50 protein-coding genes (2 of these 50 cut by a window edge) are annotated in these 56,099 nt (G+C 69.7%); 26 read left to right on the plus strand and 24 right to left on the minus strand.

Annotated features, from left to right (window positions below; translation table 11 throughout):
• From VV867_RS07270 to VV867_RS07320, 11 genes are all read left to right on the plus strand, one after another.
• Window positions 1–282, plus strand: partial view of a hypothetical protein gene (locus tag VV867_RS07270; RefSeq protein WP_109936473.1) — the end only. The gene continues 372 nt to the left of window position 1, outside the view; only the last 282 of its 654 coding nucleotides appear in the window; its start codon lies beyond the left edge, outside the window; the stop codon is at window positions 280–282.
• Complete coding sequence (locus VV867_RS07275) at window positions 279–638, plus strand: hypothetical protein (protein ID WP_328565987.1); 360 nt, start codon at window positions 279–281, stop codon at window positions 636–638. The genes VV867_RS07270 and VV867_RS07275 overlap by 4 nt, the downstream gene beginning before the upstream one ends.
• On the plus strand, window positions 635–1,774 hold the full coding sequence (locus tag VV867_RS07280) for a hypothetical protein (protein WP_328565988.1): 1,140 nt from the start codon (window positions 635–637) through the stop codon (window positions 1,772–1,774). Before VV867_RS07275 ends, VV867_RS07280 begins: the two co-directional genes overlap by 4 nt.
• Window positions 1,771–2,280, plus strand: coding sequence for a phage baseplate assembly protein V (locus tag VV867_RS07285; RefSeq protein WP_109936471.1), 510 nt, complete (start codon window positions 1,771–1,773; stop codon window positions 2,278–2,280). The genes VV867_RS07280 and VV867_RS07285 overlap by 4 nt, the downstream gene beginning before the upstream one ends.
• 180 nt (window positions 2,281–2,460) lie before the next feature.
• Entirely contained in the window at window positions 2,461–2,781 is a 321-nt protein-coding gene (locus VV867_RS07290) for a hypothetical protein (RefSeq protein WP_328565989.1), read from the plus strand.
• A 2-nt stretch (window positions 2,782–2,783) separates the two neighbouring features.
• Window positions 2,784–3,152, plus strand: a complete 369-nt coding sequence (locus tag VV867_RS07295; RefSeq protein ID WP_109936469.1) for a GPW/gp25 family protein — start codon at window positions 2,784–2,786, stop codon at window positions 3,150–3,152.
• The gene (locus VV867_RS07300; RefSeq protein WP_328565990.1) at window positions 3,149–5,710 is read left to right on the plus strand and encodes a putative baseplate assembly protein; all 2,562 of its coding nucleotides are present in this window, start codon (window positions 3,149–3,151) and stop codon (window positions 5,708–5,710) included. The genes VV867_RS07295 and VV867_RS07300 overlap by 4 nt, the downstream gene beginning before the upstream one ends.
• Window positions 5,710–8,493: a putative baseplate assembly protein gene (locus tag VV867_RS07305; protein ID WP_328565991.1), complete on the plus strand. Its 2,784-nt coding sequence runs from the start codon at window positions 5,710–5,712 to the stop codon at window positions 8,491–8,493. Before VV867_RS07300 ends, VV867_RS07305 begins: the two co-directional genes overlap by 1 nt.
• Entirely contained in the window at window positions 8,490–10,562 is a 2,073-nt protein-coding gene (locus tag VV867_RS07310) for a hypothetical protein (RefSeq protein ID WP_328565992.1), read from the plus strand. The genes VV867_RS07305 and VV867_RS07310 overlap by 4 nt, the downstream gene beginning before the upstream one ends.
• Before the next feature lie 11 nt (window positions 10,563–10,573).
• Complete coding sequence (locus tag VV867_RS07315) at window positions 10,574–13,720, plus strand: DUF6519 domain-containing protein (RefSeq protein ID WP_328565993.1); 3,147 nt, start codon at window positions 10,574–10,576, stop codon at window positions 13,718–13,720.
• Between the two features lie 12 nt (window positions 13,721–13,732).
• Window positions 13,733–14,239 carry a tail protein X gene (locus VV867_RS07320; protein WP_109936464.1) on the plus strand — a complete coding sequence of 169 codons (507 nt, stop codon included), beginning with the start codon at window positions 13,733–13,735 and terminating at the stop codon, window positions 14,237–14,239.
• Between the two features lies 1 nt (window position 14,240).
• On the opposite strand, the gene VV867_RS07325 is transcribed toward VV867_RS07320, so the two are convergent.
• On the minus strand, window positions 14,241–15,254 hold the full coding sequence (locus VV867_RS07325; protein WP_328565994.1) for an ABC transporter substrate-binding protein: 1,014 nt from the start codon (window positions 15,252–15,254) through the stop codon (window positions 14,241–14,243).
• A 1,108-nt stretch (window positions 15,255–16,362) separates the two neighbouring features.
• On the minus strand, window positions 16,363–16,845 hold the full coding sequence (locus VV867_RS07330; RefSeq protein WP_109936462.1) for a sigma-70 family RNA polymerase sigma factor: 483 nt from the start codon (window positions 16,843–16,845) through the stop codon (window positions 16,363–16,365).
• 160 nt (window positions 16,846–17,005) lie between these two features.
• On the opposite strand from VV867_RS07330, the gene VV867_RS07335 reads away from it, so the two are divergent.
• Window positions 17,006–18,010, plus strand: coding sequence for a FecR family protein (locus VV867_RS07335; protein WP_328565995.1), 1,005 nt, complete (start codon window positions 17,006–17,008; stop codon window positions 18,008–18,010).
• Between the two features lie 210 nt (window positions 18,011–18,220).
• On the plus strand, window positions 18,221–20,683 hold the full coding sequence (locus tag VV867_RS07340; RefSeq protein ID WP_442965007.1) for a TonB-dependent siderophore receptor: 2,463 nt from the start codon (window positions 18,221–18,223) through the stop codon (window positions 20,681–20,683).
• A 250-nt stretch (window positions 20,684–20,933) separates the two neighbouring features.
• Here the strand turns inward: VV867_RS07340 and VV867_RS07345 are convergent, their stop codons facing one another.
• The 5 genes from VV867_RS07345 to VV867_RS07365 form a co-directional block, all read right to left on the minus strand.
• A complete protein-coding gene (locus VV867_RS07345) occupies window positions 20,934–21,437 on the minus strand; it encodes a VOC family protein (protein ID WP_328565997.1) in 504 nt (167 codons plus the stop codon).
• Window positions 21,438–21,555: 118 nt separating this feature from the next.
• Window positions 21,556–22,662, minus strand: a complete 1,107-nt coding sequence (zapE, locus tag VV867_RS07350; RefSeq protein ID WP_109936458.1) for a cell division protein ZapE — start codon at window positions 22,660–22,662, stop codon at window positions 21,556–21,558.
• 9 nt (window positions 22,663–22,671) lie between these two features.
• On the minus strand, window positions 22,672–23,175 hold the full coding sequence (locus VV867_RS07355) for an OmpA family protein (protein WP_109936457.1): 504 nt from the start codon (window positions 23,173–23,175) through the stop codon (window positions 22,672–22,674).
• The gene (locus VV867_RS07360; protein WP_328565998.1) at window positions 23,150–24,457 is read right to left on the minus strand and encodes a diguanylate cyclase domain-containing protein; all 1,308 of its coding nucleotides are present in this window, start codon (window positions 24,455–24,457) and stop codon (window positions 23,150–23,152) included. The genes VV867_RS07355 and VV867_RS07360 overlap by 26 nt, the downstream gene beginning before the upstream one ends.
• Complete coding sequence (locus tag VV867_RS07365; RefSeq protein ID WP_328565999.1) at window positions 24,454–25,020, minus strand: YfiR family protein; 567 nt, start codon at window positions 25,018–25,020, stop codon at window positions 24,454–24,456. The genes VV867_RS07360 and VV867_RS07365 overlap by 4 nt, the downstream gene beginning before the upstream one ends.
• A 279-nt stretch (window positions 25,021–25,299) precedes the next feature.
• Here VV867_RS07365 and VV867_RS07370 point away from each other — a divergent pair, with 279 nt between their 5' ends.
• On the plus strand, window positions 25,300–25,941 hold the full coding sequence (locus VV867_RS07370) for an HD domain-containing protein (RefSeq protein ID WP_328566000.1): 642 nt from the start codon (window positions 25,300–25,302) through the stop codon (window positions 25,939–25,941).
• Window positions 25,942–25,958: 17 nt separating this feature from the next.
• Here VV867_RS07370 and VV867_RS07375 read toward each other — a convergent pair whose 3' ends face one another.
• Entirely contained in the window at window positions 25,959–26,858 is a 900-nt protein-coding gene (locus tag VV867_RS07375) for a LysR substrate-binding domain-containing protein (RefSeq protein WP_328566001.1), read from the minus strand.
• Window positions 26,859–26,981: 123 nt separating this feature from the next.
• On the opposite strand from VV867_RS07375, the gene VV867_RS07380 reads away from it, so the two are divergent.
• The gene (locus VV867_RS07380; RefSeq protein WP_328566002.1) at window positions 26,982–27,740 is read left to right on the plus strand and encodes an SDR family NAD(P)-dependent oxidoreductase; all 759 of its coding nucleotides are present in this window, start codon (window positions 26,982–26,984) and stop codon (window positions 27,738–27,740) included.
• 850 nt (window positions 27,741–28,590) lie between these two features.
• Here VV867_RS07380 and VV867_RS07385 read toward each other — a convergent pair.
• The 6 genes from VV867_RS07385 to VV867_RS07410 form a co-directional block, all read right to left on the minus strand.
• Window positions 28,591–28,911: a DUF2025 family protein gene (locus VV867_RS07385; RefSeq protein ID WP_109933425.1), complete on the minus strand. Its 321-nt coding sequence runs from the start codon at window positions 28,909–28,911 to the stop codon at window positions 28,591–28,593.
• 65 nt (window positions 28,912–28,976) lie between these two features.
• On the minus strand, window positions 28,977–30,149 hold the full coding sequence (gene ubiM, locus VV867_RS07390; RefSeq protein WP_328566003.1) for a 5-demethoxyubiquinol-8 5-hydroxylase UbiM: 1,173 nt from the start codon (window positions 30,147–30,149) through the stop codon (window positions 28,977–28,979).
• Window positions 30,150–30,278: 129 nt separating this feature from the next.
• The gene (locus tag VV867_RS07395) at window positions 30,279–31,415 is read right to left on the minus strand and encodes a saccharopine dehydrogenase family protein (protein WP_328566004.1); all 1,137 of its coding nucleotides are present in this window, start codon (window positions 31,413–31,415) and stop codon (window positions 30,279–30,281) included.
• An 84-nt stretch (window positions 31,416–31,499) separates the two neighbouring features.
• Window positions 31,500–31,901, minus strand: coding sequence for a GFA family protein (locus tag VV867_RS07400; RefSeq protein WP_328566005.1), 402 nt, complete (start codon window positions 31,899–31,901; stop codon window positions 31,500–31,502).
• 81 nt (window positions 31,902–31,982) lie between these two features.
• On the minus strand, window positions 31,983–32,246 hold the full coding sequence (locus VV867_RS07405; RefSeq protein WP_328566006.1) for a DUF6021 family protein: 264 nt from the start codon (window positions 32,244–32,246) through the stop codon (window positions 31,983–31,985).
• Between the two features lie 80 nt (window positions 32,247–32,326).
• A complete protein-coding gene (locus VV867_RS07410) occupies window positions 32,327–33,211 on the minus strand; it encodes a LysR family transcriptional regulator (protein WP_328566007.1) in 885 nt (294 codons plus the stop codon).
• 105 nt (window positions 33,212–33,316) lie between these two features.
• Here VV867_RS07410 and VV867_RS07415 point away from each other — a divergent pair, with 105 nt between their 5' ends.
• Together VV867_RS07415 and VV867_RS07420 are read left to right on the plus strand one after the other, a co-directional pair.
• Entirely contained in the window at window positions 33,317–34,039 is a 723-nt protein-coding gene (locus tag VV867_RS07415; protein WP_275630141.1) for a CTP synthase C-terminal region-related (seleno)protein, read from the plus strand.
• Window positions 34,036–34,365: an antibiotic biosynthesis monooxygenase family protein gene (locus VV867_RS07420; protein ID WP_328566008.1), complete on the plus strand. Its 330-nt coding sequence runs from the start codon at window positions 34,036–34,038 to the stop codon at window positions 34,363–34,365. The genes VV867_RS07415 and VV867_RS07420 overlap by 4 nt, the downstream gene beginning before the upstream one ends.
• A gap of 423 nt (window positions 34,366–34,788) precedes the next feature.
• Here the strand turns inward: VV867_RS07420 and VV867_RS07425 are convergent, their stop codons facing one another.
• Entirely contained in the window at window positions 34,789–35,103 is a 315-nt protein-coding gene (locus VV867_RS07425) for an AzlD domain-containing protein (protein ID WP_089392164.1), read from the minus strand.
• Window positions 35,100–35,798, minus strand: coding sequence for an AzlC family ABC transporter permease (locus tag VV867_RS07430; RefSeq protein ID WP_109933443.1), 699 nt, complete (start codon window positions 35,796–35,798; stop codon window positions 35,100–35,102). The genes VV867_RS07425 and VV867_RS07430 overlap by 4 nt, the downstream gene beginning before the upstream one ends.
• Window positions 35,799–36,002: 204 nt before the next feature.
• Here VV867_RS07430 and VV867_RS07435 point away from each other — a divergent pair, with 204 nt between their 5' ends.
• Window positions 36,003–36,548, plus strand: coding sequence for a C40 family peptidase (locus tag VV867_RS07435; protein ID WP_256595835.1), 546 nt, complete (start codon window positions 36,003–36,005; stop codon window positions 36,546–36,548).
• Between the two features lie 288 nt (window positions 36,549–36,836).
• Here VV867_RS07435 and VV867_RS07440 read toward each other — a convergent pair whose 3' ends face one another.
• The 5 genes from VV867_RS07440 to tpx all read right to left on the minus strand — a co-directional run bounded on the left by VV867_RS07440 (window position 36,837) and on the right by tpx (window position 46,684).
• Entirely contained in the window at window positions 36,837–38,324 is a 1,488-nt protein-coding gene (locus VV867_RS07440) for an efflux transporter outer membrane subunit (protein WP_109933444.1), read from the minus strand.
• Window positions 38,321–41,431, minus strand: coding sequence for a multidrug efflux RND transporter permease subunit (locus VV867_RS07445; protein ID WP_328566009.1), 3,111 nt, complete (start codon window positions 41,429–41,431; stop codon window positions 38,321–38,323). The genes VV867_RS07440 and VV867_RS07445 overlap by 4 nt, the downstream gene beginning before the upstream one ends.
• Complete coding sequence (locus tag VV867_RS07450) at window positions 41,431–44,556, minus strand: MdtB/MuxB family multidrug efflux RND transporter permease subunit (RefSeq protein WP_328566010.1); 3,126 nt, start codon at window positions 44,554–44,556, stop codon at window positions 41,431–41,433. Before VV867_RS07450 ends, VV867_RS07445 begins: the two co-directional genes overlap by 1 nt.
• On the minus strand, window positions 44,553–45,863 hold the full coding sequence (locus tag VV867_RS07455) for an MdtA/MuxA family multidrug efflux RND transporter periplasmic adaptor subunit (protein WP_328566011.1): 1,311 nt from the start codon (window positions 45,861–45,863) through the stop codon (window positions 44,553–44,555). The genes VV867_RS07450 and VV867_RS07455 overlap by 4 nt, the downstream gene beginning before the upstream one ends.
• A 320-nt stretch (window positions 45,864–46,183) precedes the next feature.
• A complete protein-coding gene (gene tpx, locus VV867_RS07460) occupies window positions 46,184–46,684 on the minus strand; it encodes a thiol peroxidase (protein ID WP_275630137.1) in 501 nt (166 codons plus the stop codon).
• A gap of 1,135 nt (window positions 46,685–47,819) precedes the next feature.
• Here tpx and VV867_RS07465 point away from each other — a divergent pair.
• Window positions 47,820–48,287, plus strand: a complete 468-nt coding sequence (locus VV867_RS07465) for a thermonuclease family protein (protein ID WP_328566012.1) — start codon at window positions 47,820–47,822, stop codon at window positions 48,285–48,287.
• Between the two features lie 51 nt (window positions 48,288–48,338).
• Here VV867_RS07465 and VV867_RS07470 read toward each other — a convergent pair whose 3' ends face one another.
• Window positions 48,339–48,947, minus strand: coding sequence for an FMN-dependent NADH-azoreductase (locus tag VV867_RS07470; protein WP_109936665.1), 609 nt, complete (start codon window positions 48,945–48,947; stop codon window positions 48,339–48,341).
• A 114-nt stretch (window positions 48,948–49,061) separates the two neighbouring features.
• Here VV867_RS07470 and VV867_RS07475 point away from each other — a divergent pair, with 114 nt between their 5' ends.
• Complete coding sequence (locus tag VV867_RS07475) at window positions 49,062–49,967, plus strand: LysR substrate-binding domain-containing protein (protein WP_328566013.1); 906 nt, start codon at window positions 49,062–49,064, stop codon at window positions 49,965–49,967.
• Window positions 49,968–49,973: 6 nt separating this feature from the next.
• On the opposite strand, the gene VV867_RS07480 is transcribed toward VV867_RS07475, so the two are convergent.
• Both VV867_RS07480 and VV867_RS07485 read right to left on the minus strand, forming a co-directional pair.
• On the minus strand, window positions 49,974–50,660 hold the full coding sequence (locus tag VV867_RS07480) for a DUF1294 domain-containing protein (RefSeq protein WP_328566029.1): 687 nt from the start codon (window positions 50,658–50,660) through the stop codon (window positions 49,974–49,976).
• Between the two features lie 16 nt (window positions 50,661–50,676).
• Entirely contained in the window at window positions 50,677–51,507 is an 831-nt protein-coding gene (locus tag VV867_RS07485) for an undecaprenyl-diphosphate phosphatase (protein WP_328566014.1), read from the minus strand.
• Between the two features lie 608 nt (window positions 51,508–52,115).
• On the opposite strand from VV867_RS07485, the gene VV867_RS07490 reads away from it, so the two are divergent.
• From VV867_RS07490 to VV867_RS07515, 6 genes are all read left to right on the plus strand, one after another.
• Window positions 52,116–52,562, plus strand: coding sequence for a hypothetical protein (locus VV867_RS07490; protein WP_089392152.1), 447 nt, complete (start codon window positions 52,116–52,118; stop codon window positions 52,560–52,562).
• Window position 52,563: 1 nt separating this feature from the next.
• Window positions 52,564–53,136 (plus strand): adhesin, encoded by a 573-nt coding sequence (locus VV867_RS07495; RefSeq protein ID WP_328566015.1) that lies wholly within the window; start codon window positions 52,564–52,566, stop codon window positions 53,134–53,136.
• A 52-nt stretch (window positions 53,137–53,188) separates the two neighbouring features.
• Window positions 53,189–54,217, plus strand: a complete 1,029-nt coding sequence (locus VV867_RS07500; protein WP_328566016.1) for a heme utilization protein — start codon at window positions 53,189–53,191, stop codon at window positions 54,215–54,217.
• 77 nt (window positions 54,218–54,294) lie between these two features.
• Window positions 54,295–54,975: a C39 family peptidase gene (locus VV867_RS07505; RefSeq protein WP_109936659.1), complete on the plus strand. Its 681-nt coding sequence runs from the start codon at window positions 54,295–54,297 to the stop codon at window positions 54,973–54,975.
• A 45-nt stretch (window positions 54,976–55,020) separates the two neighbouring features.
• A complete protein-coding gene (locus tag VV867_RS07510) occupies window positions 55,021–55,755 on the plus strand; it encodes a hypothetical protein (RefSeq protein ID WP_275630132.1) in 735 nt (244 codons plus the stop codon).
• A 55-nt stretch (window positions 55,756–55,810) separates the two neighbouring features.
• Window positions 55,811–56,099 carry the 5' end (the start) of a hypothetical protein gene (locus VV867_RS07515; protein WP_328566017.1) on the plus strand. 968 nt of this gene lie beyond the right edge of the window, so the window shows 289 of its 1,257 coding nt (coding positions 1–289); its start codon is at window positions 55,811–55,813; its stop codon lies beyond the right edge, outside the window.

A 56,099-nucleotide genomic window follows, 5' to 3' on the forward strand; every position in this document is an offset into this window, starting at 1 on the left:
GCCCCCCTGGAATCGGACCTGGCCCTGTTCGTCTGGGGCGCCCAGCGCATCGTGCCGGTGCGGGTGACCGACTTCTCCATCAGCGAGGAGGCCTTCGACCCGCAGCTCAACCCGATCAACGCCACCGTCACCCTCGGCCTGCGCGTGCTGTCCGTCGCCGACCTCGGCTTCGAGCACAAGGGCGGCGGGCTGTTCATGGCCTACCTGCAATCCCGCGAGAAGCTGGCCGGCAAGGCCGCCACCTTCGGTTTCGACGCCCTCGGCATCGGAGGCCTGCCATGACCGACCCGCTCAAGGTCTTCCTCCAGGCCAACGCCCTGACCGCCCCGGCCTTCGCCCCGGACAGCCGCTACCACGGCCTGGACATCGCCCAGTGGACGCGCCCCGACGGCGTGGCGCTCAGCTACGTGCGGCGGCGCTTCGTGCCGCCGCCGGAGCACTTCGCCGCCCTCGGCGAACACCAGGTGGAAGCCGGCGACCGCATCGACAACCTCGCCGCCCGCTACCTGGGCGACCCGCAGCAGTACTGGCGGCTGTGCGACGGCAACGGCGCGCTGCGCCCGGACGAGCTGACCGAGACGCCCGGGCGGACGCTGCGCATCACCCTGCCCGAAGGGGTGCCGGGGGACGAATCGTGAGCAGCGCCATACACCTGAGCCTGCTGATCGGGCCCATCGTGCCGATCCCGGTGCCGGCGCTGCTGATCGACGCCCTGGAAGAGGTCAGCGTGACCCATGCCAGCGAGGGCGCCAGCGGCTTCCAGCTGCGCTTCAAGGTCAACAGCCGCTCCGAGCTGAACACCCTGTTCCTGATCGCCGTGGGCAACAACACCAGCCTGGGCACGCCACCGCTGCGGGTGGTGCTGATCGTCACCCTCGGCGGGCGCGCGCAGCCGCTGTTCGACGGCGTGCTGACCCACGTCGAGGTGCAGGCCGGGCAGGACCGCCAGGCCGGCAGCATCACCCTGACCGGCGAGGACCTGAGCAAGGTGATGGACCTGATCGACTTCTCCGGCCTGCCCTACCCGGCCATGCCCATCGAGGCGCGGGTGGCGCTGATCTGCGCGAAGTACGCGGCCTTCGGCATCATCCCGCTGCCGATCCCGGCGCTGTTCCCCGACGTGCCCATCCCCATCGAGCGCATCCCCGCCCAGCAGGGCACCGACCTGGCCTACGTCCGCCAGCTCGCCGAAGAGGTCGGCCACGTGTTCTACATCGAGCCGGGCGAGGTGCCGCTGACCAGCATCGCCTACTTCGGCCCGGAGATTAAGGTCGGCCCGCCGCAGCCGGCGCTGAACGTCGACATGGACGCGCACACCAACGTCGAGTCGCTGAACTTCAGCTTCGACCCGACCAAGGGCGTGCTGCCGGTGGTGTACATCCAGAACCCGCAGACCCGCGCGCCCATTCCCATCCCGATCCCCAACCTCAACCCGCTGCAGCCGCCGCTGGGCGCCCTGCCGGCGCCCATCGCCAACCTGAAGATGATGAAGGACACGGCCAAGCTGAACCCCATGCAGGCCATCAGCGCCGGCCTGGCCGAGGCGAAGAAGTCCCAGGACGCGGTCAGCGCCAGCGGCAGCCTCGACGTGCTGCGCTACGGCCGCGTGCTGCGCGCGCGGCGGCTGGTCGGCGTGCGCGGCGCGGGGGTGGCCTACGACGGCCTGTACTACGTCAGCAGCGTCACCAGCACCCTGGCCCGCGGCAAGTTCACCCAGAGCTTCCAGCTGACGCGCAACGGCCTGGTCTCCATCACGCCGAGGGTGCCCGCATGAGCCAACGCTACTACGGCAAGTACCGCGGCATGGTGCTGAACAACGTCGACCCCATGCAGCAGGGCCGCCTGCAGGTGCAGGTGCCCGACGTGGCCGGGCTGGTGCCGGCGAGCTGGGCCATGCCCTGCGTGCCCATCGCCGGGCTGCAGAACGGCATGGTGGCGCTGCCGGTGATCGGCTCCGGGGTCTGGGTGGAGTTCGAGCAGGGCAACCCCGACAGCCCCATCTGGGTCGGCTGCTTCTGGGGCAGCGCCGCGGAAGTCCCGGCGCTGGCCCTGGCCACCCCGCCGGGGCTGCCGGCGATCACCCTGCAGACGCCGCTGCAGAACGGCCTGACCATCTCCGACCTGCCCGGCCCCACCGGCGGCATCATGCTCAAGAGCGCCACCGGGGCGACGCTGATCGTCAACGACACCGGCATCTACATCCAGAACGGCAAGGGCGCCGCGCTCACCCTGGTGGGCCCGGCGGTGACCATCAACAACGGCGCGCTGACGGTGATCTAGGGGCCGCCCACGTTTCGCTGCAGCCGCGACGGAGCGCCATTTGGTGCAGAACAAGGCGCGAGGAGGGAAGTTTGGTCACTCCAAATGAACGACGAGTAACGCAGTGCTGCGCCAAATGGCGCCCGTCCCGCAGGGTTGCGCAGCAACGCGGTTCGTGGCGAAGCGTGGGAGGCCCCTAATATGCCCGGGCCATTGCTTCATGTCGGCGCCACGGTGCTCTGCGCCCATGGCGGCAATGCCACCCCCACCGCGCCCAACCCACGGGTGCTGGTCGGTGGCCAGCCGACGGTGCTGATGAGCGCGCCCTACGTCATCGCCGGCTGCCCGTTCAACGTTTCCGGCGGCCCGGTGCCCTGCGTCACCGCGCAATGGCTGGTGGCGGCGACGCGGGTGTTCAGCAACGGCCAGCCGCTGCTGCTGATGGACAGCCAGGCGGTCTGCGCGCCCAACGGCACGCCGCTGCTGCCGGTGGCGGCGCAGACCCGCGTGATCGGGAGCTGAACATGACCCAGCGACTGTACTTCCCCTACCGCTTCGACGGCCACGGCCGCACCCGCGACGCCGACGAGGCCACCTGGATCCGCGGCCTGATCGAGCAGGTGCTGTTCACCGCGCCGGGCGAGCGGGTGATGCGCCCGGACTTCGGCAGCGGCCTGCGCGAGCTGGTGTTCGCGCCCAACAGCCCGGAGCTGGCGGCCACCGTGCAGTTCCTGGTGCAGGGCGCGCTGCAGCAGTGGCTGGCCGGGCTGATCCTGGTCGAGGGCGTGGAGGTCAGCGCCGTCGAATCGCGCCTGGCGGTGCAGGTGCAGTACCGCATCCGCCGCAACGACGCGCTGCACTCGGCGCTGTTCGTCCAGGGAGGCGCGCCATGATCTACCACTGCTGCGAGGAACACCGCCGCGCCCTGGTGGACGCCCACCCCACGCTCAACGGCATCGACTACCTGGAAGTGCTGGACCAGGACGCGCCGCCCGGCAGCCCGCGCCAGCGCACCCTGCTGGTGCGCCTGCTCAAGCCGGTGCCGGCGGCGCTGGGCCTGGACAACCTGCACATCGAGGGTGGCGAGCGGGTGCGCCACATCGGCATCCTCTGGCTGGGCAGCGCCAGCTCGCCACCGGCCCAGGCCAGCGCCGCCGAGCAGGCGCTGTTCGCCGCCCTGGCCGAGCCCGACCGGGTGCTGGTGGTGCGCACCGACAGCGACGGCGACCACTCCACCTACCGCCTGCGCCTGCACCGGGCCGGCGCCGAACAGCCGCTGGCGGACTTCGACCCGCGCCTGTCGGCGGTGGATTTCGCCTTCAAGGTCGAGTGCCCCAGCGACTTCGACTGCCGCCCGCAAACCGACTGCCCCGGGCAGCCTCCGGCCAGCCCGGACCTGAACTACCTTGCCCGCGACTACGCCAGCCTGCGCCGCCTGGTGATGGACCGCCTGGCGCAAGGCATGCCCGGTTGGCGCGAACGCAGCCCGGCGGACCTGGCCACCACCCTGGGCGAGCTGATCGCCTATGTCGGCGACCTGCAGCACTACCAGCTGGACGCCATCGCCACCGAGGCCTACCTGCACACCGCGCGGCGCCGCAGCAGCCTGCGCCGCCACGCGCTGCTGGTGGACTACCACCTGCACGAGGGCTGCAACGCCCGCGCCTGGCTGCACCTGGAGGTCAGCGGCGGGCCCTTCGCGCTGCCGGACGGCCTGCGCTTCTACACCCGCGTGCCCGGCGTGCCGCGGCGCCTGCTCGCCGACTCGCCGGAGGAGCGCCGCGCCCTGGAAGCGGCGCCGCTGGTGTTCGAACCGATGCACGGGGCGAACCTGGACGCGGCGCACAACCGGCTGTTCTTCCACACCTGGAGCGACGAGCGCTGCTGCCTGCCGGCCGGCGCCACCACGGCGACCCTGCGCGGCCATTTGCCCGGCCTGGCCGTGGGCGACGTGCTGGTGCTGCAGGAAGTGCTCGGCCCGCTCACCGGCGAGCCGGCCGACGCCGACCCGGCGCGCCGCCATGCGGTGCGCCTGACCCGGGTGCGCGCCTTCGATGGCAGCGATCCGCTGGCCGATCCCCTGGACGGCAGCCCGGTCACCGAGATCGCCTGGCACCCCGGCGACGCCCTGCCCTTCGCCCTGTGCATCTCCAGCCAGAGCGACGACGAGCACGGCAATGCGCGCCTGGAAGATGTCAGCGTCGCCCTGGGCAATATCGTGCTGGTCGACCACGGCCGCAGCGTCGCCGGCGAAGCCCTGGGCAGCGTGCCGGCGCCGCTGCTGAGATACCCGGGCAGCGGCGGCGCCTGCCAGCGCCAGGCGCCCGAGCCGCTGCCGCCGCGCTACCGGCCCTTGCTGGCGGAGGGCCCGGTGACGCACCGCGGCCGCGTGCAGCGGCGCATCGTCGAAGGCGGCCTGCAGCGCCGCCAGTGGGTGTTCTTCGATGCCACCGACTCGGCCAGCGCCGCGCTGCGCTGGCGCGCCGCCGACGCCCTGCCCGAGCTGCGCCTGGAGAGCGGCGCCGCCCCGGACCTTTGGAGCGTGCAGCGCGACCTGCTGGACAGCCACGCCGACGACCGCTGCTTCGTCCTGGAAACCGAGCAGGACGGCAGCGCCCGCCTGCGCTTCGGCGACGACCAGCACGGCCGCCGGCCGGACAGCGGCAGCGCCTTCCGCGCCTTCTACCGCGTCGGCAACGGCACCGCCGGCAACGTCGGCGCGGACGCCATCGCCCATGCGGTGAGCGCCGAGGGGCGCATCCGGTGGGTGTGCAACCCGCTGCCGGCCCGCGGCGGCGTCGAGCCGGAAAGCCCGGCCCAGCTGCGCCGCGCCGCACCCCAGGCGTTCCGCACCCAGGAACGCGCGGTCACCCCGGCCGACTACGCCGAGGTCAGCGAACGCCTGGCCGGCGTGCAGCGCGCCGCCGCCAGCCTGCGCTGGACCGGCAGCTGGCACACGGTGTTCGTCACCGTCGACCGCGAGGGCGGCGCGGCGGTGGACGCCGGCTTCGCCGTGGAGCTGGTCGAGCACCTGGAGCGCTACCGCATGGCCGGCCACGACCTGCGGGTGGACGAGCCGGTGCACGTGTCGCTGGAGATCGAGCTGCTGGTCTGCGTGCGCGCCGGCTACTTCCGCAGCGACGTGCGCCGCGCGCTGCTCGACGTGCTCGGCTCCCGGCGCCGCGCCGACGGCGCCCCGGGGCTGTTCCACCCGGACAACTTCAGCTTTGGCCAGACCGTCTACCTCAGCCCGCTGTACGCCGCGGCGCGCAGCGTACCCGGCGTGGCCTCGGTGCAGGTCAAGCGCTTCCAGCGCCTCGGCCAGGCCGACGCCAAGCCCCTGGCCGATGGCTTCATGCGCCTGGGCCGGCTGGAGATAGCGCGCCTGGACAATGACCCCGACTTCCCCGAGCACGGCGTGCTGCACCTGGAACTGCACGGAGGCAAATGATGAACGGCAAACCCGAGTGCGACTGCTGCGCCGGCGTCGAGGCCGACACCCCGCGGCGCATCGACAACCCGCCCGGCCTGCCGGCGCTGGACTACCGCAGCGGCCGCCACGGCGACTACCTGGCGAGCCTGCGGGCGCGCCTGTCCAGCACCGACTACCCGGCCCTGGCGGCGCTGACCAGCCGCGAGGACAGCGACTTCACCCTGGCCCTGGCCGACGCCCTGGCCTGCTCGCTGGAAGTGCTGGGCTTCTACACCGAGCGCTACGCCCAGGAGCACTACCTGCGCACCGCCACCGAACAGCTGTCGGTGCGCCAGCTGGCGCGGCTGATCGGCTACCGCGCGGCGCCCGGGGTGGCCGCTTCCACCCACCTGGCCTTCACCCTGCTGGAAACCCCCGGCGCGCCGAGCGAGCCCATCGTCATCCCGCCGGGCACGCGGGTGCAGAGCGTGCCCGGCCAGGGCGAGCAGGCGCAGACCTTCGAGACCACCGCGCCGGCGCCGGCGCGCGCCGAGTGGAACGCCATCGCGGTGCAGGCCAGCCGCCCCTGGCAGCCGCAGAGCGGCGACACCGGGCTGTGGCTGGCGGGCCTGGCCACCGGCCTGCAGCCGGGCGACGCCCTGCTGATCGTCGGCAACGAGCGCCTGGCCGACCCGGGCAGCGAACGCTGGGACATCCGGGTGCTGGCCAGCGTCGAGCCGGACACCGCCAACCAGCGCACCCGGGTGCGCTGGACCACGCCCCTGGGCAGCCGCTTCCCGAGCATGGCCCCGGCCGCCGCCGGCGTGCAGGTGTTCGCCCTGCGCCAGCGCGGCGCGCTGTTCGGCCACAACGCGCCGGACCCGAACCTGCTGGGCAACGACGATTCCAACATCGCCCAGCAGATCGACAAGGCCGATGCCGACGCCTGGCAATGGAAGAACTTCGTGCTCGACCCAGCGGCCGTCGACCTCGATGGCGACAACCCGAAGCTGGTCGCCGGCGGCTGGTTCGCCCTGGTCTCCAACCAGGCCGGCCTGGGCAGCGCCGACCTGCCCGGCTACACCGAGCTGTACCGCATCGCCCGGGTGGCGCACCGCAGCCGCACGGCCTTCGCGCTGTCGGCCAAGGTCACCCGGCTGACCCCGGACACCCAGGAGCACCTGACCGCCGAGCGCTTCCCGCTGCGCCGCACCCTGGTCCTGGCGCAGAGCGAGGCGCTGGCCGCCACGGCGCGGCCACTGCTGTACCCGGTGCAGGGCGACGAGCTGGTGCTGGCGCGCCGCGTCGAAGGCCTTGCCCCGGGGCAGCCGCTGGCCCTCTCCGGCGTGCGCCAGCGCCTAGCGGTGCTGGCCGGGGGCCTGGCGCTGCAGCTGGACGACGGCGGCAGCGCCGCCCTGGGCGAAGGCGACGAACTCTTCATGCTCGCCCCGGCCGACCGCCTGTATGGCGCCAGCGCGGTGGCCCAGGACGCGGAAACCTTCGCCGGGCTGCTGGGCAGCCCCGCGGTGAACCTGCGCCTGCACCTGCTGGACCGCGACGGCCGCAGTGGCCGGCTCAGCGCCAAGGCCAGCCAGTTGCGCCTGGCCGAGGCGCGCAAGGGCGACGCCGTGGTGCGCCAGGTGGCCTTCATCGCCGACGGCGACGACGCCCTGGCGCTCGACCGCGACTACACCCGCATCAAGCTGCGCGCCGCGTTGCAGTACGTGTTCGAGCGCGCCAGCCTGCGCGTCAACGCCAACCTGGCGCCGGCCAGCCACGGCGAGACGGTGGAGGCCATCCTCGGCGACGGCGACGCTGGCCAGGCCAACCAGCGCTTCGCCCTGAACCAGGCGCCGCTGACCTACGTCGCCGCCAACACCCCCAGCGGCCGCGCCTCCACCCTGGAGCTGCGGGTCAACGACGTACTCTGGACCGAGGCCCCGACGCTGTACCGCGCCGCCGCCGACGCCCACGGCTACGAAACGGCCCAGGACGAGGCGGGCCTCGCCACCCTGCAGTTCGGCGACGGCCTCGAAGGCGCGCGCCTGCCCAGCGGCCACAGCAACGTGCGGGCGCGCTACCGCAAGGGCCTGGGCAGCGCCGGCAACCTCGCCGCCGGCAAGCTCACCACCCTGCTCTCGCGGCCGCTGGGCGTCAGCGAAGTGGTCAACCCGGCCGCGGCCAGCGGCGGCGAGGACGGCGAGGCGCTGGAGCGGGCGCGGGCCAATGCGCCGCTGACGGTGCTGACCCTCGACCGCGCGGTATCGGTGGCCGACTACGCCAACTTCGCCCGCGCCTTCGCCGGCATCGACAAGGCCCATGCGCTGTGGATCCCCGCCGGCCCGGCGCGCGGCGTGTTCCTCAGCCTGGCCGGCGTCGACGGCTCGCCCGTGAGCGAGGACGGCGCCACCTACGGCTTCCTGCGCGACGCCCTGCTGGCCTATGGCGACCCGCTGCTGCCGCTGCGCCTGGCCAGCTACCGCGACGCGCGCTTCCGCTGCCGGCTGGCGGTGAAACTGGCCCCCGGCTACGAAGCCACGCCGCTGCTCACGGCGGTCGAGGCGGCGCTGCGCGAGCACTTCGGCTTCGCCCGCCGCGACTTCGGCCAGACCGTCTCGGTGGACGAGCTGGCCGCGGTGGTCCAGCGCCTGCCCGGCGTGCTGGCGGTGCAGGTCGCCCGGCTGTACCGCCAGGGCCAGCCGCCGGCGCTGAAGCCACGGCTGTTCGCCGCGCTGCCGGTGCCCTCGCTGACCGGCCTGCCCCAGGCCGCGGAACTGCTGACCCTGAGTGATGCGCCAATGGAACTGGAGGTGCTGCCATGAGCCTGGATGCGCAAAGCCTGTACGCCCTGCTGCCGGCCATCCACCGCGTGCGCGACGCCGAGATCGCCGCCGCCGAAGGCCTGGACCGGGGCCCGCTGGAGGAACTGCTGGCGCTGCTGGCGGAACAGCTCGGCGTCGCCGAGGAAAGCCTGGAGCAGCTCTACGACGACCTGTTCATCGAGACCTGCGGCGACTGGGTGGTGCCCTACATCGGCGACCTGATCGGCTACCAGGGCCTGCACCGGGTGGTGCCCAAGGTCGCCAGCCCGCGCGCCGAGGTGGCCCACACCATCGCCCTGCGCCGGCGCAAGGGTACCGCCACGGTGCTGGAGCAGCTGGCCCGCGACGTCACCGGCTGGGACGCCCGCGCGGTGGAGTACTTCCAGCGCCTGTGCGCCACCCAGTACATGAACCACCCGCGCCCGCAGGCCGTGCAGGCGCCGGACCTGCGCCAGGGCGAGGCGCTGGAATGGCTGGGCACGGCCTTCGAGGGCGCCAACCGCAGCGTCGACGTGCGCAACATCGAGTCCGGCCGCGGCCGCCACAACATCCCCAACGTCGGCCTGCACCTGTGGCGTATCCAGGCCTACCCGCGCAGCCAGGTGCCCTGCCCGCGCGCCGGCGTGCGCCGCTACCGGGCAAGCCCCCTGGGCCAGGACGTGGCGCTGTACAACCGGCCGCAGGCGGAGGACGACATCGGCCACCTGGCCGAGCCGGACAACGTGCCCTGGCCGCTGTCGCGCCGGCGCCTGGCCGCGCACCTGGCCCGCCACTACGGCGTGCGGGCCAGCGCCACGGCGCCGCTGGACAACCCGCAGCCGAGCCTGCAGCTGTGGGTCGACGGCGTGGCCATCGAGCGCGACCGCATCTGCATCTGCCACCTGGGCGACGATGGCGGCGGCTGGGCCCATACGCCGCCGCCGGACGGCCTGTATTCCATCGACCCGCGGCTGGGGCGCATCGCCCTGCCCGGCGACGCCGCCGACCCCGCCGAAGTCCGCCTGAGCTGGCACGAAGGCGCCTGCGCCGACCTCGGCGGCGGCCAGTACGAGCGCGGCGCCGACCTGCCCGTGCCGCCGGAAGAGCGCACGCCGGTGCGCGTGCCCGGCGACCAGCCGACCCTGGCCGCGGCCCTGGCGCAGGTCGCCGGCGACGGCGTGGTGGAGATCACCGACAACGGCCGCTACGAAGAGGCGCTGGACATCGAGGTGAGCGCCGGCGGCGCAGTGGAAATCCGCGCCGCCAATGGCTTCCGCCCGCTGCTGGCGCTGACCACGCTGAATGTCAGCGGCGGCGCCGACGCGGCCTGCCTGCTCAACGGCCTGCTGATCGCCGGCGCGCCGTTGCAAGTGCCGGCCGCCCCGGGCAACGCCCTGGCGCGCCTGGAGCTGAAGCACTGCACCCTGGTGCCGGGCATCGCCCTGGACGCCGCCGGCCTGCCGACGCAACCGGCCACGCCGAGCCTGCAACTGGAAGTGCCCGGCCTGCGCGTGGAACTGACGCGCTGCATCCTCGGCGCCATCCGCGCCCACGAGCACGCCGAGGTGACGGCCAGCGACTGCCTGGTCGATGCCCTCGCCCGCAGCGCCGTGGCCCTGGCCGCCGGCGACGGCGATTCGCCGGGGGCCAGGTTGTCGCTGGACGCCTGCACGGTGGTCGGCAAGCTGCACACCCGCGAGGTGGGGCTGATCTCCAACAGCATCCTGTTCGCCGAGCTGGCCACGGCCGACACCTGGCCCGCCGCGGTGCGCGCCCTGCGCAAGCAGGTCGGCTGCGTGCGCTTCAGCTGGCTGCCGCCCGGCTCGCGGGTGCCGCGTCGCCACCACTGCCAGCCGGACACCGCCGGCTCGGGCATCGCGCCACGCTTCACCTCGCTGCGCTATGGCACGCCCGCCTACGGCCAACTGGCCGGTTCGACGCCGGTGGAAATCCTCCAGGGCGCCGACGACGAGAGCGAAATGGGCGTGCTGCACCACCTGTACGGCGCGCAACGCCTGGTCAACCTGCGCATCCGCCTGGCCGAGTACCTGCGCGTCGGGCTGCGCGCCGGCAGTTTCCACGAATCCTGAGGAACCCCGCCATGAGCTTCGATCTTTCGCGCATCCGCTTCGACGCCCACCGCGACTTCCTCGGTGTGGTCATGCAACAGGGCCGCGTCCAGCTAGACGCCGACTGGAACGAATGGGTCGCGCAGCTGGCGCGGCGCCTGCAGGCCGGCAGCCTGGACGGCTTCGGCGGCAACGTGGTGCCGCGCATCACCCCCGACGGTTTCCGCATCCAGGCCAGCGGCGGCAAGCTGAACATCGGCGCCGGGCGCATGTACGTCGACGGCCTGCTGGCGGAGAACCACGGCGCCGCGCCCCTGGCCTGGGAACCACGGCTGGCCGGGCTGGCCGGCAGCGCGCCGCTGGACTACGCCGCGCAGCCCTACTACCCGGACCCGCCGGCGCTGCCCGAGGGCGGGCCGCACCTGGCCTACCTGGACGTCTGGCAGCGCGAGGTGGACGCGGTGCTGGCCCCGGACCTGGTGGAGAAAGCCGTGGGCGTCGACACCACGGGGCGCCTGCAGACGGTCTGGCAGGTCAAGGTGCTGGCCGGCATCGGCGATGGCACCTGCGCCACGCCCGACGCCGAGCTGCCCGGCTGGCTGGCCGCCACCGCGCCCTCGGCGGCGCGCCTGAGCACCGCCACCGGGGTGCCGGACTTCGAGCCCGACCCCTGCCAGGTGCCGCCGGCCGCCGGCTACCGCGGCCTGGAGAACCAGCTGTACCGTGTCGAGGTGCACCGCGGCGGCCCCCTGGGCACGGCGACCTTCAAGTGGTCGCGGGACAACGCCACGGTGGCCTCGCGCGTCACCCACATCAACCCGGCGCGCGACCGCATCACCGTGGAAAGCCTCGGCCGCGACCAGGTGCTGCGCTTCCACGACGGCGACTGGGTGGAAGTCAGCGACGACTGGCGCGAGCTGCACAACCTGCCCGGCGAGCTGCGGCGCATCCGCGTGGCCGGCGGCGTCGACGAGACCGCGCGCACCCTGCAGTTCGACCTCGCGCTGCCGGCCGGGCTGTTCCCCACCGACGCCCAGCAGGCCACCGACGCGGCGCGCAACACCCGCGTGCGGCGCTGGGACCAGGCCGGCCCGGTGCGCCGCGAGGACGGCAGCCAGCTGCTGGACCTCAATGCCCCGGCGGCGGCCGGCGACATCCCGATCCCCGCCGCCGGTACCCGGCTGTTCCTGGAGAGCGGCATCCTCGTCGAGTTCGCCCTGGCGCCGGCGGGCGGCCAGTTCCACAGCGGCGACCACTGGGTGTTCGCCGCGCGCACCGTGGATGCCAGCATCGAGCTGCTGGACCAGGCGCCGCCACTGGGCATCCACCACCACTACGCGCGCCTGGCGGTGGTCGACTTCCCCGACGACGAGACCGACTGCCGCGTGCTCTGGCCGCCCATCGCCGAGGGCGAAGGCTGCGACTGCAGCGTCTGCGTCAGCGCCGAAGGCCACAACAGCGGCGCGGCCACCATTCAACAGGCCATCGACTCGATCAAGGACAGCGGCGGCACCGTCTGCCTGGGCATCGGCACCTACAACCTGCGCGAGCCGCTGAACATCGACGGCGCCCGCTCGCTGCGCATCCGCGGCCAGGGCTGGGCCACCCTGCTGGTGGCCGGCCAGCCCGGCACCGTGCTGAACATCGAGGCCAGCATCGGCGTGGCCCTGGAGAACCTCAGCCTGCTCGGCTCGACCAACCGGGAAACGCCGGCGATCCTCGCGCGCAACACCCTGGACCTGCGCGCCGAGCACATCAACGTGATCTGCCTGGCGGTGGGCGACGGCACCAGCGCGGCCATCGGCCTGGCCGGCTACGCCCTGGGCGCCTACGTCGGCGACTGCGCGCTGGTGGCCGAGCGCGGCATCGTGCGCGCCGACGAGTACCTGCTCGGCGCCGAGCTGCAGGTCGCCCGCAACCTGTTCATCTGCAGCCAGCGCGCCCTCAGCTTCGACGGCGTCAGCCTGCACTACGGCAACACGCGGGTGGCCGGCAACCTGATGCTGGGCGGCAACCAGGCGGCGCTGGTGGCCACCGGCGCGGTGCTGCCCGGCGCGGTGTTCGACATCGACGGCAACGTCATCCACACCGGCGGCGCCGGCATCCGCGCCGGGGTCGACGGCCTGCGCATCCGCGCCAACGAGATCAGCGGCCTGGACCAGCGCAGCGGCGACGGCATCGTCCTCGAGGAAGGCCTGGACCCGCTGGCGCTGGACGGCGTGCGCATCGAAGGCAACCGCCTGGCCCGGCTGCAGGGCAACGCCATCCTCATCCGCCAGCGGGTGGAGAGCGCCGTGATCACCGGTAACAGCTTCGACGCCATCGGCCTGGGCGCGCTGGTGATGGGCGAAGGCGGCGCCGCCGGGGTGCTGGCCTTCAGCGGCAACCGCTGCCAGGGCCTGGGCCTGGCAGCGAGCGGCGCCTATGCCGCCATCCAGCTGGTGCGCGTCGACCAGGCCGACCTGTGCGACAACCAGCTAGCCGAGGTGGCGCGCCAGGCCACCGACCTGGCGGCGCTGGACGCCATCCGTACCGTGGCGGTGCAGCGCCTGCGCATCAGCGGCAACCGCCTGCTCGGCATCGGCCCGGACCGCAGCGGCGCCGAGATCACCGGCATCCACCTGCTGCCGCCCTTCGACCGCGCGCTGGTGCAGGCCAACCAGGTGGAACGCCTGGGCGACGACCCGGCGCAGAAACCGTTGATGAGCCAGTGGCGGGCCATCCGCGTGGCCAGCGCGGCGGCCGGCTCGCCGCTCTACGCAAGCCCCGCCCAGGTGGTCGAGGGGGCCCAGCTGAGCTACCTGTTCACCGCCAGCCAGGTGTTCGCCCTGGCCCCGCGCGCGGCCGACCTGGCGATCCAGGACAACCAGCTGCGCAGCCACGCCAGCAGCCTGCCGCTGGTGCTCTGCGCGGCGCTGGACAACTGCCTGTTCGCCGGCAACCGCTGCCAGGCGCTGGACGGCAACGACCAGCAGCCGCAACTGGGCGCGTTGCAGGGGCGGACCCTCAACGCCAGCAACAACCGCCTGATCGGCCGCGAAAAGCTCGACACCCTGCACCTGAGCACCCAGCTGGAACGGGCCATCGTCATCGGCAACGCCAGCAGCGGCAACATCAGGGTGCTCAGCGGCGCCACGGTGCCCAACGACATCAACCTGTGCAACCTCATCGGCGTCTAAGGAAGGTGCAGCATGCCCGTCATCCCGTTCCGCGGTGAAAAGAGCCTCGGCGAAATCGCCGACAAGCTGTACAGCCGGCTCACGGTGAAGCAGCGCGAGAAGGTCGAGAGCGCCCTGCTCCGGCAGAATCCGCAGCTGGCCGACCTGGCAACCCTGCCCAGCGGCACCCTGGTGCAGTTGCCGGCGCTGCCGGAGCTGAGCGCCAAGGCCCGGGCCGGCAGCCAGGGGCCCCAGGCCGAGGTGGCCGCGCAACTGGGCGACGGCCTCGACGCCTACGCCAGGCAGCTGACCCTGCGTTACCGCCAGGCCATGGAGGCGCTGGCGCAGGCCCAGGCGCTGCTGGGCGACGCCGAGCTGCGCCGGGCAATCGCCAAGGAGCCCGCCCTGCAGGCGCTGGCCAAGGACCTCGGCCCTGCCTGCGAGGCCCGCGCCAAGCAGCTGGAACAGCGCCAGAAGGACGCCAGCGAGGGCCTGAAGCAGGCCCTGGCGGACCTGCAGGCGGGGTTCGGCAAGGGTTGATTCAGAGCGCGGCGGCGACCTTGGCCCGCGCCGGTTCCGGCAGCCAGTCCTGCCACACTTGCGGATGCGCCTTGAGGAAGGCGCGGGCGGCGTCGCGCGGGGCCTGGCGCGTCTCGCTCATCTTCGCCAGGGCGGCATTGAGCGGCTCGATGGGGATGTCGACCTTCTGGAACAGCGCCACCAGGTCCGGGTAGTCCTCGCGGAAGGCCGCCGAGACGCCGATGGACAGGCGCGCCGGCAGCGACTGGCAGCCGCGCGGGTTGGGGTTGCTGGCGTCCACCAGGGTCTTCCAGGCCTCGGCGTCGAAGGGCGGTTCTTCCAGGCGCACCAGCTTGTAGCGGCCCATCAGCGGCGTCGGCGACCAGTAGTAGAACAGCACCGGCTTGCCGCGGCGGATGGCCGAGGCGATCTCGGCGTCCATGGCCGCGCCCGAGCCGCTGCGGAAGTTCACGTAGCTGTCTTCCAGGCCGTAGGCCTTGAGCTTCTGCGAATTGACGATCTCCGAGGTCCAGCCGGTGGGGCTGTTGAGGAAGCGCCCCTTGTCCGGCGCCTCGGCGTCGCGGAACACCTCGCGGTAGCGCGGCAGGTCGCTCACCGAGCTCAGCTGCGGCGCGGCGGCGGCGATGCCGCGGGCCGGGTCGCCGTGGATCACGTAGTCCGGCACCCACCAGCCCTCGTTGGCGTTCTTCACGATGTCGCCCAGGCCGGCCACCTTGCCTTCGGCCTCGGCCTTGATCCAGGCGGGGCTGCGCCCGGCCCACTCCTCGCCTATCACCTGGATGTCGTTGTGCGCCAGCGCGGTCTCCAGGCTCACGGTGCTGCCGGGCAAGGTGTCGGTGGGGTAGCCGTAGCCCTGCTCCACCAGCAGGCGCAGCACCTCGGTGATCAGGCTGCCGCTTTCCCAGGTGAGTTCGCCGAAATGGATGGGCTTGCGTTCCTCGGCCGCCTGCGCGCCCTGCGCCAGGAGCCCCAGGGCCAGCAGCGCGGTCCCCAGCCAGCGGGTGATCGAATGCATCGGGTCGTTCCTTCTTCGAGCCGGCCACGAGGCCGGTGCCAGGTCGAAGGCGCGCCGGCAAGCACGCCGCGTCGCCACCCGCGCGAAGCGGGCCGCCCTGTATTGATAGCCGAAACTCGCGCCGCGCGCCGCAACCGGGCCTGCCGGCGGACCATCGCCCTGGCCCATATGCACTATCAAGCGCATTCATCATTAGCCTGCGAACAGTTTGCTAGCTTATTACCCCATCAGGTGTTGCTCGCCTGGTTTTGAAGCCTCAAGGCCGTTACCACTCCCCGCTTCCCCCGCGACTCGGTAACGGCCTTTTTTTCGTCTGCGATTCAGGGTTGGGATTGCGCGGCGGGCTCTAGAGCACCCTCACCCCAGCCCTCTCCCGGAGGGAGAGGGGGCCGTTCGGCGTGGGCGGATAACCCTACGTCAGCTGGCGAGTTCGTAGGGCGTATAACCGTTCGCGGTTATACGCCGTTGGCCTGTGCGCCGATGCCCTTCTGGAACTGTAGGAGCGAGCTTGCTCGCGAACGGGGTTTGCCGGTGGCTGCGGTGTTGGAGTTGAGAGCGCCCTCTCCCCAACCCTCTCCCTGAAGGGAGAGGGGGCCGTTCGGAGTGGGCGGCTAATCTAGAGTCATCCTGAAACTCCTCACTCCCCCTCGATCCTACGAAAAGCAAAAGCACGCCCGCTCTTGCTCTGGCTTTTGGACTTCCAGAGAAACCTCCGCGCACTCCGAAACGCCCCTTCAGAAGGCCGAGCGAAACCGGCGCTCAGGAGGTCATGCGACATGGATGTCGGGGCGGGCCTCCGTGGCGGGGGAGTTCGTGAGGGTAGCCCGGCTCCATCGGGCCCGTATGCGGGGCAAGCCTTTTTGGTTCCTTTTGTGGCGTTTGACAAAAGGGACTCGCCCGAGGGGGCGAAACAAGAAACATCCGAGCACTCGGTGCGGCGCGCTACACCCAAACCCAAAAGTCTCTGGGTTATTCCCCTTCGGGCCAGCGCAAGCGCTGTTCGCGATGGAGCTGCGTCCCGCGTTCGCGGGAATGACGAGGTGTGAGGATGGTGCCTGACCGCCAAGCAGCTCAACCATGTAGGGCGCCCCCGCTCCCACCACGACACCTACGCCTGCCCACCCCACTGCTGCAGGCGCTGCCGGCAATGCCGCATGGCGTTGACGATGTGCTTTTCCACCATGTCCCGGGAAATGCCCAGGCGTTCGGCGATCTCGGCATGGGAACAGCCCTCGACCTTGCGCAGCAGGAAGGCCTCGCGGCAGTTCTCCGGCAGTTGCGCCAGGGCGCGGCGCAACATCAGCAGCTGCTGTTGCTGGATGGCCTCGGCCTGCGGGCAGCGTTCGTCGATGCAGCCTTCGCGGTCGAGGGCCTCCAGGTCCTCGTTGCGACGGATACGCGCGCGCCGGCGCAGGTCGATGCTGAGGTTGACGGCGGTCTTGAAGAGGAACGCCCGCGGCTGTTCGATGCGCTCCTCGGCCTTGCGGTCGAGCAAGCGCAGGAAGGTCTCCTGGGTCAGGTCCGCGGCTGCGTGGCGGTCCCCCAGGGTGCGACTGAGGAAGGCGGTCAGTTCCTGGTAGTAGCGAATCAAGAAAAAAGCGCTCCGCCCGGTGGGGGCTTGCGGGTAAGATCGGCTTTCGCAGCCGGTACTGGCTGACAGTCCGGGTCGGACGTAATTATAATCACTCGCATCAAGCCGAAAAGAAAGAGTGATCTGGGCGCACTTCGCCGCCCAGCCGTGGAAGCCTTCGATGAACCAGCCCCCCGCCGAGCACGACGACCAGAGCCTGAGCACCGAAGCCGCGCGCTGGTGCTCGCGCCTGCACGAGGCGGACTGCACCCAGGCCGAGCGTGATGCCTTCGACGCCTGGTGCGCGGAAGACCCACGGCACCGCGACGAATACCTGGCAATGCTGGAGATCTGGCGCCTGGCCGAACGCCTGCAGGCCCCGGCGCGCCAACCCCTGTCGCACAGCCGCCGGGCCCCGGCGCGGCCGCGGCGCTCGCGCGTCAGGCGTTTCGCCACTGCCGCGGCCGTTGCCTGCCTGGCGCTGGGCATGGTCTGGTCGACGGGCTGGTCCGCCGGCTGGCTGCCCTCCCGCGTCGGCTACTACAGCGCCACGGACGCCCCGCGCGAGCTGCGCCTGGCGGATGACTCGCAGGTGCGCCTGAACGCCCATTCGAGCCTGTTCTTCGCCCTCTACCGCGACCGCCGCGACGCCCGCCTGGGCAGCGGTGGCGAGGCCTACTTCAGCGTCAGCCACAACAGCCTGCAGCCATTCACGGTGCGCACCGACAACGGCAGCGTGCGCGTCACCGGCACCCGCTTCAACGTCTGGACCGACGCCAACCAGATGCTCGTCACCCTGCTCGAGGGCTCGGTGGTGGTCACCCCGCCGCCCGGCGTGGACAGCAACAGCGCCCAGCTGACCCCGGGCATGCAGGCCCGCTACAGCAGCGCCACCCGGCAGATCGAGCTGGCCCAGGTGGCCCCCGGCGACGCCATCGCCTGGCTCGACGGCCGCCTGGTGCTGCAGGACCAGCCGCTGCAGGCGGCCATCCCGCAGATCAACCGCTACCTGGCGCGCCCGGTGCGCCTGGACGACCCGGTGGTGGCGGCCATGCGCATCGGCGGCATCTACGACACCAGCGACCTGCAGGCGCTGGTCGACTCCCTGCCCAAGGTGCTGCCGCTGGAAATGCGCCGGCACGACGACGGCAGCATCACCCTGGCCAGCAGGTACGCGCCGCTCTGAGCGTTGCGTCTGTCTCTTCGTAGGAGCGAGCTTGCTCGCGAACGGACTCTGCAGCGGGGCTGATTCGCGAGCAAGCTCGCTCCTACGAAAAGCCGTTACGAAAAGCCGTCGCTTCTCCCTCCAATCCATGCCCGCGAAAAAAAAGTCTTCCGGTTTTTTCCGGTAGCTGCGTCATAGAAGGCTAATCATTCGCATTAATAACAAAACTGCATGGATCATAGGAGTGTCCCAGTGAACCGCAAGCCCCTGCACAGCAAGCGCAGCCCCCTGGCCCGCCTGGTCGGCGCCGCCGCGCTCGGCCTGACCCTGAGCGCCACCAGCGCCTTCGCCGCGCCGGTGCGCATCGACATCCCGGCGCAGCCGCTGGCCTCGGCGCTGACCAACCTCGGCAGCCAGGCGCACCTGCAGATCATCTTCAACCAGGCCCAGGTGCAGAACCTGCGCAGCCCCGGCGTGCACGGCGAGATGGAGCCGGCGCGGGCGCTGGAGCAACTGCTGCGCGGCACCGGCATCCGCTACCAGGTCGACGGCAGCCGCGTGACCCTGCTAGACGCCGACGCCGCCGGCAACGACACCCTGGCGATGCCGGCCCAGGTGGTCACCGCCGCCCCCGAGGGCACCGACAGCTACGTGCCGCGCACCAGCGGCAGCGCCAGCAAGACCGATACCCCGCTGCTGGAAATCCCGCAGTCGGTCTCGGTGATCACCCGCAAGCAGATGGACGCCCAGGGCGTGCAGAGCGTGACCCAGGCCCTGCGCTACGTCCCCGGCGTGCGCGTGGAGACCTACGGCCAGGACCCCAAGGGCTATGACTGGCTGTTCATCCGCGGCTTCAACGGCCAGACCACCAGCGACTACCTCGACGGCCTGCGCCAGTTGAACAACAGCTACACCTTCTTCCGCACCGAGCCCTATGCGCTGGAGCGCATCGACGTGGTCCGCGGCCCGTCCTCCACGCTGTTCGGCCTGGGCGACGCCGGCGGCATCATCAACCGCGTCAGCAAGCTGCCCACCGCGGCCGGCGTGCACGAGGTGGAACTGGGCTTCGGCAATCATGACCGCATCCAGGGCCGCTTCGACATCGGCGACCGCCTGGTCGACGACGGCAGCCTGCTGTACCGCGTGGTCGGCGTGGTGCGCAAGGCCAACACCGAGTTCGAGTACGACGACGGCCACGAGATCAAGGACGACCGCTACTACGTCGCCCCCTCCTTCACCTGGGCGCCGGACGAAGACACCAGCTTCACCTTTCTCAGCAGCTTCATGAAGGACGACAGCGGCGGCACCGTCGCGGTCAACACCCCGCAGTACGGCCATACCGACAACACCCTGCTGGGCGACCACAGCTTCAACCACTCGTACCAGGACCAGTTCACCCTGGGCTACCAGTTCCGCCACCGCTTCAACGACAACGTCGAGTTCCGCCAGAACCTGCGCTACGGCCAGGTCGACTTCATCCTCAACAACATGCTGCCGCTGGGCACCGTGAAGAGCGCCGTGCCGGCCCTGGCCGCGCTGGTCCCATCCCTGGCCAACGACGTCCTGCGCTCGCCGCGGCGCTGGGACGAGCACATGAACGCCTTCACCGTCGACAACCAGCTGCAGTTCGACTTCGACACCGCGGGCATCGAGCACACCCTGCTCACCGGCATCGACTATTCGCGCACCGAATCCGACGTCAAGCGCTACTTCGAGAGCCTGAGCCTGGCCAACCTGTCGTACTTCCTGCCGCTGCTGCTGGACCCGAGCAACCCGAAATACGGCCTGAACATCAACCGCCCGAGCACCCTCCAGGTCAACTACGACCAGGACATCGACGCCGTCGGCTACTACGCCCAGGACCAGATCAGGTTCGACGACAACTGGCTGCTGACCCTCGGCGGGCGCTACGACAACGTGCGCAGCAGCACCAACGACCACCTGAGCGGCAGCGACACCCTGGCCAAGGACGATGCCTTCAGCGGCCGCGTCGGCCTGACCTACCTGACCGACTTCGGCCTGGCGCCCTACGTCGCCTACTCCGAGTCCTTCGTGCCCAACAGCGGCATCGACGGCAACGGCAAGACCTTCGAGCCGAGCACCGCGCACCAGTGGGAGACCGGGGTGAAGTACCAGCCCACCGACAAGGTCCTGCTGACCCTGGCCGGCTTCGAGATCGAGAAGACCAACGTGCTCACCAACGACGTGGTCAACGGCGTCAACACCGGCTTCCAGAAGGCCACCGGCAAGGTGCGCTCGCGCGGCATCGAGGCCGAGGTGAAGGCCCAGCTCGACGAGCACTGGGACCTGCTGGGTTCCTACACCTACACCAAGACCAAGATCCTCAAGAGCAACAACGGCGACGAGGGCAACCGCTTCGCCAACGTGCCCGAGCACATGGCCTCGGCCTGGCTCAACTACACCTTCCACGAAGGCGTGGCCAACGGCCTCAGCGTCGGCGGCGGGGTGCGCTACACCGGCTCGGTGTACGGCGACAACGGCAACACCTTCCACGTCGACAACTACACCCTGTACGACGCTGGCGTGAGCTACCCGGTGAACAGGAACGTCACCCTCTCCTTCAGCGCGCAGAACCTGCTCGACGAGAAGTACGTGACCACCTGCGACGACATCGCCGAGTGCTACCCCGGCGAAGGCCGCACGGTGCTGACCAGCGTCAAGTACGCCTGGTAGGCCGGCGCCATTCCCCTGTAGGAGCGCGCCCTGCGCGCGAATCGCGGGCAGGGCCCGCTCCTACAGGTTTGCGTGAGGTACGACATCCGCCGTCGACCTCGCGCATCGGCGCCCGGCCCGCGGCGGATAACCGCGAACGGTTATTCGCCCTACGCCATCCATGCCATTCCCCCGTAGGGCGCATAACGCCTACGGCGTTATCCGCCGTTGTCCCCGCGCATCGGTGCCCGGCCCGCGGCGGATAATCGCCCTACGGGTGCCCGTCATAGGCCCGGCGCAACGCCGCGATATCCAGTTTCTTCATGCCCAGCAGCGCCAGCATGGCGCGCTGCGACGCCGCCGTCGCCGGGCCGGCCATCATGTCCGCGAGCGTCGCCGGCACTATCTGCCACGACAGGCCGTACCTGTCCTTCAGCCAGCCGCACTGCTGCGCCTCCACCGGGCCGCCGGCGGACAGGCGTTCCCAATAGTGGTCGATCTCTTCCTGGCTGTCGCAGTTCACCTGCAGCGACAGCGCCTCGCTGAACTGGAACACCGGTCCGCCGTTGAGCGCGGTGAAGGCCAGGCCGTCCAGTTTGAAGGCCACGGTCATCACCGAGCCCGGCGGGCGGCCATGGATTTCCCGGCCGGCCTCGCCGTAATGGCTGACGGCGGCGATGCGCGAGTTGGGGAAGATGGCCGTGTAGAAGGCCGCGGCCTGCTCCGCCTGGTCGTCGAACCACAGGCAGGGGGTGACGCGCTGGATACGGGACATGGGGCTGTCTCCTGGCGGGTGCGCGGCCACCGTGGCCGCGCCCTGTTCCTGGTCGTCCGGCGGGACGCGGGATCGACAAGTCTGGAACAGGCCCGACGAACGTGCCCGTGCGCGCCGCTCAGCGGCCGAAGCGGCTGGTCTGCATCTCGCGCAGGCGGCTCAGGGTGCGGCGGAACGGGAACTCCAGGCCGCCGCGGGTGTAGAGCGCCTCCAGCGTCACCTCGGCCTCCAGGTACAACGGCACGCCGCGGTCGTAGCATTCGTCGACCAGGGCGATGAAGCGGCGCACGCCGTCGTCCCGGGCCGACAGCGCCGGCAACTGGCGGTCGCCGGCCACCACGCGCCGGGCGCCGTCCTCGGTGCCGCGGGCGATGCGCGCCTCGCGGCGCTCGCCGCCCAGTTCGGGGATGTCGCCCAGCAGGATGGCGTGGAAGCGGTCGCACAGGGCGATGAAGTCCTGGGCCGACCAGGGCCGTTCGCACAGGTCGGCATAGCGGCACCAGAGCACCCCGCGGCCGTGGCGCACCACGGCCAGTTCGCGGGTGCCCAGCGCCAGCGGCGCCTCGCTGCCGCTGCCGGCCAGCGCGGCGAACACGTAGCCCAGGGCGCTGGGCACCCCGGCGCGGGCGAGCCAGTAGCGCTGCACCGGCGCGCCCGGGTGCAGGCGGTGGTCCTGGCCGCCGTCGGTGGCCAGCACCTGCATGTGGCGCTCCAGCGCGGCGATGGCCGGGAGGAAACGCTCGCGGTTGAAGCCGTCGGCGTAGAGCCCCTCGGGCGGCTGGTTGGAGGTGGCGACCACCACCACGCCCTGCTCGAACATGGCCTGCAGCAGGCCGCCCAGCAGCATGGCATCGCCGATGTCGCTGACGAAGAGTTCGTCGAAGCACAGCACCCGCACTTCTTGAGCCAGCTCGGCGGCCAGGGCCTGCAACGGCGAGGCGGTGCCGGAGAGCTGGAACAGGCGGCGGTGCACCCACTGCATGAAGTGGTGGAAATGCTGGCGCCGCGCGGGCACCCGCAGGCTGGCGTGGAAGCGGTCCAGCAGCCAGGTCTTGCCGCGCCCCACCGGCCCCCACAGGTAGACGCCCGGCGGCCGCTCGCCACGGTGCAGGGCCGCCTGGCAGGCCTCCAGGTGCTGCGCGGCGCGGTGTTGCGCGTCGTCCTCGACGAAGCCCCGTTCGCTCAGGGCCAGGTGGTAGGCTGCCAATGGCGAAGACCGCTCCATGGCGACTCCTTACTCGGCCGGGACGATGATGGATACCCGGCGGTTCTCCATGCGCCCGGCGGGGCTGCTGTTGTCCGCCACCGGGCGCTGCATGCCGCGGCCGATGACTTCGAGGTTCTCCCGGGGCATGCCGATGCCGGCCAGCACCTGGGCCACCGACTGTGCCCGGCGCACCGAGAGCTGCTGATTGTAACCTGCATCGCCGTAGGAATCGGTATGGCCTTCCAGGCGCAGCCTGTCGATGCCCACTCCCAGCAGCACGCGGCCAATGCGCTCGACCTCGCCGCGGCTGGGCGGGTCGATGTTGTCGAGGTTGTTGCCGAACAGCACCTTGCTCGACAGCCCCAGCTCCCAGCCTTCCTCGCCCAGCGCGAAGCCCTGCTGGCGGAGCACGGCGACCTGCTCGGCGCTCAGCCCCTTCTGCGGCGCGGGCGGCGTCTGGCAACCGGCCAGCAGCAGGCTCAGCAGCAGGCCGATGAACAGGCGGCTAGGTTTCAGGGGCTTGGCTATCACGGGCTATCTCCTCGTAGTCCTCGGGGGTGGAATCCGCTTCCTCGCCGGCCAGGCTGCGCATGCCGCGGCCGCTGCGCTTGGCGTGGTACATGGCGCTGTCGGCGCGCTGCAGCAGCTCCGCCTGGGTGCGCCCGTGCTGCGGATAGAGCGCCACGCCAATGCTCAACGAGGTAGTGATGCTGCTGCCGTCCGGCAAGGCGATGGACGCGGCCATGCTGGCCAGGATGTCGTCGGCGATGTGCAGCGCCGCGCGGCTGTCCGGCAGCGGCGCCAGCAGCACGGCGAACTCGTCGCCGCCCAGGCGCGCCACCAGGTCGCTGTCGCGCAGCTGGCCGCGGATGCGCTCGGCGATGGCCACCAGCACGCGGTCGCCGGCCGCGTGGCCGAGTTCGTCATTGATCGCCTTGAAGCGATCGGAGTCGATGTACAGCACCGCCGCCTGCCCGCCGTGCTGGGCCAGGTCGCGCAGGGTGCGGCTCAGGCGGCCCTCGAAGAAGGCGCGGTTGGGCAGGTGGGTGAGGCTGTCGTGGTTGGCCTGGTGCGCCAGGGAGGCGTTCTCGCGCTCCAGGTGCTGCTGCCAGGCTTCCAGTTCGTCGAGCAGCGCGTTGAAGTCGCCGCCCAGCTCGTCCAGCTCGGCGATGCGCGCCGAGGGCACGCGCCGCGAGAACTGGCGGTCACGGCGCACCGCGTGGGCCACCTGGGCCAGGCGGTCGAGCGGCGTGACGATGCGGCTGACCATGCGCCGCGACAGGTAGAAGGCGCCCAGGGCGGTCAGCGCCAGGCAGCCGAGCATGCCGCCCAGGCCGGTGAGCAGGAAGGTCAGCAGGCGCCCGCCGGTGCCGGTCAGGCGGATCTCGCCGATCGCCCGGCCGTCGTGGACGATGGGCTGCACTTCCTCGTGGTTGAGCCACCAGCGGCCGATGAAGTGGCGCAGCGGGCTGATCCCGTGGCTGCGCTCCCAGGTGGCCAGCAGGCGGCCCTGGGCGTCGTACACGGCGCAGCGGCGCACCTCCTCGGTGCTGGCCACCAGGCGCAGGGCCTCCTCGGCGGCGGCGCTGTCGTTGAACACCACCGCGGCCTCGACGGTGTAGGCCATCGAGCGGCCTATCAGGTGCAGGTTGTGCTCGGCGTAGGCGCGCAGGGTGAGCAGGCCGACCACGCTCACCGCCAGGCCGGCCATGCACACCGAGGCCAGGGCCACCCCCAGGTGCGCGCGGTACAGCAGGCGGCCCAGCGACTTGCGCCGGGTGCTGCGGCGCTCGGTCAGGCGTGGCAGGCTCATGGCTCGCCCCTCCGCCGGCCGAGGCTCAGCACGCTGGGGTGCACCCGCACGCCGCTGCGCGCCACCGAATCCAGGTTCACCGCGAAGGACGGCGGCGCGACGCCGAGTTCCAGGCAGAACACGGCGCCGACGCTGCAGTCGGGGTCGTCCTCGCTGAGCGACAGCACCGGGTGCCCGGCGATCCCGGCGAATGCCCGCTGGCGCTGCGCCGCATCCAGCCTGCCGAGGTAGAGCACGTTGCAGCGCTCGCCCAGGCCGGGGTCGTCCACCTGGGCCCGGCGCACCTCGACGCGGCGGCCACTGGCCTGCAGCAGGCTGCCCCGGCGCAGCAGGTCCTCGGCGTATTCGCTGGCGCCCAGCACGCACAGTTCCAGGGTCTGCGGCTCCCGCGGCCAGCGCACGTAGCTGAGGATGCCCAGCAACATGCCGCGCAGGGCCGCGCTGTCGCCCTCCGAGGCGCTGGAAGCCGCCAGGCACAGGGGCGCCGCCAGGCCCAGCAGGGCCAGCAGCGCTGCGCGTTGTAGCACAGAGGAGCGACGGATGGCGGTGGAAGCGAAGAACACGGTGGCGGCTCGGCGAGGACCGGAATACGGCGACAAAACCCGCAGCATCTTAATGGATTGCTGTAAGAATGTGACGAACAACCGACTTCTGATTTGACGCGCGACAAGATTCGTCAGTTTTATGACGTCATTTTCAGCGGAATCTCATTCCACAAGGCTGGCAGGGCATCGGCGTCGGTTGGCAGGATTCGATCCACCCTGTCGATTGCTGCCAAAGCGCTATGGACTTCCAATGGATGTACGGCACGACATCGCCGCGACACTCATCAGGAGGCCACCATGACGCTCGACATCCAGGGGGTGAAAGTCCCCGACAGCCCGCTCGCCCGGGAAATCACCGAACTGGTGCGCGACACCGCCACCCCGCTGCTGTTCCACCACTCCTCGCGGGTGTACTACTGGGGCGCGCTCGCCGGCGCGCGCCGGGGCCTGAAGTACGACGCCGAGCTGCTTTACGCCGGCGCCATGTTCCACGACATGGGGCTGCTGCCGCGCTACTGCAGCAAGTGCGAGCGCTTCGAGGTGGACGGCGCCGACTGCGCCGCCGAGTTCCTGCGCAGCCACGGCATCGCCGAGCGCGACGTGGAAACCGTGTGGACGGCCATCGCCCTGCACACCACGCCGGGCATCCCGCAGCACATGCGGGCGGAGATCGCCCTGGTCACCGCCGGGGTGGAGATGGACGTGCTGGGCATCGACTACGCCGGGTTCCCCGGCGCGGTGCGCGACGCCGTGGTGGCCGCCCACCCGCGCGGCGGCGACTTCAAGAACGACATCATCGAGGCCTTCTACCAGGGCATCAAGGACAAGCCGCAGACCACCTTCGGCAACGTCAAGGCCGACGTCCTGGCGCTGAAGGACGCGCACTTCGAACGCATCGACTTCTGCCGGATCATCCTCGATTCGGACTGGCCGAGCTGAGCAGGCGCGCGGCCGGCTCAGCGGCCGGCCGCCTCCTCCACCAGCCCCTGCAGCCACTGCATGAACACCCTTACCCGCGGTGGCTGCTGGCGGTGGGCGTAGAGCAGCGTCACCTCCAGCGGCGCCGGGCGCAAGTCCGGCAGCACCTCCACCAGGCGGCCGTCGGCCAGGTAGTCCTGCAGGCCGTGGCGCGGCGCCTGGATCAGCCCCAGCCCGCCGAGGCAGGCGCCTTCGTAGGCCTCGGCGTTGTTCACCGTCACGCTGCCGGCCATCGGCAGGAAGTGCGTCGCACCCTCGCGACGGTACTCGAAGCCGGCCGGGCGGGTGCCCAGTACGGGCACGTAGTGCACCAGGCGGTGCCCGGCCAGGTCTTCCAGGCCACGGGGCGTGCCGAAGGCGGCCAGGTAGGCGGGGCTGGCGCAGTTGATCTGCTCGAAGGCGCCCAGCGGCCGCGCCACCAGGGAGGCCTCCGCGGCACCGCCTATGCGCAGCACGCAGTCGAAGCCCTCGCGCACCAGGTCGACGCGGCGGTCGGTGCTGCTCACCTCCAGCTCCAGGCCCGGATGGCGGGCGGTGAACTCGCCCAGGCGCGGCATCACCACCTTGCGCGCCACTATGGTCGGCATGTCCACCCGCAGGCGCCCGGCGAGCACCTCGCCGTCGCGGCGGAACAGCCCCTGCAGTTCGTCCATCTGCGCCAGCAGCGCCTTGCTACGCTCGTAGAACACCAGGCCGTCCTGGGTCGCCCGGACCTTGCGGGTGGTGCGCTGCAGCAGGCGGGTGCCGAGCAGGCCCTCCAGTTGCCGGACCTGCTCGGAAACGCTGGAGCGCGGCAGGCCCAGCTGCTCGCCGGCCTGGCTGAAGCTGGAGAGTTCGGTGACACGCACGAAGGTGCGCAACAGTTCGGGCTTGATCATGGGGCGGCGAGGCCTGCGGATTGTTCGGCTGTAGCGACCAGTATTTCCGATTTCGCCGTGTTTATCAGCACCAGCCAGGACAATAACCTTGCCCCGGAAGCCACCCCACACAGGAGCCAGACCATGTCCCGCAAGATCGCCCTCATCACCGGCGCCAGCCGCGGCCTGGGCCGCAACGCCGCCCTGCACCTGGCCGCCGCCGGCGTCGATATCATCGGTACCTACCGCAGCCAGGCCGACGAGGCACGGATCGTCGCCGACGAGATCGAGCAGCACGGCGCCCGGGTGCGGATGCTGCCCCTGGACGTCGCCGACAGCGCCAGCTTCGCCGACTTCGCCCGGAACGTCGAAAGCGTGCTGAAGGAACACTTCGGCCGCCCGCATTTCGACTACCTGGTGAACAACGCCGGCATCGGCCTCCACGCGGCCTTCGCCGAGACCACCGAGGCGCAGTTCGACCAGTTGCTGAAGATCCAGTTCAAGGGCCCCTTCTTCCTCACCCAGAAGCTGCTGCCGCTGCTCGCCGACGGCGGGCGCATCCTCAACGTCTCCACCGGCCTCACCCGCTTCGCCCTGCCCGGCTACTCCACCTATGCGGCCATGAAGGGCGCGATGGAGGTGCTGACGAAGTACCAGGCCAAGGAGTTGGGTGGGCGCGGTATTTCGGTGAACATCCTCGCCCCCGGCGCCATCGAGACCGACTTCGGCGGCGGCCTGGTGCGCGACAACGCCGAACTCAACCGGCAGATCGCCAGCAACACCGCGCTGGGCCGCGTCGGCCTGCCGGACGATATCGGTGGCGCCGTGGTCGCCCTGCTGAGCGACGACAGCCGCTGGATCAATGGCCAGCGGGTGGAGGCCTCCGGCGGCATGTTCCTCTGAGAACCAGTCCATGATCTGCTGCGCGTCGGCATAAGCAGGCGAGTGATGCTCATTAAGTGGCCTGAACTCCGTTTCCTCGCCTGATGCTGTTCACTGAAGAAAGAATGCCGTTTCTCTTCATGAGGGAAACGGCATTTTTCATATGGGATGGGGTTATGGCTTCGTTTGCGAGCCCTTGCACTCAATCCCGCAACGCGGGAACCCAAAAAAGACGTCGGGTTTGGGTGTAGCGCGCCGCACCGAGTGCTCGGATGTCTCTCGTTTCGCCCCCTCGGGCGAGTCACTTCTTTCAAACGCCAAAGAAGTAACCAAGAAGGCTTGCCCCGCATACGGGCCCGATGAAGCCGGGCTACCCTCGCGAATTCCCCCGCCACGGAGGCCCGCCCCGAGGGTACGTCCCTGTAGCCCATCGGGGCTCTAGCGACATCCATGTCGCATGACCTCCTGAGCGCCGGTTTCGCTCGGCCTTCTGAAGGGGCGTTCCGGTGCGCGCGGAGGTTTCTCTGGAAACCCGTAGGGCGCATAACGCCTACGGCGTTATCCGCCGAATCGCGGACAGAGTCCGCTCCTACGGTTCCAGGAAGCACGGTCGTAGGAGCGGGCCCTGCCCGCGATTCGCGCGCAGGGCGCGCTCCTACAGGGGAATGGCATGGCTCGGCCAGCGTAGGAGCGGACTCCGTCCGCGATTGGATTCACCGACCCCGCCGAACGCTCCGGTGGCACGGCCAACGGCGTATAACCGCGAACGGTTATTCGCCCTACGTTCCCGCCTTCGCTGAACCATGAACGGCATTACGCTCCCTCGCCTGCTTTCGCCTTGTTCTGCTCCAGCGCGGCCAGGCGGCACCGGCTACTTCAGCTGGCGCTGGGCGCAGATTTCCGGCAGGTCGGTGCGCCGCAGGTAGGTCTGCAGCGCCTCGCCGAACTCCAGGCGCTCGGCGATGTTCTGCGCCTGGAGTATCTGCAAGCATTCGCGGCTCAGCGTCATCAGCTCGCCGGTCTTCTGCGCCCAGACGAACTCGCAGGCCGGGACGATGCTGTCCTCGTCCACGTCGAGGCCGAAGGAGTCCTCGCTGAAGCGCACCAGGTACTTGCCGGTCTTGCGGTTGAAGCCGACGAAGCCCTTCAGGCGATCGGCGGCGGCGCAGATGTCGGTGGATGTCAGGGCCATGGTCTTTCCTCCCGTACTTTCTTGGCTCGCGGCCCGCGCCCTCCCCCGGGCGCGGGCCGTCTGTTTCAGGCGTTCTGCGTCAGGTGCCGGGCGATGGCCTGGCGCAGCGGCGGCAGGCCCTGGGCCAGGCGCAGGCCGGCATTGCGCAGCAGGCGCGCCGGCGGGCGCGGGTCGTTGTACAGCCCGGCGATCAGGCTGGTGGCCTGGTACAGCGGCCAGGTCGCCAGGCGGTGCGCCAGGGCGTAGCGGCGCAGGGGGCCGGCGGCGCCCCAGTCACTGCCCTTGCGCCTGGCCGCCAGCACTTCGGCGGCCAGGCGCCGGGCGCTCTGCAGGCCGAAGTTGAAGCCATGGGCGGTGACCGGGTGCATGCCCACCGCGGCATCGCCCAGCAGCGCGCAGCGCGGACCGGCGAAGCGGTCAGCGTAGACGCCCACCAGCGGGTAGCAATGGCGCGGCCCGAGCAGGGCCATGCTGCCCAGGCGGCTTTCGAAGCGGCGCTCGATGTCGCGGGCGAAGGCCGCCTCGTCCAGGGCCAGCATCGGGTTCATCTCGTGCTGCGGCAGGGTCAGCACCACCGACGAGACGTCGCCGTTGAGCGGCAGCAGGGCCAGGGTCTGGCCGTAGCCGAACCATTCCCAGGCCACCTGCTGGTGGGGCTTGGCGTGGGCCATGCGGCAGACCAGCATGGTCTTGCCGAAGTCTTCCATGCGCGCGCCTATGCCGAGCATGCGGCGGGTTTCCGAGAAGCGGCTGTCGGCGGCCACCAGCAGGCCAGCGGTCAGTTGCTCGCCGTCATCGAGGGTGAGCCGGGCGCGTTCGCCGGTGACGCGCACGGACTGCAGCGCATGCCCGTCGAGCAGGGTCACGTCGGCGCAATCTTCCACCGCCGCGAAGGCGGCGCGGCGGATCGCCTGGTTCGGCACCAGGTGGCCGAGCTGGCCGGCGCCGGCCAGGCCTGCATCGATGCGCAGGGCGAACAGCGAGGGGCCGTTGAGCACCTGGGCGTCACGCAGCGGCGCGATGTCCCTGGCTGCCAGTCGCGGCCAGATGTCCAGGAGTTGCAACTGGCTGCGCGAGGCGTGCGTCAGGGCGATCTCGCGGCCGTCCTCCGCCGGCTCGGCCAGGGCGGCGCGGGCCTGGCGCTCGATCAGCAGGATCGACAGGCCATGGCCGGACAGGGCGCGGGCCAGGCAGAGCCCGGCGGGGCCGGCGCCGACGATGGCGATATCCACGTGCATGGGTGACTCCTCTCGCGGGGATGGGCGGTCCCGGAGTCTAGGGCGGGCGATCGGCGCATTTCTTGTCGTGGATCAGTAGCCGGCGGCGGATGGGCCTGCGGCGCCGGCGCGCATACCCCCTTGGAGGCATCAGGCGCCGGGGCGCAGCGGCCCCAGCTCGCGCAGGCCATGGCGCACACTCAGGCCTTGCAGCTCGGCTAGGTAGTCGTCCAGGCCCAGCAGGCCGACGCAGGGCGTGGCGCCGCGCTTGTCCAGGCGCCCGGCCGCCAGCTTGCGGGCCAGGGCCACCGCGGCCATGCAGGGGATGTTCGGCCCGTGGTCGTCGGCCGCCTGCAGCTCCCAGCACAGGCGCAGGGGCTGGCCATCGGCGCCCTCGCCTTCCAGGCGCACGAACATGCCGCTGCGCCCGTCGCCCAGCGGCTCCAGGCCCTGGGCCAGGCGCTGCAGCCAGGGGCTCAGGCGGCTGGCGTCCCGCAGCAGGCCCAGGCGCACCAGCCAGGACAGCGCCCAGGTGCCGAAATGCGTGGTGCGCAGGCCCAGGCCGGCGCCGAAGCGCACCTCGCGCACCGTCGGGTAGCGCTGCGGGAAGAGTTCCAGGTCGGGCACGTCGCAGTTGGCCAGCCAGCGGCGCCCCAGCGGCGCCGGGAAGCAATGGGCGACCAGGTCCTGCCAGCCGTACACCGCCTGCCAGCGGCCGTCGCGCAACTGGCGCAACGGCTTGCCGCAATAGCCGAGCACGGCCGCCAGGGTGGCCTGGCCGGGAATCTTCGCCGACGAACTAATGCCGTGGTGGATGGCGTCCAGGCGGGCGAAGCGCGGCAGCAGTTCATCGACCACCGCGGCGCTGAGCGCCGGCACCGAGCTGGCGCCGGCGCACACCAGCACCCCGGCGCTGCGCGCCGCCCGGTCCAGCTCGCCGATGGCGCAGACGAACTGGCGGGCGTCGGCCAGGTCGACGTAGTGCGCCCCCGCTGCCACCGCGGCGCGCGCCACCCGGTAGTCCTGGGCCTGGAAGGGGCCGGCGGTGGAGATCAGCAGGTCCACGCGCAGCTCGCGCAGGCGCCCGGCGAGGGTCGGCTGGTTCATGTCCAGGCACACCGCCTCGCCGCCCACCTCCGCGGCCAGCAGGCCGGCGCGCTTCTGGTCGCGCCCGGCGACCAGCACGCGAATGCCCTCCGCGCCGGCCAGGCGGCGGACGATCAGGCTGCCGAAATTGCCATAGCCACCGAGCACCATGACGCGAAAGCGGCTGGGTGATGCCGACATCGTTCCTCCTTGACGATCAGCCATTCAGGCGGCCCATAGGGTAACGTGCGTCGGGTGCTGCGAACATGACAAACGCCGCCTCGTTCAGCCGGGCTTGCCGGCGGGATGCTGCGGCAGGTCGTCGTCCAGCGGCCACCAGTTGGCCGCCGAGGCCACGTGGTAGTGGGCCTTCGGCAGGGTGCGCAGCTCGCCGTCGAGGGTGCCGGCGCGCAACCGCAGGATACCGGGCAAGGCATCGCGTTCGCTGTAGATTGGCGAGCCGCAGTCCGCGCAGAACCAGCGCCGCTTGCCCGGCGAGGATTCATGGGCCCGCAGCTGCGCCTGCCCGGCCAGCAGGCGCAAGGCCTCGCGGCGCACCGGGATGTTGGTGGCGAAGGGCCCGCCCTGGGCCTTGCGGCACTGCCCGCAATGGCAGACCTGGATGGGCGCCAGCTCGCCTTCCAGCTCGAAGGCGACGGCCCCGCACAGACAGCTTCCCTGGTACATGCCCTGCTCCTCGGCTTGCGCAAAGCGGCAGTCTAGGGCATGTGCCGGCGCCGCGCAGCCCCGCCGTCCGGGGGGCAGGGCTCAATCGCCGTAAGGCGGGTACTGCTCGCCCGGGGCGCGCTTGTGGCGCTGCGGGCTGGGGCCCTCGCGGGGCGGGTGTGGCGGCTGCGGCGGGTCGATCTGCGGGTCGGCCAGGTCCGGCGAGTCGGGGTCGAAGCCCAGGCTCCTGACGATTTCCGCGTCCTGCTCGGCGTCCCGCGGGTAGCCCGGCAGGCCACGGGCGGCATTGTCGCCGTCGCGTTGCGGCCAGGGGTTGCCCAGCCATTTGTGCAGAGTCGGGTTCATGGCGACCTCCGGTCGATGCGGGGATGGCCATTGGAGGGCCGCCGGCCGCCCCGGGTTCGTTCTGTTCGTCGGGTGGTCGTTCAGCGCCCGATGGATTGCGGCAGGCGGATGTGCCGCGCCAGTTCCTCGAACAGCGTGACCACGGTGCGCAGGGCCCGGCAGTCCGGCCGCGTCAGCAGCCACAGCGCGGTGCCGCAGCCCGGCAGGTCGTGCTGCAGTACGCGCAGGCCATCGCCTTCGCGCAGCAGGTAGTCCGGCAACGCCGCCAGACCCAGGCCGGCGCTGCACAGTTCCAGTACCGAGAGGATGCTGCCGCAGCGGTAGGCCGGGGTGAGCGCCGGGTACAGCTGGCGGCGCCAGGCGACGCTGGGGTGGTCGGGCATGAACTCGTCCGGGGCGATCCAGCTCAGCTCGCTCCAGTCGCGCCCGGCCTGGGTGGCCAGGTAGTCCTCGTGGGCGCACAGTGCGTAGCGCACCTCGCCCAGGCAGCGGCCCACCAGGTAGTCCGGCGGCGCGGTGGTCAGGCGCAGGGCGACGTCGGCGTCGCGCCGGCTGAGGTTGGCGAAGGCGTTGGAGGTGGACAGCTCCAGGTGCAGGCCGGGGTAGCCGCCCATGAAACGGCCCAGGGCCGGCAGCAGCAGGCCGTGCAGCACGGCGTCGGTGCAGGTCAGGCGCACCGTGCCGCTGAGCACCTCGCGGCCCTGCTCCAGGCCCACCCGCGCCGCCTCCAGGGCCTGCTCGGCCAGTTCCGCCTGGCGCGCCAGCTGCTGCGCGGTGGCGCCGGGCAGGTAGCCGGCGCGGCCCTTCTCGAACAGCGCCATGCCCAGGGCCTTCTCCAGCCGGCGCACGGCGCGGAACACCGTGGACACGTCCACCGCCAGCAACTCCGCGGCCCGCGCCAGGGTGCCGCCGCGCACCAGGGCCAGTACCAGGGAAAGGTCGGCGTATTCCAGTCGATATTGCATGAGCGCACTCTTGAATTGCGCAACCGCCCATTTCGATTGCATCGGCGCAACTATAAATTGCCCAGCGAAGCCCGCCAACGGGCGCCAGCGCAGGGGGAAGGAGCGATGCGGAAGATGCGGAAACTACTGCGGATCGGCCTGATCGGCGACCGCGACAGCCGGGTCACCGCGCACTGGGCCATTCCCCTGGCGCTGCAGCAGTCGCTGCTGCCCCACACCGGCACCCTGCGCCTGGAGTGGCTGGACACCGCGCGCCTGGCCAACGGCCTGGCGCTGGACGCCTATTCCGGCTTCTGGTGCACCCCCGGCAGCCCCTACCGCAGCACCGAGGGCGCGCTGCGCGCCATCGCCCATGCGCGCACCCGCGGCGTGCCCTACCTGGGCACCTGCGCCGGCTTCCAGCACGCCTTGCTGGAGCGAGCCCGCAACGTCCTGGGCTGGGACGACGCCGCCCACGGCGAGGTCGAACCCCGCGCGGCACGGCCGGTGATCCACGCCCTACCCTGCTCGCTGATCGAGGTGCGCGAGGACATCCGCCTGCAGCCGGGTTCGCGCCTGGCCAGCGTCTACGGCAAGCCGAGCATCCGCGAAGGCTACCGCTGCAGCTACGGCGTCAACCCGGAGTACCAGCAAGCGCTGTTCGGCGACGCCCTGCACGCCACCGCCCACGGCGAGGACGGCAGCATCCGCGCCTTGGAGGCCAGCGACCATCCGTTCTTCGTCGCCACCCTGTTCCAACCCGAGCGCAAGGCCCTGGCCGGCGTCAGCGTGCCGCTGGCAGAGGCCTTCCTGCGCGCCGCCAACCAGTATGCGAGGAGCGCGGCATGAGCGCCACGACGCCCGAGCCGCCCTACTATGCGGTGATCTTCACCTCCCTGCGCACGCCGGTGGAGGCCGGTTATGGCGAGGCGGCCGAACGCATGGTCGAGCTGGCCGCCGCGCAGCCGGGCTTCCTCGGCGTGGAGTCGGCGCGCGGGGCGGATGGGCTGGGCATTACCGTGTCCTACTGGAGGGACGAGGACAGCATTCGCCTGTGGCGCGAGCATGCCGAGCACCGGCTGGCGCGGGACGCTGGGCGGCGGGACTGGTACGAGCGCTTCGCCGTGCGGGTGGCCAAGGTCGAGCGGGCGTATGGGTTCGAGCGTAAGGGTTGAAGGGGTTTCGTGCGCCGTTGGCCAGGACATCGGCGCCGGGCGGGGTTCCGCGCCCTCTCCCCAGCCCTCTCCCGCAAGCGGGAGAGGGAGCCGTCCGGCGTTGTCGGGAAGTCCGGCGTCATCCTGCAAGCCCGATCTCGGACGGAGTCTCCTACGGGCGTGCCTGACCGTACCGCCGTTAGCCGGGACATCGGCGCCGGGCGGGGTTCCGCACCCTCTCCCCAGCCCTCTCCCGCAAGCGGGAGAGGGAGCCGTCCGGCGTTGTCGGGAAGTCCGGCGTCATCCTGCAGGCCCGATCGCGGGCGGAGTCCGCTCCTATGGGCGTGCCTGACCGTAGGGCGCATAACCGTTCGCGGTTATCCGCCGTTGGCTGGCACATCGGCGCCAGGACGACGGCGGATAACGCTTGGGGCGTTATGCGCCCTACAGCCACCAGCGCAGCAGGAAGAACACGCCCATGCTCAGCAGCACGCTGAGCAGCGTGTTGCGCGTCCACAGCACCAGCCCCACCGCCACCAGCGAGCCCAGCAGGTAGGGGTTGTCCGGGCGCAGGTTCAACTGGTGTTCGGGCAGGAACACGATGGGCCCGCAGATGGCCGTGAGCATGCCCGGCACGGCGAAGCCCAGGAACTGCCGGACGTTGCTGCCCAGGCGGATCGGCAGGCGCGGTTCGAGGAACACGTAGCGGTTGAAGAAGACGATCAGCCCCATGCCGACGATCACGGCCCAGACCATCATGCCGACCTCCCGCTGAACCTGTTGCAGAAAAAGCCCGCGGTCATGCCCGCCAGGCCCGAGAGCACCAGGGCCGAGCCCAGTTGCCAGTAGCTGAACAGCACCGAGCAGAACAGCGACACCGCCACGCAGACCACCGTCGGCACGCTGCGCACCACCGGCGCGATCAGCGCCACGAAGGTGGCGGCCACGGAGAAGTCCAGGCCCAGGTGCTCCAGGCCCGGGATGCTGCTGCCCAGCAGCACGCCGGCCAGGGTGAAGAGGTTCCAGGCCACGTAGAAGGTCAGGCCCACGCCCAGGGCGTACCAGCGGTTGAAGGTCTCGCGGTCGTGCTGGCTGGTCAGGGCGAAGAACTCGTCGGTGAGCAGGAAGCCCAGGCCCAGGCGCCAGCGCCCGGGCAGGTCGGCGATCACCGGGCGCATGCTCATGCCGTAGAGCAGGTGCTGCGAGGTCAGCAGCAGCGTGGTGATCATGATCGAGAAGAACCCGGCGCCGCCCTTGAGCATGCCGATGGCCACCAGTTGCGCGGCGCCGGCGAAGACGATGGCCGACAGGCCCTGGCCGTGCAGCGGCGAAAGCCCGGCCTCGATGGCCAGGGAGCCGGCCAGCAGGCCCCAGGGCAGCACCGCGATGGACAGCGGCATGATGGCGATGGCGCCCTTGAGGAAGGCGCGGGAGGGAAGCAGTTGTTGTGACATGGATGATGCTTTCGAGGCAGTGAGGCCACCAGCTTGGCAGAAACCCCCAGCGCCCGCCTTGAACGTTCTTGCGCAGTTGCAGGCTGCGCCCCCGGCACCGATTGGTATTTTCCGCCTGGTACAGGCGAATTTTCCGACTGACCGCTCACGCACCGAATGCCTAGGATGACGCCCTGTTCCTAATGCTTCCCTGCGGTACCTGTCGTGCGTAGTTTCCTGCTGTTGCTGATTTGCCTGTCACCCCTGTTCGCTTCGGCCGACCTGCTGGATGCGCCCGCCTGGCGCAGCTACCAGTCGCAGGAAGGCAGCCTGGCGCAATTCTTCCGCCCCGGCGCACAGCCCGGCCTGAAGCCCGGGGTGCCGGACGGCGACATGCACCGCCTGCTGCAGAGCGCGCGGCAACTGGTGGGCACGCCGTACCGCTGGGGCGGCACCTCGGCGAAGACCGGCTTCGATTGCAGCGGCCTGCTGGTCTACCTGTTCCGCAAGGAAATCGGCCTGGAACTGCCGCGCACCACCCGCTCGATGATCCACCAGAAGCACCGCCAGGTGCCGCGCCATGCGCTCAAGCCGGGGGATGCGGTGTTCTTCAGCCACAATGGCGGCGCGCGGGTCAGCCACGTCGGGCTGTACCTGGGCGATGACCGCTTCATCCACGCGCCGCGCAGCGGCAAGACGGTGCGCATCGACTCGCTGAGCAACAGCTACTGGGATCGCAATTTCACCACGGCGCGGCGGTTCAGGCATTGAAGGCCCATCCACGCCACTCCCTCATGTTCGCGGTTATTCGCCGATACACCGGGGTCATGGCCAATGCCCAGATCAACCCCGGAGCCGCCGGGAACCAAGGTCAAACGGCGGATAACGCCGTAGGCGTTATGCGCCCTACGCCAGACCCGACCTTGACGTAGGGCGTATAACCGTTCGCGGTTATACGCCGATACACCGAGGCCACAGCCAACGCCCAGGTCAACCCCGGAGCCGCCGGGAACCGAGGCCAAACGGCGGATAACGCCGTAGGCGTTGAGAGGGGCGGGGTCAATCGGCCTTGGCCGCCCTCTCGCCTTCGGTGGCGATCTGGCCGGCGTCCCAGCCGCCGCCCATGGCGGCGATCAGCTGCACGCTGGCCACCAGGCGGTTGCCGTACAGGCTCAGCACGTTGCGTTCGTTGGACAGCGCGGTGGTCTGGGTGGTGACCACGCTGTTGTAGTCCACGGTGCCGGCCTTGTACTGGTTGCTGGTCAGGCGCAGGGCTTCGCGGGCGGCGTCCAGGGCTTCGTTCTGCGCCCCGCTCTCCTCTTCCAGCACCTTGAGCTGGACCATGTAGTCCTCCACCTCGCGCATGCCGTCGAGCACGGTCTGGCGGTAGCTGGCCACGGTCTGGTCGTAGCTGGCCTCGGCCTGTTCCACCTGGGAAGAGATCAGGCCGCCGTCGAACAGCGTCATGGCGAACTGCGGGCCGATGGACCAGTAGCGGTTGGGCGTCTCGATCCAGTCGTGGAAGCTGCCGCTGCGGTAGCCGCCGGCGGCGCTCAGGGTCAGGTCGGGGTACCAGGCGGCCTTGGCCACGCCGATCTTGGCGTTGGCCGAGATCACCTGGCGCTCGGCGGAGGCGATATCCGGGCGCCGCTCCAGCAATTGCGAAGGCACCAGCGCCGGGATAGACGGCAGCTTCGGCACCTGGCCGGTGGCAGCCAGGCTGAAGTTGGCCGGGGCCTGGCCCACCAGCACGGCGATGGCGTGTTCCAGCTGCGCGCGCTGGTACTTGAGGTCGATGGCCTGGGCCTCGGTGCTCTTGAGCTGGGTGCGCGCCTGGGCCACGTCGGCCTTGGTGACGATGCCGGCGTTGTACTGGTTGGTGGTCAGCTTGAGCGCGCGCTCGTAGGCTTCGACCGTGTCGTTGAGCAGCTTGATCTGCTGGTCCATCACCCGCAGTTGCAGGTAGTTCTGCGCCAGCTGCGACTGCAGCGACAGGCGCGAGGCGGCCAGGTCCGCGGCGCTGGCGTCGCGGCTGGCGGTGTCGGCCTCCAGCTGGCGGCGCAGCTTGCCCCACAGGTCCAGTTCCCAGCTCACGCCCAGGCTTGCGCTGTAGCTGTTGCTGATGCCGCCGCTGCCACCGCTGCTGACCGTGGAGCCGTCGGGCAGGCGCACGCTGCCGCTGCCGCTGCCACCCTGGCCGGAGCGGGTCTTGCCGACGTCGGCGCTGATGGTCGGGAAGAAGGAGGCACGCGAGCCCTTCACCAAGGCCGCGGCCTGGCGGTAGGAGGCCTCGGACTGCGCCAGGGTCTGGTTGGCCTTGAGCAGGCGCTGCTGCAGGTCGTCCAGAACCGGGTCGGCGTACAGCGTCCACCACTGGCCGTGGCCGCCCGGGTCGGCCGGCTGCGCCAGGCGCCAGCCCTCGCCTTCCTTGAAGGCGGCCGGCACGCCCAGCTCGGGGCGCTTGTAGTCGGGGCCGACCGCGCAGCCGGCGAGCGCCGCGCACAGCGCCAGGGCGAGCAGGCTGCGGGATGGGTTCGGGCGGTTCATAGCGGAGTCTCCAGGGCGCCGTCGGTGCGCACGCCGCGCTTCTGGTTGACCCAGAGGCGCAGGCGGTCGAGATAGAGGTAGACCACGGGGGTGGTGTAGAGGGTGAGCAGCTGGCTGCCGATCAGGCCGCCGACGATGGTCATGCCCAGCGGGCGGCGCAGCGCGGCGTCGCCGCCGATGCCGAAGATCAGCGGCAGCGCGCCGAGGATGGCCGCCAGGGTGGTCATCATGATCGGCCGGAAGCGCTTCATGCAGGCTTCCAGGATGGCCTCGCGCGGCGACAGGCCGAGGGTGCGCTCGGCGTCCAGGGCGAAGTCGATCATCATGATGGCGTTCTTCTTGACGATGCCGATCAGCAGGATCACCCCGATCAGCGCGATCAGCGACAGCTCGGTGCGGAACAGCATCAGTGTCAGCAGCGCGCCCACCCCCGCCGAGGGCAGCGTGGAAAGGATGGTCAGCGGGTGCACGTAGCTTTCGTAGAGGATGCCCAGGACGATGTAGACCGCCACCAGCGCCAGCAGGATCAGCCAGGGCATGTCGTTCTGGGTGTCCTGCACGGCGCCGGCGTTGCCTTCGAAGCTGGCCTGGATCTCCAGCGGCAGGTGCAGCGGCTCCAGCGCCGCCATCACGGCGTCGCGGGCCGGGCCGATGAGCGCGCCGGGGGCCAGGTTGAACGAGAAGGTGGTGGCGGCGAACTGCCCCTGGTGGTTGACCGACAGCGGCGCACGGCTGGGCTCCACGTGGGTGAAGGCCGACAGCGGCACCTGCTGGCCGTCCGCGCCGATGACGTAGACCTGGCGCAGCTCTTCCGGGCTCTGCTGGAACGGCTGGTCCACTTCCATCACCACGTGGTACTGGTTCAGCGGGTTGAAGATGGTCGACACCTGGCGCTGGCCGTAGGCGTTGTTCAGCACCGCGTCCACCGCCGCCACGTCGATGCCGAGGCTGGCGGCGCGGTCGCGGTCGATCACCAGGCGGCTCTGCACGCCCTTGTCCTGGGCGTCGCTGTTGACGTCCACCAGCTGCGGGACCTTGTTCAGCACCGCCTCGACCTTGGGCGCCCAGTCGCGCAGCAGGGTGAGGTCGTCGCTGCGCAGGGTGAACTCGTACTGCGCGTTGCTCTGCCGGCCGCCGATGCGCACGTCCTGGCCGGCCGTGAGGTAGAGGTTGGCGCCGGGGATTTCCGCCAGCTTCTTGCGCAGCCGCGCGACTATGGCCTCGGCGGAGTCGCGCTGGGTGATGGGTTTCAGGGTGACGAAGAAGGAGCCGGTGTTGCTCGACTGCCAGCGGCCGCCGCCGACGAAGCCGACCACGTTCTCCACCCCCGGGTCCTGGGCGAGGATGTTGCGGAACTCCGCCATCTTGCGGTCCAGGGCCTGGAAGGAAATGCTCTGGTCGGCCACCGCGAAGCCGCGCAGGCGCCCGGAGTCCTGCTGCGGCAGGAAGCCCTTGGGCACGATGGCGAACAGGTAGAGGTTCAGCGCGATGCAGCCGAACATGATCACCACCATCAGCCGCGAGTGCTCCAGCGCCCAGCTCAGGCTTGCGCGGTAGCGCAGCATGAAGGCGACGAAGTAGCGGTTGCTCTGCCGCGCCACCGAAGCCTTCTGCGGCCGCTCGGCACGGCGCAGCAGGCGCGCGCAGAGCATCGGCGTGAGGGTCAGGGAGACCACCAGCGAGACCAGGATGGCCGCCGCCAGGGTCACCGAGAACTCGCGGAACAGCCGCCCGGTGATGCCACCCATGAGCAGCAGCGGGATGAACACCGCCACCAGCGAGAGGGTCATCGACAGCACCGTGAAGCTCACCTCGCGGGCGCCGCGGATGGCCGCCCGGACCGGGTGGTCGCCCTCCTCGATGCGCCGGGCGATGTTCTCTACGACGACTATGGCGTCGTCCACCACGAAGCCGGTGGCGATGATCAGCGCCATCAGCGACAGGTTGTTCAGCGAGAAGCCGCACAGGTACATGACGGCGAAGGTGCCCACCAGCGACACCGGCACCGCCAGGCTGGGGATCAGCGTGGCGCGGCCGTTGCGCAGGAACAGGTAGACCACCAGGATCACCAGCAGCACCGAGATCACCAGGGTCAGCTCGGCCTCCTCCAGGGAGGAGCGGATCGACGGGCTGCGGTCGTCCATGACGCTGAGCTTGACCTGCGGGCCGAGCACGTCCTGGATGATCGGCAGCTGCGCGTGGATGGCGTCGGTGGCCTCGATGATGTTGGCGCCGGGCTGGCGGGTGACGATCAGCAGCACCGCCGGCAGGTTGTCGGAGAAGCCGGCGTTGCGCACGTCCTCCACCGAGTCGCTGACCTTGGCCACGTCGCGCAGGCGCACCGCGGCATTGGTCTCGGCGTTGTAGTGGATGATCAGCGGCGCGTACTCGCTGGCCTTGCGCAACTGGTCGTTGGCGTCCACCTGCCAGTGCCGCTCGCCGAACTCCAGGGCGCCCTTGGGCCCGGTGGCGTTGGTGTTGTCGATGGCGGTGCGCACCGTGTCCAGGGAAATGCCGTAGTGGCTGAGCTGGTCCGGGTTGACGTCCACCCGCACCGCCGGCAGCGAGGAGCCGCCGATGCTCACCTGGCCCACGCCCTTCACCTGGGCCAGCTTGGGCGAGACGATGGTCGAGGCCAGGTCGTACATCTGCCCGCGGGTGTAGGTGTCCGAGGTCAGGGTGAGAATCATGATCGGCTGGTCCGACGGGTTCGCCTTGCGGTACGTCGGGTTGTTCGGCATGCCGGTGGGCAGCAGGCTCATGGCCGCGTTGATCGCCGACTGCACCTCGCGGGCGGCGCCGTCGATGTCTTTCGACAGGTCGAACTGGATGATGACGGTGGTGTTGCCCAGGGAGCTGGTGGAGGTCATGTCGGTGACCCCGGCGATGCGCCCCAGCGAGCGCTCCAGCGGCGTGGCCACGGTGGAGGCCATGGTCTCCGGGCTGGCGCCGGGCAGCGCCGCCTGCACCACGATGGTCGGGAAGTCGACGTTGGGCAGCGGCGCCACCGGCAGCAGGCCGAAGGACAGCGCCCCGGCCAGCACCATTGCCAGGGTCAGCAGCAGGGTCGCCACCGGCCGCAGGATGAACGGGCGGGAGATGTTCATCAGCCCTGCTCCAGGCCTTCGTCGGGGCTGTTCACGTCCAGCCCGTGGCGCTTGCGCCAGTTGGCCCAGCGCAGCGCCAGGCGGTCGAAGTAGAGGTAGATGACCGGGGTGGTGAACAGCGTCAGCAGCTGGCTCAGCAGCAGGCCGCCGACCATGGTGATGCCCAGCGGCTGGCGCAGCTCGGCGCCGGCGCCGCCGGCGAGCATCAGCGGCAGCGCGCCCAGCAGCGCGGCCATGGTGGTCATCAGGATCGGCCGGAAGCGTAGCAGGCAGGCCTGGTAGATGGCCTCATGGGGCGGCTTGCCCTCGTTGCGTTCGGCGTCCAGGGCGAAGTCGATCATCATGATCGCGTTCTTCTTGACGATGCCGATCAGCAGGATGATGCCGATGATCGCCACGATGCCGATGTCCTGCCCGGCCAGCATCAGCGCCAGCAGCGCGCCCACGCCGGCCGAGGGCAGCGTGGAGAGGATGGTCACCGGGTGGATGAAGCTCTCGTAGAGGATGCCCAGCACGATGTACATGGTGACGATGGAGGCCAGCACCAGCAGCAGGGTGTTGGACAGCGACGCCTCGAAGGCCTCGGCGGCGCCGCGGAAGCTGCCCTCCAGGCTGGCCGGCATCTGCATCTGCGCCTCGACGTCGCGGATGGCCTGCACCGCCTCGCCCAGGGCTACGCCCTTGGCCAGGTTGAAGGAGATGGTCGCCGCCGGGAACTGGGCGATGTGGTTGACCGCCAGCAGGGTGTGGCGCTCCTCCACCTTCGCCAGGCTCGACAGGCGCACCTGGGTGCCGTCGCTGGCCGGCACGTAGAGGTTTTCCAGGGACTGCGGGCCGAGCTGGAAGTCCGGCGCAACCTCCAGCACCACGCGGTACTGGGTGGCCTGGGTGAAGATGGTGGAGATCAGCCGCTGGCCGAAGGCGCTGTAGAGCACGCTGTCGATGCTCGACAGGCTCACGCCCAGGCGCGAGGCGGTGTCGCGGTCGATGTCGATGTAGGCCTGCAGGCCCTTGTCCTGCCAGTCGCTGGCCACGTCGGCCAGCTGCGGCAGCTGCTGCAACCGGTCGACCAGCTTCGGCACCCACTCGGCGAGCACGTCCGGGTCGGCGTCCTGCAAGGTGAACTGGTACTGGGTGCGGGCGATGCGGTCCTCGATGGTGAGGTCCTGCACCGGCTGCAGGTACAGCTTGATGCCGGCGACCTTGTCCAGCTCCGGCTGCAGGCGGCGGATCACCTCGCTGGCGGTGAGGTCGCGCTCGCTGTGGGGCTTGAGGTTGATCAGCATGCGCCCGGTGTTGAGGGTGGCGTTGCTGCCGTCGACGCCGATGAAGGACGACAGGCTTTCCACGTCCGGGTCGGCCAGGACCACCTTGGCCAGTTCCTGCTGGCGGCTCGCCATGGCCTGGAAGGAGATCGACTGCGGCGCCTCGGCGATGCCCTGGATCACCCCGGTGTCCTGCACCGGGAAGAAGCCCTTGGGCATGAAGACGTAGAGCGCGGCGGTCAGCAGCAGGGTGCCGATGGCCACCAACAGGGTCAGCCCCTGGTGGCGCAGCACCACGCGCAGGGCGGCGGCGTAGCGCTCGATCATGTTCTCGATGAAGCGCCCGGCGGCGCGGGCGAAGCGGCCCTCCTGCTCCGGCTCGACGTGCTTGAGCAGCTTGGCGGCGAGCATGGGCGTGAGGGTCAGGGAGACGAAGCCGGAAATCAGGATGGCCACCGCCAGGGTCACGGCGAACTCGCGGAACAGCCGCCCGGCCACGTCGCCCATGAACAGCAGCGGGATGAGCACGGCGATCAGCGAGAAGGTCAGCGAGATGATGGTGAAGCCGATCTGCTTCGAGCCCTTGAGCGCCGCTTCCAGTGGCGGGTCGCCCTGCTCCAGGTAGCGGGCGATGTTCTCCACCATGACGATGGCGTCGTCCACCACGAAGCCGGTGGCGATGGTCAGCGCCATCAGCGTCAGGTTGTTGATGGAGAAGCCGGCCAGGTACATGACGCCGAAGGTGCCGATCAGCGACAGCGGCACGGCGAAGCTGGGGATCAGGGTGGCCGAGAGGTTGCGCAGGAACAGGAAGGTGACCATCACCACCAGGCACACGGCGAGGAACAGCTCGAACTGCACGTCGGCCACCGAGGCGCGGATGGTGGTGGTGCGGTCGGTCAGCACCGTGACTTCCAGGCTGCCGGGCAGGGTCGCCTGCAGCTGCGGCAGCATCTTCTTGATGCTGTCCACCACCTCGATGACGTTGGCACCCGGCTGGCGCTGGATGTTCAGCACCACCGCCGGGGTGTGGTTGGCCCAGGCGGCCAGGCGCACGTTCTCGGCGTCGTCCTCGACGCTGGCGACATCGCGCACCCGCAGCGGCGAGCCGTTCTTGTAGGCGACGATCAGGTCGCGGTAGGCGTCGGCGGACTTGAGCTGGTCGTTGGCGTCCAGGGTCGAGGAACGCGTCGGGCCGTCGAAGCTGCCCTTGGGCCCGTTCAGGTTGTTGTTGCTGACGGTGCTCTGCAGGTCTTCCAGGCTCAGCCCGGCGGCCGCCAGGGCCGCGGGGTTGGCGCGGATGCGCACGGCCGGGCGCTGGCCGCCGCTGATGCTGACCAGGCCGACGCCGGAAATCTGCGAGATCTTCTGCGCCAGGCGGGTGTCCACCAGGTCCTGGATCTTCGGCAGCGGCATGTCCGGGGACATCACCGCCAGGGTCAGGATGGGCGCGTCAGCCGGGTTCACCTTGCTGTACACCGGCTGGTTGGGCAGGTCCTTGGGCAGCAGGCTCTGCGCCGTGTTGATCGCCGCCTGCACTTCCTGCTCGGCCACGTCCAGGTCGACCTGCAGGCTGAACTGCAGGGTGATCACCGAGGCGCCGCCGGAGCTGGTGGAGGACATCTCGTTGAGCCCCGGGATCTGCCCCAGCTGGTTCTCCAGCGGCGCGGTGACCGAGGAGGTCATGATGTCCGGGCTGGCGCCGGGGTACAGGGTGACCACCTGGATGGTCGGGTAATCCACCTCCGGCAGCGCCGAGATCGGCAGGAAGCGGTAGGCGATGATGCCCGACAGCAGGATCGCCACCATCAGCAGCGTGGTGGCGACCGGCCTCAGGATGAACAGGCGCGACGGGTTCATTCGCTCTTACCGTCGTCCTGGGCCGGGGAGCCCGAGCCGAACGGCTTCGGCGAGGCCGCCTCGCCCTCCTCGGTGGCGGCGGCGCGGGCCTGCTCGTCGCTGGCGACTATGTGCAGGCGGGTGCCGTCGCGCAGGCGGTCGGTGCCTTCGACCACCACGCGCTGGCCTTCCTTCAGGCCCTCGGTGACCACCACCTGCTCGTTCTCGCTGGTGCCCAGGGTGACCAGCTGGCGCTTGGCCTTGCCGTCGGCATCGGCGATGTACACGTAGGTGCCGTCGTTGCCGCGCTGCACCGCGTTGGCCGGGATGCTCAGCACGCCGTGGAGGGTCTCGGCGAGCAGGCGCACGTTGACGAACTGGTTGGGGAACAGCCTCTGGTCGGCGTTCTCGAAGGCGGCCTTGAGCTTGACCGTGCCGGTGGTGGTGTCGATCTGGTTGTCGAGGGTCTTGAGCACGCCACTGGCGAGGGTCTGGTTCTGGTTGCGGTCCAGCGCCTCCACCGGCACCGGCTGGCTGCCGGACAGCTGGCGGGCGACGGTGCCCAGCTGCTGCTGCGGCAGGCTGAACACCACGGAGATCGGCCTGACCTGGGTGATGACCACCAGCGGCGTGGTGTCGCCGCTGGTGACCAGGTTGCCGACGTCCACCTGGCGCAGGCCGACGCGGCCGGAGATGGGCGCGCGCACCTGGGTGAACTCGAGGTTGAGCTTGGCGTCGTCGACCTGGCCCTGGTTGGTGCGCAGGGTGCCCTCGTACTGGCGCACCAGGGCTTCCTGGGTGTCGAGGGTCTGCTTGGCGATGGAGTCCTCGGCGTACAGGCCCTTGTAGCGCGCCAGGTCGATCTGGGCGTTCTTAAGCTGCGCCTGGTTCTGCTGCAGGGTACCCACCGCCTGGTCCAGGGCCGCCTGGAAGGGCCGTGGGTCGATCACCGCGAGGACGTCGCCGGCCTTCACCTGCTGGCCTTCCTGGAACGGCACCTTGACCAGCTGGCCGCTGACCCGCGCCCGCACGTTCACCGTGTTGTAGGCGGTGACGGTGCCCAGCGCATGGTAATGCACCGGCAGGTCGCCCTTGGTCACCGGCGCCACGCTGACGGTGATGGCCGTGCCGCCACCCGGGCCGCCGGGCCCGCGCCCGGCCATGGCCGCCCCGCGCCCACCGCGCCCGCCCCCGGCCTGGGGCTCCGGCGCCGAGCTGGTCTTGTGCAGCCACATGCTCAGCCCCACCACGGCGGCGAAGACGGCGGCGGTGATCAGCCAGGGGCGCAGCTTGCGGAGTTTCGAGGGCGTTCCATTGCTTGGAGTCATAGCGGTCATCAGGCGGCCAAAGGTTTGGATGATAGCGAGGCGCAGGGCAAAGCGCCGCATCCATGACGCGGCGCGCACCGGGAAATCCTCAGGGTGGAACGATAAGCACAGCGGGGCTGCGGGCAAAGCCTCTTTACCCGCTATTTACCTTTGTTTTACCGAGGCTTACGGCGCCTGGACGGGGTTGTGCGGCAAGTGTTCGGCCAGCAGCAGAAGCACGGCTGTTGCCCCCGGCACAGTGGGGCGGAAACGAAGATGCCGCCCCACCATCGGTGGGGCGGCATCCAGGCACCTGCGCAGCCGGGGGCTGCGGCGGGCGATCAGCTCAGCGCGGCGACGGCGGCGGCGTAGTCGGGCTCGTCGGCGATCTCGCCGACCAGTTGGCTGTGCAGCACCTGGTCGTTCTCGTCCAGCACCACCACGGCACGGGCGGCCAGGCCGGCCAGCGGGCCGCTGGCGATGGCCACGCCGTAGTTGGCCAGGAAGTCGGCGCCACGCAGGGTCGACAGGTTGATCACGTTGTCCAGGCCTTCGGTGCCGCAGAAGCGCTTCTGGGCGAACGGCAGGTCGGCGGAGACGCACAGCACCACGGTGTTGGCCAGCTTGCTGGCCTCGACGTTGAACTTGCGCACGGAGGTGGCGCAGGTCGGGGTGTCGACGCTGGGGAAGATGTTCAGCACCTTGCGCTTGCCGGCGAAGTTCTCCAGGGTCACGTCGGCCAGGTCGCCGCCGACCAGCTTGAAGGCCGGGGCCTTCTCGCCCTTCTGCGGCAGCTTGCCATCGACGTTGACCGGGTTGCCCTTGAGGGTGACTTGAGCCATTGCGGTATTCCTTCTATCGAGGGGATGGCCCCGCCGGAGAGGCCGGCGGGGCCGGGGAATTCGGGGCCGGAGGCAATCCTAGCACGAACTTGTCCGAGCGAATCCGTCGGGAATGACTTACGCGAGGTTGTAGGAGCGAGCTTGCTCGCGAACCTCTCGAGCTGGCCGGTGACATCTGCGTACTGGTTCAACTCTGCTCCCTCTCCCTAACCCTCGGCTGCGCGCCCCGCCCTGAAGGGAGAGGGGACCGTTGGGCAGACGTTGATGTTCTGGAGTCAGCCGGCTAGCACAGAGATTGCCGGCTAAAGCCAAGCCTCTTCTCGGCACGGACTGCCCCCTCTCCCGCTTGCGGGAGAGGGCTGGGGAGAGGGCGCTCTTGAACCCGACACAGCAGCCACTGGTAAACCCCGTTCGCGAGCAAGCTCGCCCAGTCATGATGGCATCGGTGTATCGGCCAACGGCGTATAACCGCGAACGGTTATACGCCCTACGCGCTCACTGGATGACCCCGAGCTTTCCGCCCACGCCGAACGGCCCCCTCTACCTCCGGGAGAGGGCTGGGGTGAGGGCAACGGACTTCGCCCACGCACCTCTGCCAACCCTGACGCCGCACCCCCTCCCTAACCCTCCCCCGCAAGCGGGAGAGGGAACCGTTCGGCGTGAAGCGGAATCACGAAGCTCCCGGGCTCCCCGTAGGGCGCATAACGCCTACGGCGTTATCCGCCATTGGCGTCGGGCACTGGCGCCCAGGCCGACGGCGGATAACCGCGAACGGTTATTCGCCCTACGGTCAAGCGCGTGCGTAGGAGCAACTGTCTTACAGGCTCTACCGAAGTGCTCTTCGTAGGAGCGAGCCATGCTCGCCTGCAACGTAGGAGGACCTTGTCCGCGATAGCCGGAACCACCGGCGCGATTCGCGGATGAGATCCGCTCCTACGCCGCCCCACCCATGCCATTCCCCTGTAGGAGCGCGCCCTGCGCGCGAAATCGCAGGCAGGGCCTGCTCCTACAGGTTGCCGATGGGCACGGCATATATCCCGTAGGAGCGGACTTCGTCCGCGATCAGGTTCGCCCGCCGCGCCGGACATTTCCTCCCCTGCGACGTTATCCTGCAACGACCAACCCAGGAGCCCCCATGCGATTACCCCGCCCCGCCCTGCTCTTCATCCTCGCCCTCCCCTCCGTCGCGCTGGCCGACGGCCCCTGCCAGGTGACCGCCGTCGCCAGCGGCGATCGCCTGACCTGCCGCTTTGCCGAGCGCAGCGTCGAGGTGCGCCTGCGTGGCGTCGAGGCGCCCAGGGCCGGCGAGCCCTATGCCCAGGCCTCGCAGGACAATCTGCGGCGCCTGGCCTTGGGCCGCGGCGCCACCCTGGTGCTGCCGCGCGAGGAGGCCGCCGGGGCGCTCAGCGCGGCGGTGTGGGTGGAGCCGGCTGATTGCCCGGGCTGCGGGCATACCCTGGACGTCGGCCGGGCCCAGCTTTCCGTGGGCATGGCGCGCTGGCGGGTGGCGGATGCCCAGGGCGAGGAGGAACGCGCCCAGTACAACTTCGAGGAGCAGGAAGCGCGGGCGCGCAAGGTCGGCCTGTGGCGACCGGCGCCCTGAAAGCACGAAGCCCCGGCATTGCCGGAGCTTCGTCGTTCGACGCTCGGTGGATCAGGCGCTGGCGAAGGCCGCGGCGATCTCCGCGCGGGCGCCCTTGAGGGCGTTGGCGCGCGGTTCCTCGCCGTAGGCCAGGCCCTCGGCGCGGACCACTTCGATGTCGGTGATGCCGAGGAAGCCCAGCACCAGCTTCAGGTAGTCCTCGTGGGCGGCGCCGCTCGGCTGGCCGGCGTGCAGGCCGCCGGCGGTGGAGACGATGATCACCTTCTTGCCGCCGGCCAGGCCCTGCGGACCGTTCTCGGTGTAGCGGAAGGTCTTGCCGGCCACGGCGATGCGGTCGATCCAGGCCTTCAGCTGGCTGGGCACGGTGAAGTTGTACATGGGCGCGCCGATGACGATGGCGTCGGCGGCGAGGAACTCCTCGATGCTGTTCTCGCCCAGGGCGGCTTCGTGCTTCTGCGCGGCGTCGCGCAGTTCCGCCGGGGTGCCGGCGGCGACCAGGCTGGCGGCGGACAGGTGGCTGATGGCGTCGGCGGCCAGGTCACGGTAGGTCACCTGTACGCCCGGCTCGGCGGCGGCCCAGGCCTGGACCACTTCCTGGCTGAGCTGGCGGGAGGCGGAGGCGTCGCCGAGGATGCTGGAATCGATGTGCAGAAGTTTCATGGGGTGGCTCCTGTGAATGGGGGTAGGAAGCGATGGGACGCATACTACGCATGTAGCCAATGAGCGATAAGTCGGCAAAAATGCGATGAATCGTCCCACCAGCAGGACAATCCCATGCAGGACCTCAACGATCTCTTCTATTTCGCCAAGGTGGTGGAAGCCGGTGGCTTCGCCGCCGCGGGCCGCGAGTTGGGGCTGCCCAAGTCGCGCCTGTCGCGGCGCGTCGCCGAACTTGAGGCGCGCCTGAACGCGCGTCTGCTGCAGCGCACCACCCGCAAGCTGGCGCTCACCGACATCGGCGAGCGCTACTACCGGCACTGCCAGGCGATGCTGGTGGAGGCGGAGATGGCCGACGAGGTGGTCGCCCAGCTCAGCGCCGAACCCCGCGGGCGGGTGCGCCTGTCCTGCCCGGTGGCGCTGGCCGAGACCTCCCTGAACGCCATGCTGCCGGGCTTTCTCGCCGGTTTCCCGCAGGTCAACCTGGAGCTGCTGCTGACCAACAGGCGCGTCGACCTGGTCAACGAGGGCGTGGACGTGGCGCTGCGCGTGCGCGCGCCCGGCGACGAGGACCCGTCGCTGGTCACCCGCCGCCTGCGCCCGGCCGCGGCGGTGCTGGTGGCCGCACCGGAGCTGCTGCGCGGCCGCCAGCTGCAGGGCCCGGACGACCTGGCCGGGCTGCCGGTGCTGGGCGCCATCGGCAACGATCGCAAGGTGCATCTGCAGTTGCATGGGCCCGGCGGCGAAGTCCGCGAGCTGGCCCTGGAGGCGCGCCTGGCCGCGGAGGACTTCAACCTGCGCAAGAACGTGGCGCTGGCCGGCCTGGGCATCACCACCCTGCCCCTCTACTACTGCCAGGAAGAACTGGCCAGCGGCCAACTGGCGCGGGTGCTGCCCGACTGGCGGGAACCGGCGGCCTTCCTCCAGGCGGTGTACCCGCACCGGCGCGGGCTGCTGCCGGCGGTGCGGGCGCTGATCGATTACCTGGCCGAGGGGTTCGGCCATAGCGACGAGCCGCTGTAAATCGACTCAGAAGGCGGGCAACACCCGCGCCAGAAGGACGCCACCGAGCAAGCGGTCCAGCCAGAACACCTGGTGCACCAGCACTATCGCCCAGAACACCAGCTGGTAGCTGGGCTTGCGCGTCTTGTGACGCAGCAGGCGCTGGGCCAGGAAGGCGCCCGGCCAGCCGCCCAGCAGTTCCAGCAGGTGCAGGGTCTGCTCCGGGGTACGCCAGGCGCCCCGCTCGGCGCTGCGCTTGTCGCGCCAGTAGGCGAAGAAGGCCGCCAGGCTGAACAGCGGGTAGGCCAGCAGCCACCAGGGTGCGGTGCCGGCGAGCAGCAGGCGGCCGGCACCGACCAGGGGCAACAGCAGCAAGGCGGCGAGCCAGCCCAGTCCACTGCCCCAGCCGCCCGGCCGCGTCGGTTCGGCGATCTGCCGGCCGCTGCGGACCTTGGCGCGGGTGGCGGGCGCCGCCGGCTTGCGGCGGATTTCGGGCAGGTCCACGGCCAGGCCGGCCAGACGCGCATGTTCGGCGCGCGGGCGGCCCTGGCGATCGGAACCTTCGACGAAGCGCACCGCATCGCCGGTCTGGGGCCGGCGGTCGCCGCGGAAGGCCGAGATGTGCAGGAAGAGTTCCTCGCCGCCGGCGCGCGGGCGGATGAAGCCGAAGCCCTTGTCGTCGTCCCAGCGGCTGATCACGCCGTCCTTTTCCATGTTCATCCGTGTGACCTCAGGGGGCGGCGCTGCTCCAGTCGATCAGGCTGAACTGCCAGGTCGCCAGGATCAGCAGGCCGAAGCCGATGCGGTACCAGGCGAACATCGCGTAGCTGTGGTTGGCGATGAATTTCAGCAGGCCGCGCACGGCGATCATGGCGAAGATGAAGGAGGTGACGAAGCCCACGGCGAACACCGGCAGGTCGCCGGGCTGGAACAGGTCGCGGTACTTGTAGCCGGAATAGACGGCGGCGCCGACCATGGTCGGCATCGCCAGGAAGAAGGAGAACTCGGTGGCCGCCTTGCGCGACAGGCCGAACAGCAGGCCGCCGATGATGGTGGCGCCGGACCGCGAGGTGCCGGGGACCAGTGCCAGGCACTGGGCGCACCCGACCTTCAGGGCGTCCTTCCAGGTCATGTCGTCGACGCTCTCGGCGCGGATGCGGTGCTCGCGCTTCTCCGCCCAGAGCATGACCACCCCGCCGACCACCAGCGCCGCCGCCACCGTGATGGGGTTGAACAGGTAGTGGTGGATCAGGTCGGCGAAGGCCACCCCCAGCACCACGGCGGGGAAGAAGGCGACCAGCAGGTTGACGGTGAAACGCTGTGCACGAGGCTGGCTGGGCAGGCCGCAGATGACCTCGATGATCTTGCCGCGGAACTCCCAGACCACCGCCAGGATGGCGGCCAGCTGGATGATGATGTTGAAGGCCTGGGCCCGCTCACCGACGAACCCCAGCAGGTCGGCGACTATGATCTGGTGCCCGGTGCTGGACACCGGCAGGAACTCGGTCAGCCCCTCGACCACTCCCAGGACGAACGCCTGAAAGGCACTCCAAAACTCCATACTGCTTCCCCCGAAGGCGCATTTCTCTTTCGTTTTCTTCTGTTTTCGTGCAGCCGCCGGGGCACCCGTGGGTGGGCCCGACGAAAGGCTGGGCATGCTACTGCATTGCAGTGCCGCGGGTCAGCGTGTAACGAAAATTTCTCGCATTGGCGCGTTTCACCCTGCGGCCATGGCTGTAAGCAAGCGGTGGAATGAGACACCCGGTGCCCGCGATCATTCCCTTAACAGTGCCGTCGCCTTCGCTAAACCCTTGAAATGAAAAGTGCACATTCGTACCAAAAGCACCCCTGAGTGGCCATCATGTCTCAGCCCTGAAACAGCCGAAGGCCGCCAGGCCTCAGGAATGGCGCAATCGTCGATGGCATCACGGGAAACTGTTTCAGCACTGATACGCATGCACGCAAAGCCCCATTCCAGAGCACTTCCCCCACTTTCGGTGGGGGTGCGTTCCCCACTCATTGTCTCAGCCGCGAAACAGATTTCTTTCAGGCATTTCTGACAGCTATTCGTAAGCCCCTGAATTTCAAGCGATAAGCAAAAGCGGCACGGCTTCTGCTCCATCCCGGTACTGCTGTTCAGGGCACAGCGCACCAGAAGGGATCGCCATCATGGGGAACATCGACTCAAGGATCGTCGGACTGCTCGCTTCCCTCGCGTGCCTGACCGCTGTTCCGCTGTCGGCACCGGTCCAGGCAGGCGACGGCACCATTGTCATCCAGCGCACCGTACAGCCCCGGGTCGCCACCCGCCCCACCATGGTGCCGGACCCGAATCCCATCACCGTCAATCCGAACATCTCCTCCCAGGTCAACCAGCAACTCGGCAACGCCGAGCTGGATGACGCCGACTTCGCCCGCGTCACCAGCGGTTCCAGCCTGACCCAGCGGATTCTCCCCGGCGGCAACCTGGTCGGCATGGACAACGGCGCCAACCAGACGCTGCAGTCCGGCAGCCTGGGGGGCGGCGGCGGCAGCGGCGCCAGTATTTCCAACTCGGTCAATCGCACCGTGCAGCAGGGCCTGTCGCCGCTGCGCATGCTGACGGGAGATCGCTGACATGAAAGCACGCCTGCCCCTTCTCGCCCTGCTCTGCTGCTCCAGCGCCTTCGCCGCCGACCCGCAGCTGGTGAACAACGCCAGCATCGACAACGCCGGCCGCGGCTACAACGGCGTGGCCAGCGTCAACCAGGCCGCCGGCGACGAGCAGCAACAGGCCAACGGCCGGGCCATCGCCATCGGCACCAGCGGCGGCGCCAGCACCCGGTTCCAGCAGACGGTCATCACCACCGCCGACCCGAGCCAGGCCGCCAAGGCCTCGATCAGCGGCAACTCCTTCTCCAACGGCAGCGGCGCCCTGGGCGTGAACCAGGCCGCCGGTACCGCCAACCAACAGGTCAACGCCATGAGCATCAGCGTCAACGCGGTGCAAAGCGTCGACGACGACGTGCTGTCCCAGCAGAACATCACGTTGTCCCAGAACTCCGGCCCAACCGGATCCACCATGGGCAGTCGGCAGGTCGTCACCAGCGACCAGGCATTCGCCGGCAGCCGGGGGGTGGTCCAGGTGAGCCAGAGTGCCGGTATCGGCAATCGCCTTGCCAATACCTTGAGCATCCGGGTCGCAGACTGACCCACGCCAACAACCAGAAACACTAAGCACACTAAATGCAAGGAGATACACCATGAAACCTACAATGGCCCTCAAGCCTCTGGTTTTCGCTGTCACGGCAGTCATGGCTGTAAGTGTTTACGCAGGCAATGACCATGATCGTGACCGTCGCCACGGCCATGACCATGACAACCACCATGGCCAACAGCAGTACGATCCGTACAAGGACCCGCGGATTCCGGCCGGTGCCAGCGCTACCGTCATCGATAGCCAATCCAGCTACAGCAACAACGTGATCAACCAGGGGACCAAGAACACCGCCGGTGTCAGCAATTCCCTGGGCGGCGCTTCGGGCAACGTCGGGGCCAACGTCGCCGCTGGCGACATGAACCAGCAGGCCAATGCCGCTGCCCTGGCCACCGCGGATGAGCAGTTCATCTTCGGTTCCGCCTATGCGGCCACCTCCGTGACCCAAGGCAACGCCAACAACACCGCCTGGAACTTCTCCACCACCAACAACGCCGCGCTGAACAACTCGGCCAACGGCGCCTCGGGCAACGTCGGCATCAACATCGCCGCCGGCAACTACAACCAACAGAAAAACGACATGGCCGCCGCCGTTTCCGGTGGGCGCCTGGCCGGTGCCAGCAGCGGCGCCAGCCAGACCTCCACTGGCAACAACGTAGCCAACCTGGGCATCGCCACCTTCGACACCAAGACCCTCAAGTCCAGCTTCTACGCTCATGGCACCTACCAGGGCCATGGTTCGGGCGTAGTGCTGGATGACCCGGAAAAAGGTGGCCATCACAACAGCTATGACAACAAAGGCAAGGACCACAACAAGGTGGACAAGGATCCGCTGTACTTCAGCGAGTCTGGCACCATCGACCTGCGTGGCCAGGCTACCTATCAGGTCCTGGTTCCCACCGGCTGGAAGGACCCGGTCGTCAACAACGCTTCCATCAACAACTCGCTCAACGGCGTGTCGGGTAACGTGGGTGTGAACGTTGCTGCCGGCGTCGGCAACCAACAGAGCAACTCGCTGTCCATCGCCGCCGGTTGCCAGGCTTGCGTAAGCACTGGCGCAGTCACTGGCTTCTAAGCGACATCGTGCTGTACCTGGAGGCTCCGGCAACGGAGCCTCCCCTTTTCCCAGCGCTGGCATAAGGCGTCACGATCATGCGTACGCTCGCTTTCCTGCTACTCGCATTCTGCTCGGGCCTGATCCAGGCCGCGCAGCTGCCCTTCGCCATACTGCCCGGGGGCATGCTGGCCTATAAGCATGTGGAGAGCATCCGCGAACGTCGCTTCAGCAACCTGGTGGAACAGAAGACCGACTTCAGTTGCGGCGCCGCCGCCCTGGCCACCATCCTGCGCACCGGCTACAACCTCGACGTGGACGAGGAGTTCGTCATCCGCGGCATGCTGGTCAAGGCCGACCCCCAACTGGTACGGACCCAGGGCTTCTCGATGCTGGACATGAAGACCTACCTGGAAAGCATCGGCATGCGGGCCCGCGGCTACCGCATCCCGATCTCCTCGCTGGAGAAACTGACCATTCCGGTGATCGTGCTGCTGGACGTGCGTGGCTACAAGCACTTCGTCGTGCTGCAGCGCACGCACAACGGCTACGTCTACGTGGGCGACCCCGTGCTCGGCCACAAGCGCTACAAGGAAGAAGATTTTCTCAAGGGTTGGAACGGCATCATCTTCGCCATCATCGGCCCCGGCTATGACAGGGCAAACGCCCTGATGAGCCCGCCGGAACCGCTGACCGCCAAGAACCGCCTCGATACCTTCCGCCCCGTCAAGGACGCGGAGCTCATGGATTTCGGATTCATCCAGAGCGACTTCCTGTGAGCCACAAACGATAACGAGGGGTGGGATCCTCTCGGGGAGCGAACGATGAGAACCATTCCGATGCTCGCCACCGCCTGCCTGGTGGCCAGCCTGCCGATCCAGGCCGCCGAGGTATTCCGGCCGATCGAGTTGCACGACCAGGAGCTGGCCCAGTTGCGCGGCCGCTACGTCATGCCCGGGCGCATCATCAGCTTCGGCATCGTCATGAGCAGTACCTGGAAGAACGCCGTAGGCGACAACATCGGCGCCAAGGTGAGCATGCAGATCCAGGAATCCACCATCAAACCGCAGTTCTACGTCACCACCACCAACGAAACCGGCAACGGCGGCACATCCTCGGCCGCGACCGGCAGCATCGTCGGTGGCGCAGGGCTCAACCAGACCCAGGGCGTCACCCAGAGCGCACGCTCCGCGGGTGACTACAACACCGCCTACAACAACGTCGGCATCAACGTGAGCGAAGCCGACCAGGCGCCCGCCGCCAGCAACCAGGGCACGCCCCTGAACGGCCAGATCAGCGCCAGCAACGGCGCCGGCACCGTCACCGTCTCCCCCGGCAAGGGGAACATCCAGTTGGCGATCAACGCCAACGGCCAAGGCTCCAGCCTCCAGCAACTGGGGGCCGGCGGCCTGGTGCAGGCCACCAACCTGCTGGGTAGCAGCAACCTGGTCAACAACCTTACCCAGCTGAACGTGGTCCTGCGTAACAACGCACCTTCCGTCGGAGCGCTGGATTGCAATCTCGACCAGCTCAAGGGCCTGCGATCCATGGGAATGTGATCTACGCTCAGTGGCGGAAGCAGTGCCCCAACGATAAAGATAGGGATAGCGCGCCATGCACCGATCGCTCTCGCTTCGCACCGCAATCTGTGTATCCGCTTTGCTCCCCTCGGCCTTCGTCCATGCTGCGACGGAGGCCGAGGTGGAGGCTCTGAAACAGGAGCTCATCGAGCTCAAGCAACGCTATGAGTCGCAGCAGAAGGCGCTCATGGTGCTGGAGCAGCGGGTTCGCCAGGTCGAGGAACAGCCGGCGACCCCGGCGCAACCCAAGCGCCTGGTCACCTCCACCAACAAGCCGACGCCGCCGGGCACCGGAAGCTCCTACGGCGAATCGCTCAAGGACG

This window comes from Pseudomonas sp. JH-2, assembly GCF_036231725.1.
Taxonomy (GTDB): domain Bacteria; phylum Pseudomonadota; class Gammaproteobacteria; order Pseudomonadales; family Pseudomonadaceae; genus Pseudomonas; species Pseudomonas delhiensis.

What these genes read in the sequence shown, in the direction of transcription:
- VV867_RS07275 (WP_328565987.1), top strand. Translation starts at nt 279, where the DNA reads ATGACCGACCCGCTCAAGGTCTTCCTCCAGGCCAACGCCCTGACCGCC.
- VV867_RS07285 (WP_109936471.1), top strand. Translation starts at nt 1,771, where the DNA reads ATGAGCCAACGCTACTACGGCAAGTACCGCGGCATGGTGCTGAACAAC.
- VV867_RS07290 (WP_328565989.1), top strand. Translation starts at nt 2,461, where the DNA reads ATGCCCGGGCCATTGCTTCATGTCGGCGCCACGGTGCTCTGCGCCCAT.
- VV867_RS07295 (WP_109936469.1), top strand. Translation starts at nt 2,784, where the DNA reads ATGACCCAGCGACTGTACTTCCCCTACCGCTTCGACGGCCACGGCCGC.
- VV867_RS07300 (WP_328565990.1), top strand. Translation starts at nt 3,149, where the DNA reads ATGATCTACCACTGCTGCGAGGAACACCGCCGCGCCCTGGTGGACGCC.
- VV867_RS07305 (WP_328565991.1), top strand. Translation starts at nt 5,710, where the DNA reads ATGAACGGCAAACCCGAGTGCGACTGCTGCGCCGGCGTCGAGGCCGAC.
- VV867_RS07310 (WP_328565992.1), top strand. Translation starts at nt 8,490, where the DNA reads ATGAGCCTGGATGCGCAAAGCCTGTACGCCCTGCTGCCGGCCATCCAC.
- VV867_RS07315 (WP_328565993.1), top strand. Translation starts at nt 10,574, where the DNA reads ATGAGCTTCGATCTTTCGCGCATCCGCTTCGACGCCCACCGCGACTTC.
- VV867_RS07320 (WP_109936464.1), top strand. Translation starts at nt 13,733, where the DNA reads ATGCCCGTCATCCCGTTCCGCGGTGAAAAGAGCCTCGGCGAAATCGCC.
- VV867_RS07325 (WP_328565994.1), bottom strand. Translation starts at nt 15,254, where the DNA reads ATGCATTCGATCACCCGCTGGCTGGGGACCGCGCTGCTGGCCCTGGGG.
- VV867_RS07335 (WP_328565995.1), top strand. Translation starts at nt 17,006, where the DNA reads ATGAACCAGCCCCCCGCCGAGCACGACGACCAGAGCCTGAGCACCGAA.
- VV867_RS07340 (WP_442965007.1), top strand. Translation starts at nt 18,221, where the DNA reads ATGGATCATAGGAGTGTCCCAGTGAACCGCAAGCCCCTGCACAGCAAG.
- VV867_RS07345 (WP_328565997.1), bottom strand. Translation starts at nt 21,437, where the DNA reads ATGTCCCGTATCCAGCGCGTCACCCCCTGCCTGTGGTTCGACGACCAG.
- zapE (WP_109936458.1), bottom strand. Translation starts at nt 22,662, where the DNA reads ATGGAGCGGTCTTCGCCATTGGCAGCCTACCACCTGGCCCTGAGCGAA.
- VV867_RS07360 (WP_328565998.1), bottom strand. Translation starts at nt 24,457, where the DNA reads ATGAGCCTGCCACGCCTGACCGAGCGCCGCAGCACCCGGCGCAAGTCG.
- VV867_RS07370 (WP_328566000.1), top strand. Translation starts at nt 25,300, where the DNA reads ATGACGCTCGACATCCAGGGGGTGAAAGTCCCCGACAGCCCGCTCGCC.
- VV867_RS07375 (WP_328566001.1), bottom strand. Translation starts at nt 26,858, where the DNA reads ATGATCAAGCCCGAACTGTTGCGCACCTTCGTGCGTGTCACCGAACTC.
- VV867_RS07380 (WP_328566002.1), top strand. Translation starts at nt 26,982, where the DNA reads ATGTCCCGCAAGATCGCCCTCATCACCGGCGCCAGCCGCGGCCTGGGC.
- VV867_RS07385 (WP_109933425.1), bottom strand. Translation starts at nt 28,911, where the DNA reads ATGGCCCTGACATCCACCGACATCTGCGCCGCCGCCGATCGCCTGAAG.
- ubiM (WP_328566003.1), bottom strand. Translation starts at nt 30,149, where the DNA reads ATGCACGTGGATATCGCCATCGTCGGCGCCGGCCCCGCCGGGCTCTGC.
- VV867_RS07395 (WP_328566004.1), bottom strand. Translation starts at nt 31,415, where the DNA reads ATGTCGGCATCACCCAGCCGCTTTCGCGTCATGGTGCTCGGTGGCTAT.
- VV867_RS07400 (WP_328566005.1), bottom strand. Translation starts at nt 31,901, where the DNA reads ATGTACCAGGGAAGCTGTCTGTGCGGGGCCGTCGCCTTCGAGCTGGAA.
- VV867_RS07405 (WP_328566006.1), bottom strand. Translation starts at nt 32,246, where the DNA reads ATGAACCCGACTCTGCACAAATGGCTGGGCAACCCCTGGCCGCAACGC.
- VV867_RS07410 (WP_328566007.1), bottom strand. Translation starts at nt 33,211, where the DNA reads ATGCAATATCGACTGGAATACGCCGACCTTTCCCTGGTACTGGCCCTG.
- VV867_RS07415 (WP_275630141.1), top strand. Translation starts at nt 33,317, where the DNA reads ATGCGGAAGATGCGGAAACTACTGCGGATCGGCCTGATCGGCGACCGC.
- VV867_RS07420 (WP_328566008.1), top strand. Translation starts at nt 34,036, where the DNA reads ATGAGCGCCACGACGCCCGAGCCGCCCTACTATGCGGTGATCTTCACC.
- VV867_RS07425 (WP_089392164.1), bottom strand. Translation starts at nt 35,103, where the DNA reads ATGATGGTCTGGGCCGTGATCGTCGGCATGGGGCTGATCGTCTTCTTC.
- VV867_RS07430 (WP_109933443.1), bottom strand. Translation starts at nt 35,798, where the DNA reads ATGTCACAACAACTGCTTCCCTCCCGCGCCTTCCTCAAGGGCGCCATC.
- VV867_RS07440 (WP_109933444.1), bottom strand. Translation starts at nt 38,324, where the DNA reads ATGAACCGCCCGAACCCATCCCGCAGCCTGCTCGCCCTGGCGCTGTGC.
- VV867_RS07445 (WP_328566009.1), bottom strand. Translation starts at nt 41,431, where the DNA reads ATGAACATCTCCCGCCCGTTCATCCTGCGGCCGGTGGCGACCCTGCTG.
- VV867_RS07450 (WP_328566010.1), bottom strand. Translation starts at nt 44,556, where the DNA reads ATGAACCCGTCGCGCCTGTTCATCCTGAGGCCGGTCGCCACCACGCTG.
- VV867_RS07455 (WP_328566011.1), bottom strand. Translation starts at nt 45,863, where the DNA reads ATGACTCCAAGCAATGGAACGCCCTCGAAACTCCGCAAGCTGCGCCCC.
- tpx (WP_275630137.1), bottom strand. Translation starts at nt 46,684, where the DNA reads ATGGCTCAAGTCACCCTCAAGGGCAACCCGGTCAACGTCGATGGCAAG.
- VV867_RS07465 (WP_328566012.1), top strand. Translation starts at nt 47,820, where the DNA reads ATGCGATTACCCCGCCCCGCCCTGCTCTTCATCCTCGCCCTCCCCTCC.
- VV867_RS07470 (WP_109936665.1), bottom strand. Translation starts at nt 48,947, where the DNA reads ATGAAACTTCTGCACATCGATTCCAGCATCCTCGGCGACGCCTCCGCC.
- VV867_RS07475 (WP_328566013.1), top strand. Translation starts at nt 49,062, where the DNA reads ATGCAGGACCTCAACGATCTCTTCTATTTCGCCAAGGTGGTGGAAGCC.
- VV867_RS07480 (WP_328566029.1), bottom strand. Translation starts at nt 50,660, where the DNA reads ATGGAAAAGGACGGCGTGATCAGCCGCTGGGACGACGACAAGGGCTTC.
- VV867_RS07485 (WP_328566014.1), bottom strand. Translation starts at nt 51,507, where the DNA reads ATGGAGTTTTGGAGTGCCTTTCAGGCGTTCGTCCTGGGAGTGGTCGAG.
- VV867_RS07490 (WP_089392152.1), top strand. Translation starts at nt 52,116, where the DNA reads ATGGGGAACATCGACTCAAGGATCGTCGGACTGCTCGCTTCCCTCGCG.
- VV867_RS07495 (WP_328566015.1), top strand. Translation starts at nt 52,564, where the DNA reads ATGAAAGCACGCCTGCCCCTTCTCGCCCTGCTCTGCTGCTCCAGCGCC.
- VV867_RS07500 (WP_328566016.1), top strand. Translation starts at nt 53,189, where the DNA reads ATGAAACCTACAATGGCCCTCAAGCCTCTGGTTTTCGCTGTCACGGCA.
- VV867_RS07505 (WP_109936659.1), top strand. Translation starts at nt 54,295, where the DNA reads ATGCGTACGCTCGCTTTCCTGCTACTCGCATTCTGCTCGGGCCTGATC.
- VV867_RS07510 (WP_275630132.1), top strand. Translation starts at nt 55,021, where the DNA reads ATGAGAACCATTCCGATGCTCGCCACCGCCTGCCTGGTGGCCAGCCTG.